This window comes from Geodermatophilus sp. SYSU D00779 (genome assembly GCF_054050595.1).
The window spans coordinates 1-56453 of the sequence record NZ_JBJGZQ010000004.1; the positions used below are offsets into that span (position 1 = coordinate 1).

At 74.8% G+C, this 56453-nt stretch carries 54 protein-coding genes and 1 pseudogene (1 of these 55 running past the window's edge); 21 read left to right on the forward strand and 34 right to left on the reverse strand.

Annotated features, from left to right (window positions below):
* Positions 1-528 precede the first annotated feature (528 nt).
* A complete protein-coding gene (gene coaA / locus ACI79G_RS03715) occupies positions 529-1491 on the reverse strand; it encodes a type I pantothenate kinase (protein ID WP_456879800.1) in 963 nt (320 codons plus the stop codon).
* A gap of 123 nt (positions 1492-1614) precedes the next feature.
* Here coaA and ACI79G_RS03720 point away from each other — a divergent pair, with 123 nt between their 5' ends.
* Positions 1615-2421 (forward strand): GNAT family N-acetyltransferase, encoded by an 807-nt coding sequence (locus ACI79G_RS03720; RefSeq protein ID WP_456879801.1) that lies wholly within the window; start codon positions 1615-1617, stop codon positions 2419-2421.
* 7 nt (positions 2422-2428) lie between these two features.
* Here ACI79G_RS03720 and ACI79G_RS03725 read toward each other — a convergent pair whose 3' ends face one another.
* Entirely contained in the window at positions 2429-3352 is a 924-nt protein-coding gene (locus tag ACI79G_RS03725; RefSeq protein ID WP_456879802.1) for a serine hydrolase, read from the reverse strand.
* A gap of 174 nt (positions 3353-3526) precedes the next feature.
* Entirely contained in the window at positions 3527-4072 is a 546-nt protein-coding gene (locus ACI79G_RS03730; protein WP_456879803.1) for a YbhB/YbcL family Raf kinase inhibitor-like protein, read from the reverse strand.
* Between the two features lie 184 nt (positions 4073-4256).
* Here ACI79G_RS03730 and ACI79G_RS03735 point away from each other — a divergent pair, with 184 nt between their 5' ends.
* Together ACI79G_RS03735 and ACI79G_RS03740 are read left to right on the forward strand one after the other, a co-directional pair.
* The gene (locus ACI79G_RS03735; protein ID WP_456879804.1) at positions 4257-4991 is read left to right on the forward strand and encodes an HAD family hydrolase; all 735 of its coding nucleotides are present in this window, start codon (positions 4257-4259) and stop codon (positions 4989-4991) included.
* Positions 4988-7351 carry a glycoside hydrolase family 65 protein gene (locus tag ACI79G_RS03740; RefSeq protein WP_456879805.1) on the forward strand — a complete coding sequence of 788 codons (2364 nt, stop codon included), beginning with the start codon at positions 4988-4990 and terminating at the stop codon, positions 7349-7351. The genes ACI79G_RS03735 and ACI79G_RS03740 overlap by 4 nt, the downstream gene beginning before the upstream one ends.
* On the opposite strand, the gene ACI79G_RS03745 is transcribed toward ACI79G_RS03740, so the two are convergent.
* Positions 7352-8071 (reverse strand): M50 family metallopeptidase, encoded by a 720-nt coding sequence (locus tag ACI79G_RS03745; RefSeq protein WP_456879806.1) that lies wholly within the window; start codon positions 8069-8071, stop codon positions 7352-7354.
* A 215-nt stretch (positions 8072-8286) separates the two neighbouring features.
* Here ACI79G_RS03745 and ACI79G_RS03750 point away from each other — a divergent pair.
* Both ACI79G_RS03750 and ACI79G_RS03755 read left to right on the forward strand, forming a co-directional pair.
* Positions 8287-8679, forward strand: a pseudogene (locus tag ACI79G_RS03750) (LysE family translocator); the annotation flags it as partial.
* A gap of 37 nt (positions 8680-8716) precedes the next feature.
* Positions 8717-8950 (forward strand): hypothetical protein, encoded by a 234-nt coding sequence (locus ACI79G_RS03755; protein WP_456879807.1) that lies wholly within the window; start codon positions 8717-8719, stop codon positions 8948-8950.
* Between the two features lie 6 nt (positions 8951-8956).
* Here ACI79G_RS03755 and ACI79G_RS03760 read toward each other — a convergent pair whose 3' ends face one another.
* A complete protein-coding gene (locus ACI79G_RS03760; protein WP_456879808.1) occupies positions 8957-9319 on the reverse strand; it encodes a VOC family protein in 363 nt (120 codons plus the stop codon).
* Between the two features lie 155 nt (positions 9320-9474).
* Between ACI79G_RS03760 and ACI79G_RS03765 the strand changes: the two genes are divergently transcribed.
* The 3 genes from ACI79G_RS03765 to ACI79G_RS03775 all read left to right on the forward strand — a co-directional run bounded on the left by ACI79G_RS03765 (position 9475) and on the right by ACI79G_RS03775 (position 10870).
* On the forward strand, positions 9475-9720 hold the full coding sequence (locus tag ACI79G_RS03765; protein WP_456879809.1) for a type II toxin-antitoxin system Phd/YefM family antitoxin: 246 nt from the start codon (positions 9475-9477) through the stop codon (positions 9718-9720).
* On the forward strand, positions 9717-10091 hold the full coding sequence (locus ACI79G_RS03770) for a type II toxin-antitoxin system VapC family toxin (RefSeq protein ID WP_456879810.1): 375 nt from the start codon (positions 9717-9719) through the stop codon (positions 10089-10091). The genes ACI79G_RS03765 and ACI79G_RS03770 overlap by 4 nt, the downstream gene beginning before the upstream one ends.
* Positions 10092-10624: 533 nt before the next feature.
* Positions 10625-10870 (forward strand): hypothetical protein, encoded by a 246-nt coding sequence (locus ACI79G_RS03775; RefSeq protein ID WP_456879811.1) that lies wholly within the window; start codon positions 10625-10627, stop codon positions 10868-10870.
* 18 nt (positions 10871-10888) lie between these two features.
* Here the strand turns inward: ACI79G_RS03775 and ACI79G_RS03780 are convergent, their stop codons facing one another.
* Positions 10889-11311: a hypothetical protein gene (locus tag ACI79G_RS03780; RefSeq protein WP_456879812.1), complete on the reverse strand. Its 423-nt coding sequence runs from the start codon at positions 11309-11311 to the stop codon at positions 10889-10891.
* A 131-nt stretch (positions 11312-11442) separates the two neighbouring features.
* Here ACI79G_RS03780 and ACI79G_RS03785 point away from each other — a divergent pair, with 131 nt between their 5' ends.
* From ACI79G_RS03785 to ACI79G_RS03800, 4 genes are all read left to right on the forward strand, one after another.
* Positions 11443-12219 carry a glycerophosphodiester phosphodiesterase gene (locus ACI79G_RS03785; RefSeq protein ID WP_456879813.1) on the forward strand — a complete coding sequence of 259 codons (777 nt, stop codon included), beginning with the start codon at positions 11443-11445 and terminating at the stop codon, positions 12217-12219.
* Positions 12220-12372: 153 nt separating this feature from the next.
* A complete protein-coding gene (locus ACI79G_RS03790) occupies positions 12373-13725 on the forward strand; it encodes an MFS transporter (RefSeq protein WP_456879814.1) in 1353 nt (450 codons plus the stop codon).
* A gap of 73 nt (positions 13726-13798) precedes the next feature.
* Positions 13799-14530, forward strand: coding sequence for a thymidine kinase (locus ACI79G_RS03795; RefSeq protein ID WP_091214303.1), 732 nt, complete (start codon positions 13799-13801; stop codon positions 14528-14530).
* 204 nt (positions 14531-14734) lie between these two features.
* On the forward strand, positions 14735-15079 hold the full coding sequence (locus ACI79G_RS03800; protein ID WP_089304327.1) for an RNA polymerase-binding protein RbpA: 345 nt from the start codon (positions 14735-14737) through the stop codon (positions 15077-15079).
* A gap of 194 nt (positions 15080-15273) precedes the next feature.
* On the opposite strand, the gene ACI79G_RS03805 is transcribed toward ACI79G_RS03800, so the two are convergent.
* The 4 genes from ACI79G_RS03805 to ACI79G_RS03820 form a co-directional block, all read right to left on the reverse strand.
* Entirely contained in the window at positions 15274-15795 is a 522-nt protein-coding gene (locus tag ACI79G_RS03805) for an FxsA family protein (RefSeq protein WP_456879815.1), read from the reverse strand.
* A 42-nt stretch (positions 15796-15837) separates the two neighbouring features.
* The gene (locus ACI79G_RS03810; RefSeq protein WP_456879816.1) at positions 15838-16626 is read right to left on the reverse strand and encodes a polyprenol monophosphomannose synthase; all 789 of its coding nucleotides are present in this window, start codon (positions 16624-16626) and stop codon (positions 15838-15840) included.
* On the reverse strand, positions 16623-18242 hold the full coding sequence (gene lnt, locus ACI79G_RS03815) for an apolipoprotein N-acyltransferase (protein ID WP_456879817.1): 1620 nt from the start codon (positions 18240-18242) through the stop codon (positions 16623-16625). The genes ACI79G_RS03810 and lnt overlap by 4 nt, the downstream gene beginning before the upstream one ends.
* 181 nt (positions 18243-18423) lie before the next feature.
* Entirely contained in the window at positions 18424-20019 is a 1596-nt protein-coding gene (locus ACI79G_RS03820; protein ID WP_456879818.1) for an amidohydrolase, read from the reverse strand.
* Positions 20020-20147: 128 nt separating this feature from the next.
* Here ACI79G_RS03820 and ACI79G_RS03825 point away from each other — a divergent pair, with 128 nt between their 5' ends.
* Entirely contained in the window at positions 20148-20675 is a 528-nt protein-coding gene (locus tag ACI79G_RS03825) for a GNAT family N-acetyltransferase (protein ID WP_456879819.1), read from the forward strand.
* Positions 20676-20707: 32 nt separating this feature from the next.
* Here ACI79G_RS03825 and ACI79G_RS03830 read toward each other — a convergent pair whose 3' ends face one another.
* Together ACI79G_RS03830 and ACI79G_RS03835 are read right to left on the reverse strand one after the other, a co-directional pair.
* Positions 20708-21565 (reverse strand): lysophospholipid acyltransferase family protein, encoded by an 858-nt coding sequence (locus ACI79G_RS03830; RefSeq protein ID WP_456879820.1) that lies wholly within the window; start codon positions 21563-21565, stop codon positions 20708-20710.
* A gap of 35 nt (positions 21566-21600) precedes the next feature.
* Positions 21601-22965 (reverse strand): glutamate--cysteine ligase, encoded by a 1365-nt coding sequence (locus ACI79G_RS03835; RefSeq protein WP_456879821.1) that lies wholly within the window; start codon positions 22963-22965, stop codon positions 21601-21603.
* On the opposite strand from ACI79G_RS03835, the gene ACI79G_RS03840 reads away from it, so the two are divergent.
* Positions 22900-23757, forward strand: a complete 858-nt coding sequence (locus ACI79G_RS03840; RefSeq protein WP_456879822.1) for a hypothetical protein — start codon at positions 22900-22902, stop codon at positions 23755-23757. The two genes, ACI79G_RS03835 and ACI79G_RS03840, sit on opposite strands and share 66 nt — an antisense overlap.
* A gap of 364 nt (positions 23758-24121) precedes the next feature.
* Here the strand turns inward: ACI79G_RS03840 and ACI79G_RS03845 are convergent, their stop codons facing one another.
* Genes ACI79G_RS03845 through ACI79G_RS03855 form a run of 3 tightly spaced genes read right to left on the reverse strand, consistent with a single transcriptional unit; the run spans position 24122 to position 26890 of the window.
* Positions 24122-25240 (reverse strand): Rv2578c family radical SAM protein, encoded by a 1119-nt coding sequence (locus tag ACI79G_RS03845; RefSeq protein WP_456879823.1) that lies wholly within the window; start codon positions 25238-25240, stop codon positions 24122-24124.
* Between the two features lie 35 nt (positions 25241-25275).
* Positions 25276-25758, reverse strand: coding sequence for an Lrp/AsnC family transcriptional regulator (locus ACI79G_RS03850; RefSeq protein WP_456879824.1), 483 nt, complete (start codon positions 25756-25758; stop codon positions 25276-25278).
* Complete coding sequence (locus ACI79G_RS03855; protein WP_456879825.1) at positions 25733-26890, reverse strand: M24 family metallopeptidase; 1158 nt, start codon at positions 26888-26890, stop codon at positions 25733-25735. The genes ACI79G_RS03850 and ACI79G_RS03855 overlap by 26 nt, the downstream gene beginning before the upstream one ends.
* A 66-nt stretch (positions 26891-26956) precedes the next feature.
* Here ACI79G_RS03855 and ACI79G_RS03860 point away from each other — a divergent pair, with 66 nt between their 5' ends.
* Positions 26957-27874 carry a 5'-3' exonuclease gene (locus ACI79G_RS03860; protein WP_456879994.1) on the forward strand — a complete coding sequence of 306 codons (918 nt, stop codon included), beginning with the start codon at positions 26957-26959 and terminating at the stop codon, positions 27872-27874.
* A gap of 19 nt (positions 27875-27893) precedes the next feature.
* Here the strand turns inward: ACI79G_RS03860 and ACI79G_RS03865 are convergent, their stop codons facing one another.
* The 3 genes from ACI79G_RS03865 to ACI79G_RS03875 form a co-directional block, all read right to left on the reverse strand.
* A complete protein-coding gene (locus ACI79G_RS03865) occupies positions 27894-28526 on the reverse strand; it encodes a DUF4333 domain-containing protein (protein ID WP_456879826.1) in 633 nt (210 codons plus the stop codon).
* Between the two features lie 28 nt (positions 28527-28554).
* Positions 28555-31410, reverse strand: a complete 2856-nt coding sequence (locus ACI79G_RS03870; protein WP_456879827.1) for a DEAD/DEAH box helicase — start codon at positions 31408-31410, stop codon at positions 28555-28557.
* 187 nt (positions 31411-31597) lie between these two features.
* On the reverse strand, positions 31598-31789 hold the full coding sequence (locus ACI79G_RS03875; RefSeq protein WP_456879828.1) for a hypothetical protein: 192 nt from the start codon (positions 31787-31789) through the stop codon (positions 31598-31600).
* A gap of 136 nt (positions 31790-31925) precedes the next feature.
* On the opposite strand from ACI79G_RS03875, the gene ACI79G_RS03880 reads away from it, so the two are divergent.
* Positions 31926-33317, forward strand: a complete 1392-nt coding sequence (locus ACI79G_RS03880) for an FAD-dependent oxidoreductase (RefSeq protein WP_456879829.1) — start codon at positions 31926-31928, stop codon at positions 33315-33317.
* A gap of 6 nt (positions 33318-33323) precedes the next feature.
* On the opposite strand, the gene tatC is transcribed toward ACI79G_RS03880, so the two are convergent.
* The 5 genes from tatC to ACI79G_RS03905 form a co-directional block, all read right to left on the reverse strand.
* Entirely contained in the window at positions 33324-34289 is a 966-nt protein-coding gene (gene tatC / locus ACI79G_RS03885) for a twin-arginine translocase subunit TatC (protein WP_456879830.1), read from the reverse strand.
* 20 nt (positions 34290-34309) lie between these two features.
* Complete coding sequence (gene tatA, locus ACI79G_RS03890) at positions 34310-34636, reverse strand: Sec-independent protein translocase subunit TatA (RefSeq protein WP_456879831.1); 327 nt, start codon at positions 34634-34636, stop codon at positions 34310-34312.
* Between the two features lie 81 nt (positions 34637-34717).
* A complete protein-coding gene (locus ACI79G_RS03895) occupies positions 34718-34912 on the reverse strand; it encodes a hypothetical protein (protein WP_456879832.1) in 195 nt (64 codons plus the stop codon).
* 10 nt (positions 34913-34922) lie between these two features.
* On the reverse strand, positions 34923-35918 hold the full coding sequence (locus tag ACI79G_RS03900; protein WP_456879833.1) for a helix-turn-helix transcriptional regulator: 996 nt from the start codon (positions 35916-35918) through the stop codon (positions 34923-34925).
* A complete protein-coding gene (locus ACI79G_RS03905; protein ID WP_091214347.1) occupies positions 35915-36898 on the reverse strand; it encodes a helix-turn-helix transcriptional regulator in 984 nt (327 codons plus the stop codon). The genes ACI79G_RS03900 and ACI79G_RS03905 overlap by 4 nt, the downstream gene beginning before the upstream one ends.
* Positions 36899-36953: 55 nt before the next feature.
* On the opposite strand from ACI79G_RS03905, the gene ACI79G_RS03910 reads away from it, so the two are divergent.
* Complete coding sequence (locus tag ACI79G_RS03910) at positions 36954-38054, forward strand: DUF3866 family protein (RefSeq protein ID WP_456879834.1); 1101 nt, start codon at positions 36954-36956, stop codon at positions 38052-38054.
* A gap of 110 nt (positions 38055-38164) precedes the next feature.
* Here the strand turns inward: ACI79G_RS03910 and pafA are convergent, their stop codons facing one another.
* The 8 genes from pafA to ACI79G_RS03950 all read right to left on the reverse strand — a co-directional run bounded on the left by pafA (position 38165) and on the right by ACI79G_RS03950 (position 47273).
* On the reverse strand, positions 38165-39523 hold the full coding sequence (gene pafA / locus ACI79G_RS03915) for a Pup--protein ligase (protein WP_091214354.1): 1359 nt from the start codon (positions 39521-39523) through the stop codon (positions 38165-38167).
* A 191-nt stretch (positions 39524-39714) separates the two neighbouring features.
* Positions 39715-40578: a proteasome subunit alpha gene (prcA, locus tag ACI79G_RS03920; RefSeq protein ID WP_456879835.1), complete on the reverse strand. Its 864-nt coding sequence runs from the start codon at positions 40576-40578 to the stop codon at positions 39715-39717.
* A gap of 5 nt (positions 40579-40583) precedes the next feature.
* Positions 40584-41372, reverse strand: a complete 789-nt coding sequence (gene prcB, locus ACI79G_RS03925; RefSeq protein WP_456879836.1) for a proteasome subunit beta — start codon at positions 41370-41372, stop codon at positions 40584-40586.
* Positions 41373-41567: 195 nt separating this feature from the next.
* Entirely contained in the window at positions 41568-42053 is a 486-nt protein-coding gene (locus tag ACI79G_RS03930) for an endonuclease VII domain-containing protein (protein WP_456879995.1), read from the reverse strand.
* 273 nt (positions 42054-42326) lie between these two features.
* Positions 42327-42536, reverse strand: coding sequence for a ubiquitin-like protein Pup (locus ACI79G_RS03935; RefSeq protein ID WP_012948748.1), 210 nt, complete (start codon positions 42534-42536; stop codon positions 42327-42329).
* 101 nt (positions 42537-42637) lie between these two features.
* Entirely contained in the window at positions 42638-44143 is a 1506-nt protein-coding gene (gene dop / locus ACI79G_RS03940) for a depupylase/deamidase Dop (protein ID WP_456879837.1), read from the reverse strand.
* A gap of 266 nt (positions 44144-44409) precedes the next feature.
* The gene (arc, locus tag ACI79G_RS03945) at positions 44410-46134 is read right to left on the reverse strand and encodes a proteasome ATPase (protein ID WP_456879838.1); all 1725 of its coding nucleotides are present in this window, start codon (positions 46132-46134) and stop codon (positions 44410-44412) included.
* A 197-nt stretch (positions 46135-46331) separates the two neighbouring features.
* The gene (locus ACI79G_RS03950; protein ID WP_456879839.1) at positions 46332-47273 is read right to left on the reverse strand and encodes a tRNA (adenine-N1)-methyltransferase; all 942 of its coding nucleotides are present in this window, start codon (positions 47271-47273) and stop codon (positions 46332-46334) included.
* Between the two features lie 103 nt (positions 47274-47376).
* On the opposite strand from ACI79G_RS03950, the gene ACI79G_RS03955 reads away from it, so the two are divergent.
* Genes ACI79G_RS03955 through ACI79G_RS03965 form a run of 3 tightly spaced genes read left to right on the forward strand, consistent with a single transcriptional unit; the run spans position 47377 to position 50082 of the window.
* Positions 47377-48393 carry a RecB family exonuclease gene (locus tag ACI79G_RS03955; RefSeq protein ID WP_456879996.1) on the forward strand — a complete coding sequence of 339 codons (1017 nt, stop codon included), beginning with the start codon at positions 47377-47379 and terminating at the stop codon, positions 48391-48393.
* Between the two features lie 5 nt (positions 48394-48398).
* The gene (locus ACI79G_RS03960; protein ID WP_456879840.1) at positions 48399-48863 is read left to right on the forward strand and encodes an N-acetyltransferase family protein; all 465 of its coding nucleotides are present in this window, start codon (positions 48399-48401) and stop codon (positions 48861-48863) included.
* A gap of 40 nt (positions 48864-48903) precedes the next feature.
* Entirely contained in the window at positions 48904-50082 is a 1179-nt protein-coding gene (locus tag ACI79G_RS03965; RefSeq protein ID WP_456879841.1) for an amidohydrolase family protein, read from the forward strand.
* Here ACI79G_RS03965 and ACI79G_RS03970 read toward each other — a convergent pair.
* The gene (locus tag ACI79G_RS03970; RefSeq protein ID WP_456879842.1) at positions 50079-50789 is read right to left on the reverse strand and encodes an HAD family hydrolase; all 711 of its coding nucleotides are present in this window, start codon (positions 50787-50789) and stop codon (positions 50079-50081) included. The two genes, ACI79G_RS03965 and ACI79G_RS03970, sit on opposite strands and share 4 nt — an antisense overlap.
* Entirely contained in the window at positions 50782-54588 is a 3807-nt protein-coding gene (gene metH / locus ACI79G_RS03975; protein WP_456879843.1) for a methionine synthase, read from the reverse strand. The genes ACI79G_RS03970 and metH overlap by 8 nt, the downstream gene beginning before the upstream one ends.
* A gap of 115 nt (positions 54589-54703) precedes the next feature.
* Here metH and ACI79G_RS03980 point away from each other — a divergent pair, with 115 nt between their 5' ends.
* Entirely contained in the window at positions 54704-55567 is an 864-nt protein-coding gene (locus tag ACI79G_RS03980) for a PAC2 family protein (protein WP_456879844.1), read from the forward strand.
* 187 nt (positions 55568-55754) lie between these two features.
* On the opposite strand, the gene ACI79G_RS03985 is transcribed toward ACI79G_RS03980, so the two are convergent.
* Positions 55755-56453, reverse strand: partial view of an HD domain-containing protein gene (locus tag ACI79G_RS03985; protein WP_456879845.1) — the 3' portion only. 330 nt of this gene lie beyond the right edge of the window; 699 of the gene's 1029 nt are visible here — the last part of the coding sequence; its start codon lies off the right edge, out of view; the stop codon is at positions 55755-55757.

Sequence of the window (56453 nt, forward strand, 5' to 3'; positions counted from 1 at the left end):
CCCCCCCCCCCCCCCCCCCCCCCCCCCCCCCCCCCGCCCCCCCCCCCCCCCCCCCCCCCCCCCCCCCCCGCCCCCCCCCCCCCCCCCCCCCCCCCCCCCCCCCCCCCCCCCCCCCCCCCCCCCCCCCCCCGGCCCTCGCCCACTCCCCGTACCACCGTTATCCCCAACTGGCGCGCCGCTGACGGCGGCAGAGGGAGAGCGGCTGCAGGGGAGGGGAGCCGTCGTCCCCCGGGACCGCACCGGCGTCCCCTGGGGGTGGCACGGTGGTCACGGGCGACCAGGGCCGGCGCTCGGAACCCGCCCGAGGCCCTGACGGCGCGGGGCGGCTGACGCCGCAGCAGGAGTGGCGCCCGAGTCGACCACGGAGGTGCCACTGCCGCCACGCGGCGGCGCACCGTGGCGAGCGACGACGAGCCCATGAGCACGGACGAGCGGAGCACGTCCCACCTCGTATGCCCGTTATCCCCAACGTCAGCGGCACTCCACCGAGAACGGACGAGCACAGCAGTGGGAGGGGAGGAGCCGGCGTCAGATCTTGCGCAGCAGGACCCGGCGGACCTCGTGGTCGGCGGCCTTCTGCAGCACCAGCCGGGCGCGCGAGCGGGTCGGCGCGATGTTGTCGCGCAGGTTGGGGCCGTTGACCGCCGCCCAGATGCCCAGGGCGGTCTCGCGGGCCTGCTCGTCGGTCAGGCCGGCGAACCGGTGGAAGTAGGCGCCGGTGTCGGCGAACGCCGTCCGCCGCAGTGCGAGGAAACGCTCGACGTACCAGCGCTGGATGTCGTGCTCCGCGGCGTCGACGTAGACGGAGAAGTCGAAGAAGTCCGAGAGGAAGACCTCGGGCGCCCGGCCGTCGGCCCGGCGGCCCGCCTGCAGCACGTTGAGCCCCTCCAGCACGAGGATGTCGGGCCCGTCGACGACCTGCCGGCCACCGGGGACGACGTCGTAGGCCTGGTGGTCGTACAGCGGGGCGCTGACCTGACCCCGGCCGGACTTGACCTCGGCCAGGAAGCGCAGCAGCGCCCGCCGGTCGTAGCTCTCCGGGAAGCCCTTGCGACCGAGCAGCCCGCGCGCCTCCAGTTCGGCGTTGGGCAGGAGGAACCCGTCGGTGGTCACCAGGTCGACCCGCGGGTTGCCGGGTCCGGCCGCCAGCAGGGTCTGCAGCAGCCGGGAGGTGGTGCTCTTGCCGACGGCGACGCTGCCGGCCACCGCGATGACGTAGGGCACCTTGGCCGTCGAGTCGCCGAGGAACTCGCTGCGGGCCGCCCACAGCCGCCTGCTGGCCTCCACGTGCAGCCGCAACAGCCCGGCCAGCGGCAGGTAGACCGTCGCGACCTCGTCGAGGTCGATCCGGTCGCCGAGGCTGGCCAGCGACTCGAGCCGCGTCGCGTCGAGGGGCAGTGAGCTGCCCGCCGCGAGCGCACGCCACGAGTCGCGGTCGAACACCGCGTAGGGCGACACCTGGGGTCGTGCCGCTGCTGTCACGCCGCCCATCCCACTGCTGTCACGGACTCCATCGTGCCGTCCGGCCTCCCCGGCTCACCCGCCCGGGTGGGGGAGGGCCGTCGGACCGCCGATCGAGCGGACGTCGTCGGGCCGCCCGTCTAGGGTGCCCGTGTGTCCCTGCCCCCGGGCCTGCTCGAGCGCGTCGAGCAGTACTTCGCCGCGGCGCCGCTGCCGGACGCGCGCATCCACCCCGCCGGCGGTCTCGACGTGCCGATCGGCAGCCCGACCTGGCCGTACCCGGCGCGGCCGCGTCCTGGGGAGCCGGTGGGCGTCGAGGACGTCCGGGCCGCCGTGGCGCTCCAGCAGGCCGCCGGCCTACCGGTGGCGGTCGAGTGGATCTGCGAGGACGCGCCCACCGTCGAGGCCGCCGTCCGGGCCGCGGGGCTGACCGTGGGCTCCTCGCCGCTGCTGGTCGCCGCGGACCCGGTGGAGCTGGTGCTGCCCTCCGGGGTGCGGCTCTACCTGGTCGGCGCCGACGACCCCGAGCTGCCGCGCTACGAGCAACTGACCTCGATCGCCTTCGCCCACCCGGGGCCGCGTTCGGAGGCCGGTGGGGCCTCGGTCGGCGTGGCCGTCGGCTCGCCCCGCACCGCGGTGCTCCGCGAGCGGATCGCGACCGGTCGCACGGTCATGATGGTCGCGGTGGAGGACGGCGAGCCGGTCGCGGTCGGCACCCACCACCCGGTCGTCGTGGACGGCGTCGAGGTGACCGAGATCGTCGGCGTCGCCACGCTCCCGCGGCTGCGGGGCCGCGGCCTGGGTGCGGGGCTGGCCTCGGCCCTGACCGCGCACGCGCGGGAGACCGCCGAGCTGGTGTTCCTGGTCGCCGGGGACGACGACGTGGCACGGGTCTACGAGCGGACCGGCTTCGCCCGCCTGGCCACCGTGGGCGTGGCCGACCTCTCCGACGCGGGCTGAGCCGCCCTCAGGAGATCGGCGGGGCCGGGACCGCCGCCGCGGCGGCGTCCAGCTCCGCCCTGGCCCGGTCCCAGCCCACCGACGAGGGCACCTCGCTGAGCAGCACGACGACCCGTCCGCCGACCACGCCCACCGAGTGCAGGTGGCGCTGGCCCCCCAGGCAGCACATCCAACCCTGCTTGACCGCGGCGCCGGGCAGGGTGCCGAAGACGCCGAACTCCTGGTCGAAGCCGTCGGAGGCGATCGGGGTGGCCGTGCGCATCCACCCCATCAGCGCCTCGGCGTCGTCCGGGTGTGCGATCACCGGCAGCCGGGTGAGGAAGCGGGCGAGGTCGTTGGCGGTCGTGGTCGTCTCGCCCCACTGACCCCACCTCCGCGGTGGTGCGGTGTTGGTCAGCCCGTAGCGGACGGCGACGTCGCGAACGGCCTGTGCGCCGTTGAAGCGGACCCAGAGGTCCGAGGCGGCGGGGTCGTCGGAGCGCCGGATCATGACCTCGAGCTCCCCGCGGTCGGCGGGGGTCAGGGTGACCGCGCCGGTGCGCGCGCGGTGCAACACGTCCGCGGCGATGAACAGCTTGACCAGCGAGGCGGTGGGGAAGGGACGGTCGGCGAGCTCGTTGCCCGCCCTTCGGGCCAGCACCTGCGCGGTGACGGCCTCGGCGGCGCGGATGGAGACGTCCGTCTGACGTTCCTCCTGGGGGGCGACGACGACGGCGAAGGTCCCGAGGTCGCCGTGGGCGGCGGTCACCGCGGGGACGATCTCCGCGGGTGCGACGTCGGTCTCCGCGGGTGGGACGGTCTCCGCGGGTGCGACGTCGGTCTCCGCGGGTGGGACGGTCTCCGCGGGTGCGACGTCGTCCTCGGTCGCCGTGGCCCACCGGGGCACGGCGACCCCGCTGAACACCAGGGCGAGCAGCACGACGGCGACCACGGCCCACGGCGTGCTGCAGCGGGCACGCCGTGGCCCGCTCCCATGAGCCGCAGCCGTCGCCATGACCCCATCGTGCCCGGCTCAGGGAGCGGGTATGAGAACTCTCAAGCACTTACCGTGTGTTAGGAGCGCTGCGCATCCGGCCGGTCGCGGTGCGGTACGAGACGGGGCCGTTCAGTCCTGTTCGTAGGTGCCGACGAGCACGGCGCGGGCGAGGGTGTGGCTGAACAGGTTGAAGCCGAGGAACGCGGGAGAGGCGTCCGGCGGCACGTCGAGCCGCTCGACGTCCACGGCGTGCACCGTGACGAAGTAGCGGTGCGGCCCGTGCCCGGCCGGGGGAGCGGCGCCGACGAAACCGGGGAAGCCGGCGTCGTTGCGCAGCTGGACCGCGCCCTCCGGCAGCCCGGAGCCCTGCTGGTCGCCGACGCCGCTGGGCAGCTCGGTGACCGAGACCGGGATGTCGGCCACCACCCAGTGCCAGAAGCCGCTCCCGGTGGGGGCGTCGGGGTCGAAGACGGTGATGGCGAAGCTCTTGGTCTCCTCGGGGAAACCCGACCAGGACAGCTGCGGCGAGCGGTCCTCACCGCCGGCACCCATGACCCCGCTGACCTGGGCCCGGCCCAGCGGCGCGCCGTCGGTGACGTCGGTGCTGGTGACCTCGAAGCTCGGCACCTGCGGCAGGAAGTCGTAGGGACTGGGCGGCGTCGGGCGTTCGGCCATGGACGGGCTCCTCGGCTCTCGGGCGTTCGGCGGGGACGGATGCCCCCGCGCCGACCCTAGAAGGACCCCGTCCTCCCCGCCCTCCGCAGGCTCAGGGCGGGGCCCGGGACGGGACCACCCCGGGCCGGTGAACAGTGCGTTTCCCCGCGCGGCGCGGGCCCGCGGAGGCCGGTAGCGTCGTGGAGTGCTCGGTCTCCCCGGCTCGATCCGCGCCTGCCTGTTCGACCTCGACGGCGTCCTCACCCGGACCGCGACGGTCCACATGGCCGCGTGGAAGCGGACGTTCGACGAGTTCCTGCGGGCCCGCGACCCCGGGGCGCCCGAGTTCACCCAGGAGGACTACAACCGCTACGTGGACGGCAAGCCGCGTCTCGACGGGGTGCGCGACTTCCTCGCCAGCCGCGGCATCACGCTGCCCGAGGGGACGCCCGACGACCCGCCGGACGCCGCGACGGTGCACGGGCTGGGGCTGCGCAAGAACCAGTTGGTGCACGCCGAGCTCGCCGAGCACGGCGTGGAGGTCTACCCCGGCTCGATCCGCTACCTGGAGGCCGCCAAGGAGGCGGGCCTGGCCACCGCGGTCGTCACCGCCTCGCGCAACGGCCGGCAGGTGATCGAGGCCGGTGGCTTCGCCGACCTCATCGACACCCGGGTGGACGGCGAGGTCGCGGCGGCGCAGGGGCTGCGCGGCAAGCCCGCCCCGGACACCTTCCTGGCCGGCGCCCGCGCACTGGGGGTGCCGCCGGCCGAGGCCGTCGTCTTCGAGGACGCGCTGGCCGGCGTGGCCGCCGGACGGGCGGGCTCCTTCGGCTACGTCGTGGGCGTCGACCGGGTCGGTCAGGCCGCCGGGCTGCAGGCCGCCGGTGCGGACGTCGTCGTCCAGGACCTGGCCCAGCTGCTCGAGGGGAGCACACCGTGACCGAGGGCCGGCCGCACTTCCCGATCGAGCCCTGGGCGCTGAGCGAGACGGGGCTGGACCACGCCTCGCTCGCCGTCCACGAGTCGGTGTTCGCACTGTCCAACGGGCACATCGGCATGCGCGGCTCGTTCGAGGAGGGCGAGCCGGTCGTCGTCCCCGGGACCTACCTCAACGGGTTCTTCGAGGAGCGACCGCTGCCCTACGCGGAGGTCGGGTACGGCTTCCCCGAGCAGGGGCAGACGGTCGTCAACGTGACCGACGGCAAGCTGATCCGGCTGCTGGTCGGCGACACCCCGCTGGACCTGGACTACGGCGAGATCATCGAGCACCGGCGCACCCTGGACCTGCGCCGCGGTGTGCTGCGCCGCAGCACCGAGTGGCGCTCCCCGAACGGCCGCGTGGTGACCGTGACCAGTACCCGGCTGGTCTCGCTGCGCCGCCGCTCGATCGCCGCCATCGAGTACACCGTCGAGTGCACCGACGGGCAGGGCGACCTCTACATCGCCCTGCAGTCGGACCTGCTGGCCAACGAGCCGGTCGACAGCGGCTCGGAGTCCGACGACCCGCGCGCGGCCGCCGCGCTGGCCCGCCCGCTGCTCAACGAGATGGCCGTGGCCCGCGGCCAGCGAGCGGTGCTGGTGCACCGCACCAAGCGCAGCCGGCTGCGGATGGCCGCCGGCATGGACCACGTGGTCGAGGTCCCCGACACCTCCACGGTGGACATCGAGGCGGGGGAGGACCTCGCCCGCTTCACCCTCGCCGCCCGGCTGCCCCAGGGCTCGTCGGTGAAGCTGGTCAAGTACCTCTCCTACGGCTGGTCCTCCCGGCGCTCGGCGGCCGCGCTGCGCGACCAGGTCGAGGGCGCGCTGGCCACCGCCAAGCTGGCCGGCTTCGAGCGGCTGCTGCGCGAGCAGCGCGAGGTGCTCGACGAGCACTGGCAGCACGCCGACGTCGAGATCGAGGGGGACGACGAGCTGCAGCAGGCGGTGCGGGTCGGCGTCTTCCACCTGCTCCAGGCCGGCCTGCGCGCCGAGCGCCAGCCCATCCCGGCCAAGGGCCTGACCGGCCCCGGCTACGACGGGCACACCTTCTGGGACACCGAGACCTACGTGCTGCCGGTGCTCACCTACATCGCCCCCGGGGCCGCCCGCGACGCGCTGCGCTGGCGGCACTCGACCCTCGAGCTGGCCCGCGAGCGGGCCCGGGTGCTCGGCCTGAGCGGCGCGGCCTTCCCCTGGCGGACCATCCGCGGCGAGGAGACTTCGGGCTACTGGCCGGCGGGGACGGCGGCCTTCCACATCAACGCCGACATCGCCGACGCCGTCGTCCGCTACCACAACGCCACCGAGGACGAGGAGTTCGACCGCGACCACGGCGCCGAGCTGCTCATCGAGACCGCCCGGCTGTGGGCCTCGCTGGGCCACTTCGACGACGAGCACGGCTTCCGGATCGACGGCGTCACCGGTCCCGACGAGTACACCGCCGTCGTGGACAACAACGTCTACACGAACCTCATGGCGCAGCGGAACCTGCGCGAGGCGATCGCGGCGGTGAAGCGCCAGCCCGACGTGGCCGGCCGCCTGGGCGTCACGGCGGAGGAGACCGACTGCTGGGACCGGGCGGCGGCACTCATGGCGGTGCCCTACGACACCCGGCGCGGGGTGCACATGCAGTCCGACGCCTTCACCCACCACGAGGAGTGGGACTTCGAGGCCACCCCGCCGAACCGCTACCCGCTGCTGCTGCACTACCCGTACTTCGACATCTACCGCAAGCAGGTGGTCAAGCAGGCCGACCTGGTGATGGCACTGCACCTGCGGGGGGACGCCTTCACCCCGGAGGAGAAGGCCGCCGACTTCGCCTACTACGAGGCGCGGACGGTGCGCGACTCCTCCCTGTCAGCCACCCAGCAGGCCGTGGTCGCCGCCGAGACCGGCCACCTGGCGCTGGCCTACGACTACTGGGGCGAGGCCACCCTGACCGACCTGCAGAACCTGCACGGCAACTCCGGGCACGGCCTGCACATCGCCTCGCTGGCCGGCGGCTGGACGGTGGCCGTCGCCGGGTTCGGCGGGATGCGGGACCACGACGGCCGGCTGACGTTCGCCCCGCGGCTGCCCGACCGGATCACCCGGCTCCGCTTCCGGCTCAACTACCAGGGACGGCTGCTGGTGGTCACCGTGACCCCGACCGAGGCCACCTACCGGCTCCTCGACGGCGACCCGCTCGACGTGCACCACCACGGGCGGCGGCTGACCGTCACCGAGGACGAGGTCAACGCCGAGATCCCGCCCCCGCCGGAGGTCGCGCCGGTGTCCCAGCCCTACGGCGTGGCCCCCCGGCGGCGCGGCCGACGCTAGTCAGACCGGCAGCCGGTCGCCCAGCAGCCACCAGCCGCCGAGCAGCAGCGCGCCGACGTCGACGAGCAGGAAGAGCCCGACCCACAGCACCGCGGGCAGGCGGGTGAGGCGGGCCAGCTGGTCGGCGTCGGAGTCCGGCGCACCGCGGCGGCGCCGGGCCCGCTGCAGCTCCAGCACGGTCCTGGGTGCGGCCAGCAGCAGGAACCACGTGCCGGCAGCGGCGAAGGCGGCCTGCCCCGACGGCGGGAGCCACCCGGTGACGGCCAGGACGACGGCGCCGGTGGCCAGCACCGCCCACAGCCCGTACCAGTTGCGGATCTGCACCAGCAGCAGCGCCAGCAGGCCCAGCAGCGCCCACAGCAGCCCGACCGCGTGGCCGGCGGCCAGCAGCGCCGCCGCTCCCAGCCCGAACAGCGACGGGCCGGTGTAACCCGCCGCGCAGGTGAGCACCATGCCCAGCCCGGTCGGCCGGCCCGCCGACACGGTCAGCCCCGAGGTGTCCGAGTGCAGCCGGATGCCGGACAGCCGTCGTCCTGCGGCCAGGGCGACCAGCCCGTGCGCGCCCTCGTGGGCGATGGTCACGACCGTCCGGGCCGGCCGCCACAGGGCAGGGGCGAGGACGACGACGCCGGCCGCCACGAGCGCGCCCACGAGGACCGCCGTCGGTAGCTGGGGCAGGGGAGTGCTCACCCGGACCCAGAACCCCTCGACGACGTCCACGCGGGAAGTCAACAACACGCAGCTGTGAGCACCCTGCGGTTCCAGTCGGTCCGGTCCCTGCCGATGTGGGCGGAGGAGTGACCCAGGCTCCCCCCAAGAGTGTGACCTTGATCCGTTATCCCTAACAGGACGATGCAACAATCTGCAACAGCAAACAACAGAACAACGACGGCGGGCCGGATATCGGATCGATGCGATGAGCCGGGCCGGCGACCATCACCAGCCGTGGATCTCGTCTTGTCGCTGCCGGCCTTCGTGCTGGCCGTGGTGCTCATCTCGGTCTCCCCGGGCCCCGCGATGGCGTTGGTCGTCCGGCGCGCGGCGCTGCGGGGGACAGGGGGACAGGGGGAGCGGTGCCCGTGGTGCTCGGCCTGGAGGCCGGCCTCTACGTGTGGGCGCTGCTCGCAGAGGCGGGCTTCGCCGCGCTGGTGGCCGCCTCGGAGGTGGCCTACCTGGTGCTCCGCGTGGTGGGCGCGGCCGTCCTCCTCGGCCTCGGGATCCGGGCCTGGCGGACGGCCTGGCGGGAGGGACGGTATCCGGACACCACGGGGGAGCCGGAGCCGTCTCCGGGCGGTCGCCGCTGGTGGACGGCGTTCGGCGAGGGCCTCCTGGTGCAAACTGGCCAACCCGAAGGCCGCCGTCCTCGTGCTCGCGTTCTACCCGCAGTTCGTCCCGGTGGACGGGCCGGTGTTCGCGACGACGGCGCTGCTGGGCCTGCTGCAGGGCGGTCTGGAGACCGGTCTCCACCTGGCCCTGGCCGCCGGGGTCGCCCGCGCGGGGTCGTGGTTCCGGCGGCCGCGGCTCCGCCGGCGGCTCGAGACCGTCAGCGGGACCGTGCTCGTGGCTCTCTGGCTGCGGGTCGCCTTCGCCAGCCGCTGAGGCCGGTCATCGCGTGGTGGTCAGGTTGACCGCGTTGCCGTCCGGGTCTCGCACGTGGGCGACGCGCTGGCCCCACGGCATGTCGTTGGCCGGCGCCGGCGCCTGTCCGCCGTGGGCCTCGACCCGGCTGAGGGCGGCGTCGACGTCGGGCACCTCGATGCTGAGCAGCACCCGGCCCGCCGGCGCCGTCTCGACCGATCCGTCGGAGACGATGCCGAGCTCGGAGTCGCCGACGCGCAGGCCGAGGTAGAACGTCGGTCCCTCGTCGGGGGTCCGGCTGGTCTCCGTCGCGCCGGCGACGCCGGTGTAGAAGTGGGCCAGGCGCTCGAGGTCGTGCGTGACGATCATCGGGGTGACGCTGCTGGGCACGGGGTTCCTCTCGGTCGGGACGTCGAAAGGTGGACCCTCCGGCACCGGCGAACTCATCGGTCGCCCTGGCCCGCGAGCACCATCGTCACGTGACGAAAGGAGTGATCGACCGGCGGAGCGATTGACTTAGTCAGACTTGGTCATACCCTGGGCACGTGTCCACGACCGTCAACGTCCACGAGGCGAAGACGCACCTCTCGCGGCTCCTCGAGGCCGTCGAGGCGGGGGAGGACGTCGTCATCGCCCGAGCCGGCAAGCCGATCGCCCGGCTGGTGCCGGTCACCGTGCGGACCGAACCGCGGACGCCGGGAGCCTGGCGGGGTCAGGGGTGGATGGCGAACGACTTCGACGAGACGCCCGAGGAGTTGATCGCCGCCTTCCACGGTGACGTCGACTCGTGACCCTGCTGCTGGACACCCACGTCCTGCTGTGGTGGCTCTTCGGTGACCCGCGGCTGACGCCGACGATGCGGAAGGCGATCGCAGACCCGACGTCGACGGTGGTGGTGTCAGCGGTGACGGCGTGGGAGATGGCGATCAGGGCCGCGGTGGGCAAGCTCGCCGTCCCGGACCTCCTGATCCACCAGTTGGACCAGGAGGGTTTCGAGGCGCTGCCGGTCACCGTCGAGGACGGCCTCGCAGCCGGCGCGCTGCCGAGACACCACAGCGACCCGTTCGACCGCATGCTCATCGCCCAGGCCGCGCGCCGGCGGTTCGTCCTGGTCACGGCGGACCGTCGCTTCGCCGACTACGACGTCCTGACCCTGTCGTGACCAGGTCTGACGGAGGAGGATCCCCGCCGGACTACTTGACATAATGTGCATTATCGGCGTTGGGGTCAGATGGCCGAGAGGGGCTGCGGACACCACCCGGTCCGGCCGGCACCCGGCTCAGCCGTGACGCGTGTCCTGCATCGCCGGTACGTCGCTCCGCCCGGTGCGCCGGCACGACACCGCACGACCCGTCACGTCGCTGGACGATCGCGTCGACGCAGCAGCTCGGCGACCCGTCCGCCCGTCGTCCTGCTGAGGCCCGGTGGCCCGTCCGGTTCGTCCGGCCGGTCCGTCCGCCACCTCGACCCCTCGTTCCGACCCCTCGTTCCGACCCCTCGTTCCGACCCCTGGCCGGCCCACCCGATCGGCGGTGCCGTCCCGTCGGCCGACACCGCGCCAGCGACCCTCGCCGCCCTCCCGGTCACCACTTCCCCGGCCGCTCGTCCACAGGTATTTACGTCACTGTGACGGAATGACGGAAGGGGCGCTTGTTCGACGGGCGCACCGCCCGACGGCTGCCTAGGGTCGGAGACATGCAACTCCGACGCCCGATCGCCGCACTGATGACCGCCTTGGCGCTGTTCGGAGGCGGCGCGACGATGACCGCCTGTCAGGCAGCCGGGCAGGACCAGAACGACGGCAGCACCGACGAGAACGCGCCGCCGAACGTCGGGACCGACGACGAGTCGGACCCGTCGCAGGACAACGTGCCCGACCTGTCCGACCCCGATGACGGCGTCGAGCAGGGCAACAGCAACGACGACGCCGACGACGGCTGATCCGCCGGGCCGGTGCGGTCAGCCGGCGGCGCGCTCGGAGACCCAGAGCTTGTCGAGCCGGCCGGTCGACCGCACCAGGTCCTGCAGGGAACGCTCCAGCTCGGCCTTGGTGTGCCGCTCGCCCAGCAGGGTCTGCACGTCCTCGATCGCGCAGCGCAGCTGGTACAGCCGGTCCTGCAGCCCGTCGAGCTCCGCGCGGGTGACCAGCACGACGTCACCGGACAGGCCGGCCTTCGCCGTCGCGGACCGCTGCTCGTAGGCCCGCTGCCGGCAGGCCTGACCGCAGTACTGGCGCGGGCGCCCGACCGACCCCTGCTGGGGCAGCACCCGGCGGCACCAGCCGCACCGGCGCTCGCTGCCACTCCCCCTCCGCGGGCTGGGCAGCCCGGTCTCGGTCGTTGCCTCCTCGTTGATCGTCCGGATCGTGTCTCGCTCTGCCACGCTGCGCACCGTAGACGCCGCCACCGACACAAACCGTGGAACACGCCCGGTCCGCGCGTGCGGGAAGGCGGTCCGGGCGGGACGGACCGGTCCTCGACCGGCGCGCGGACCAGCGGCGTTAGCGTGTCGGGGTGGGCTCGGTCCGGTACGCGTTCCTCGACGGACCCACCCCCCTCGCGATGGCCCACCGGGGCGGGGCGATCGAGCACCTGGAGAACTCGCTGCCGGCCTTCGAGGCCTGCGTGGCGATGGGCTACCGGTACCTGGAGACTGACGTCCGGGTCACCGCCGACGGCGTGCCGATCGTGTTCCACGACCCGACCCTCGACCGCGTCACCGACCGCACCGGACGCGTCGACCGGCTGAGGTGGGCCGAGCTGGCACCCGCCCGGATCGGGGGGCGTGAGCCGATCCTGCGGCTCGAGGAGCTGCTCTACGCCTGGCCCGACGTGCGGTTCAACCTCGACATCAAGGCACCGGGGGTCGTCGCGCCGCTGGCCCGGACCGTCCGCCGGCTGCGCGCCGAGGACCGCATCTGCCTGGGCTCGTTCTCCGACGCCCGCGTCGCCGCGGCCCGCCGGGTGTTCGGGCCCTCGGTGTGCACCTCGCTCGGCCCGCGCGGGGTGGCGGCGCTGCGGCTGTCCTCCTACTCCCCCCGCGCCGCCGGGCTGGTGCGCATCCCCGCCGGCTGCGCGCAGGTGCCGCTGCAGCTGGGTGGTCGGGCGCTGGTCGACGAGCGCTTCATCGCCGCGGCGCACGCCCGCGGGCTGCAGGTGCACGTCTGGACGGTGGACACCGAGGTCGAGGCCGCGGCCGTCCTCGACCTCGGCGTGGACGGCGTGATGACCGACCGCCCGGCGATGCTCCGGGCCCTGCTGGAGCGCCGCGGCCAGTGGGTGCCGCGGTGAGCGGGGTCCGGGCGGCTGCACCCGACCGGCGCGGTCCGGGCCGAGGGGCGGGACGGTCCGCTGCCGGCGGCCGACCGGGGCGTCGTCCCCGCGACATCCCGGCGTGACCAGCCCGTGCTGGACCACCTCGATCACGGCTGACACCCTGCGGCCGTGACGACCGCCGCCACCACCGGGCCGACCAGCCCCGCCGCCGACCGCGCGCTGCGCCGCGAGCGGTTCGGCTGGTACTCCTACGACTGGGCGATGTCGGTGTTCAACACCAGCATCACCACGGTCTTCCTCGGCCCGTACCTGACGTCGGTCGCCGAGGAGGCGGCCGGGCCCGACGGCCGGCTGGGCTTCCTGGGCCTGTCCATCCCGCCGGGCAGCTGGTTCTCCTACGTGCTGTCGGCGTCGGTGCTCCTGCAGGTCCTGGTGCTGCCGCTGACCGGCGCCGTGGCCGACCGGACCGGCCGCAGGCGGGAGCTCCTGGCCGGCTTCGCCGCGCTGGGCGCGCTGACCACCACGGCCCTCTACTTCGTCGCCGACGGCCGCTACCTGCTCGGCGCCGTCCTGTTCATCGTGGCCAACATCAGCTTCGGCGCGGCCACCGTCGTCTACTACTCGTGGCTGCCGGACCTGGCCGCGCCGGACGAGCGGGACGCCGTCTCCAGCCGCGGGTGGGCGTTCGGCTACGTCGGTGGTGCGCTGCTGCTCGCCGTCCACCTGGGGCTGGTGCTCGGGGCGCCGTCCCTGGGGCTGACCACCGGCGAGGCGGTGCGGATCTGCCTGGCCACGGCCGGCCTGTGGTGGGGCGCGTTCACCGTCTTCACGGTGTCCCGGCTGCGCAACCGGCCGGTGCGCGAGACGGCCGGCCGGCCGCGCAGCGGCTTCCGCCAGCTGGCGACGACGGTGCGCGAGATGCGGGCCTTCCCGCTGACGCTGTGGTTCCTGGGCGCGTACCTGCTGTTCAACGACGGCGTCCAGACCGTCATCTCGCTGTCGGCCACCTACGCGACCGAGGAGCTCGGCCTGGAGCAGTCGGTGCTCACCGGCGCGATCCTCATGGTCCAGGTGGTGGCCATCGCCGGCGCGCTGGGGCTGGGCCGGCTGGCGGCTCGGTACGGGGCCAAGCGGACCGTCCTGGGCGCTCTGGTGGCGTGGATCGGCGTGCTGGTCGTCGCCTACTTCCTCCAGGCCGGCGCGGTCGGGCAGTTCTACGCCCTGGCCGCGGTCATCGGGCTGGTGCAGGGCGGCACGCAGGCGCTGTCCCGGTCGCTGTTCAGCCAGCTCATCCCGGCGGGCAAGGAGGCCGAGTACTACGGCTTCTACGAGATCAGCGACCGCGGCACCAGCTGGCTGGGGCCGCTGGCGTTCGGGCTGACCTACCAGCTGACCGGGTCCTACCGGCTGGCCATCGTCAGCCTCGTCGTCTTCTTCGTGGCCGGCTTCGTCGCCCTGGCCACGCTGCCCATCCGCCGCGCGGTCGTCGCGGCGGGCAACACCCCACCGGAGCGTTTGTGACCGAGCCGGCGAGGTCACGGACGAGCAGAGCACCCCGTGGCGCAGGACCGACGAGCGCCGGCGAGGAGATCCTGTGACACCCCTGACCGACACGGACGGCGCACCGCTGCTGTCCGCCGTCCCCGCCGCCGGCGACCGCCGCCGCCACCCGGCGCCCGCGCACCTGCGCTTCTTCCACGGGCCGATGGACTGCGGCAAGTCCACGTTGGCCCTGCAGGTCGACCACAACCAGAGCCGGCAGGGACGGCGGGGCCTGCTGCTGACCCAGGGTGACCGCTCCGCGCAGCCGCAGATCAGCTCCCGGGTGGGGCTGTGCCGCGAGGCGCTGGAGGTGGCGGCGGGCACCGACCTGCGGCTGTTGGTGCGCGCCTCCTGGGCGGCGGGCGACCGGGTGGACTACCTGATCGTCGACGAGGCGCAGTTCCTCACCGCCGCGCAGGTCGACCAGCTCGCCGAGCTCGTCGACGAGTCCCACGTCGACGTCTACGCCTTCGGGCTCACCACCGACTTCCGGGCGCGGCTGTTCCCGGGCACCCAGCGCCTGCTCGAGGTCGCCGACGACGTCCAGCGCATCCAGGTCGAGGTGCTGTGCTGGTGCGGGCTGCCCGGGCTGCTCAACGCCCGGGTGGTGGACGGCGAGATGGTCCGCGAGGGCGAGACCGTCGTCGTCGCCGACACCGCGCCCACCCCGGCGCCGGACGAGCGGGACGCCGACGTGCACTACCAGGTGCTCTGCCGGCGCCACCACGTGCTGGGCCAGCTGGGCCCGACGGCGGCCGGCCCCGGGCAGCTGGCGCTGCGCTGAGGGGCCCGGCGACCGGCCGGGACTCCCCCGGAAGGGGGTGGTCCAGCGCCCCACTACCACCCCATGCGATGATTCGGGACCGATTCCGCGGAATCTCTCCGCGAACTCTGTCGTTGGTCCACGTGATCCCGCCGTGCAGTGGGTAGACCCCTGCTGCGACGGTGAGTCTGGACCGACACCACCAGCACGAGAGGACGGTGTGCCATGGGCGAGCGTTCCCTGCGGGGCAGCCGACTGGGCAGCGTGAGCTACGAGACCGAACGGAACACCGCGCCGATCGAGCGGCAGTACGCGGAGTACCGGTGCCCGTCGGGTCACCTGTTCACCGTGCCCTTCGCGGACGACGCCGAGCTCCCCGACACCTGGGAGTGCAAGTTCGACGGCTCGGCCGCCAAGCTGGTCGGCGGCACCGAGCCCGCGCCCAAGAAGGTCAAGCCGCCGCGGACGCACTGGGACATGCTCCTGGAGCGCCGTTCGGTGGAGGACCTCGAGGAGGTCCTGGCCGAGCGCCTCGAGGTGCTCCGCGGCCGGCGGACCCGCGCCAGCTGACACCGTCGCACGACGGCAGGCAACGGCCCCGGTGGGATCCCCCACCGGGGCCGTTCCGCGTCTCGGGCCCGGAGCGCGGGTCCCGCCGGTGCGGCTCTCCCCAGCAGTCGATCACGGGCTCGTCGCCGGCGACACGCGCAGGCGCGCCGTGCGGCCGGGCGCCGCCCCCGTGACCGACGACCGGACCGGGCCGGTCACGGGCGGTCGTCGCGCACCGGCTCGTCCCGCACGACCTCGCCCTCGATGACCAGCGGCCGCCCGAACCCGGACGCGTGCGCCCCCGGACCGAACGGACCGCCGAGAGGCCCCTCCGCGCGGGCGCTGCGCACCCGCACCGGCCCGCGCAGCGTGACCGGCAGCCGGGAGGCCACCGTGCGGCCCAGCAGCCCGCGGACGAGGAAACGCGTCGGCGGCAGCAGGCACAGCAACCCCACGACGTCGCCCAGGAAACCGGGCAGCACCATGAGCAGCCCGCCGACGGCGATCAGCCCGGCGTCCCCCAGGGCCCGTCCCGGCGCCCGCCGCTCTCGGGCTCGTTCCCGCAGCTCGGCCAGCGCCCGGGTGCCCTGGCGGGCCAGCAGCACCCAGCCCAGGGCGGTGGTGGCCAGGGTGGCCAGCACCGTCCACCCCACGCCGATCCACGAGGCGATCAGGACGAGGACGACGACCTCGGCCAGCGCCCACAGCCCCGCCAGCACGCGCACGCGGTGTCCCACGACTCTCCCTCTGCCCGCACGCACCGGCGGTCCCGGGTCCGCCTACCGGACCCCGGTCGACCGCCCGCCGTCGCGGGCTCGTCGCGGCACGGGACGGCGGACCCGGCCCGGCAGCCGGTCGGCCAGCCGGTCCTGCAGGCCCCACCAGGTGACCCGTACCAACGCCTCCTGAACGATCGAGCGGCTCATCTTGCTCCGCCCGGAGGTGCGCTCGGTGAAGGTGATCGGCACCTCGACCACCCGGGCGCCGGCGCGGACCGCCCGCCACGCCCAGTCGACCTGGAAGCAGTAGCCCTGGCTGGCGACGTCGTCGAAGGGCAGCCGGTCGACCAGCTCGCCGCGCACCGCCCGGAAACCGCCGGTCGCGTCGGCCAGGGGCAGCCGCAGCGACCAGCGGGTCCACAGGTTGCCCGCGCGGGAGAGCAGCAGCCGGTGCAGCGGCCAGTCCTCCACCCGCCCGCCGGGCACGTACCGCGAGCCCAGCACCAGGTCGGCGTCCTCGAGCGCGGCCAGCAGGTCGGGCAGCTGCTCGGGGTGGTGCGAGCCGTCGGCGTCCATCTCGACCAGGACGTCGTAGCCGCGCGCGCGGCCCCAGCGGAAGCCGGCGACGTAGGCCGGGCCCAGGCCGGACTTGGTGGTCCGCCGCAGCACGTGCACCCGCGGGTCGAGCGCGGCCAGCTTCTCGGCCAGTTCACCGGTGCCGTCGGGCGAGCCGTCGTCCACCACGAGGGCGTGCACCTCCGGGAGGGCCGCGTGCAGCCGCTCCAGGATCGGCTCGATGTTCCCCACCTCGTCGTAGGTGGGGACGACGACCAGCACGCGCGCGCTCACGCCGTCCCTCCCCGCAGCCGGCGGCACAGCGCGGGCGCGGCGACGGCGAGCAGCGCCGAGGCGCCCAGCGCGCTCAGCAGCCACTCCGGGCCGGCCCCCAGCCGCTCGGCGAGGGTGGTGGAGTCGCGCTGCGCGATCTCCTCGACGAACACCGCCGGCTCGAACAGCCCCGAGGCGGCGGCCAGGGAGCCGTCGGGGGCGATGACCGTCGAGATGCCGCTGGTGGAGGCCAGGGCGACCGAGCGGCCGAACTCGACCGCCCGGACCCGGGCGGCCGCGACCTGCTGCTCGCTCTCGGCGCTGTAGCCGAAGGTGGCGTTGTTGGTCTGGACGACGATCATCCCGGCGCCGGCGGAGACGGCGTCGTGCACCAGGCCGTCGTAGACCACCTCGAAGCAGATGACGTCGGCGATCCGGGCGCCGCCCACCTCCAGCAGGCCGACCTCGTCGCCGGCGGCGAAGTCGCGGCGCACCAGGTCGACCTTGTCGCTGAACAGCCGGAAGAAGTCGCGGAAGGGGATGTACTCGGCGAACGGGACCGGGTGGCGCTTGACGTAGGTGTCGCCCGGCCCGGTCCCCGGGGCCCAGACGATCGCGGTGTTGCTGATGAACTCACCCGGGCCGCCGACGACGGCGCCCACCAGGACCGGCGCGCCGATGGCGTCCGCGGCGCGGCTGATCTCGCGGGCGGCGTCGGCGTTGCGGTACGGGTCGATGTCGGAGCTGTTCTCCGGCCAGACGACGAGGTCGGGCTGCGGCCGCTCGCCGGCCGCGACCGCCTCGGCCAGGGCGATCGTCTGGCCCACGTGGTTGTCCAGCACCGCCCGGCGTCGCTCGTTGAACTCCAGGCCCGGCTTCGGGACGTCGCCCTGCACGACCGCGACCGTCCGGGTCGGCCCGCCGGCGGTGAGCGAGGAGCCGGGCAGCGGCAGCCAGGCCAGCCCGCCCAGCGCCGGGACGGCCAGCGCGCCCAGGGCGGCGAGCGCCGCGGCACGCCGTCCCCCGGAGCGCAGCCGCAGGACGGCGGCGGCCAGCAGCGTGCCGGTGAGCGCGATGGCGAACCCGACCAGGGGCACCCCGCCGTAGGCGGCGAGCGCCAGGAACGGACCCTCGGTCTGGCTCAGGCCCAGCCGGCCCCAGGGGAACCCGCCGAACGGGAACCGGCCGCGCAGCGCCTCCTGGCCCACCCAGAGAGCCGCCGCCCACAGCGGCCACAGCGGCAGCCGCGAGGTGACGGCCGTCGCCGCACCGAGCAGGGCGAAGGAGGCGGCCTGGGAGGCGGCCAGGGCGAGCCACGGCAGCGCGCCGACGACGATGCCGCTCCACGACAGCAGCGGCACGAAGAACGTCAGGCCGGCGACCAGGCCCAGCCAGGCGCCGGAGCGGGCGCGCTGCCCGTGGACGGCCAGCGCCAGGGCGGCCGGGCCCAGCGGTGCCAGCAGCGGCAGCGAGGAGCCGGGGAAGGCGAGCAGGAGCAGCCCTCCGGCGAGGGCCGCCAGCAGCGTGCGCCAGGCCACCTGCCCACCCGCCCAGCGCCGCCGGGGGGCTGCCGCGGGGTTCGTACCCGAGGACCCGGCGGGCCGCTCGAGGGTGCCGGTCGGCGTCGCTGACGGCACCCGTGCCTCCCGTGCACCCGTGCGGCCGGGAGTCTCCGGTCGCTGACCTGCCCCGAGCCGGTCGGACGGGGTCGCGGCCTCCAGCATCCCATCCCGCCGGGAATGGGCGGGGAACCCGTTCCGGGGTCCCCCGTCCGTGCCGTCCCGGAGCGGCGCCGACGACCTCGACGGAGACCTGCAGTCACTGTAAGGAACGCGGCGCTGCGGCCCCTGCCCCGGCGGACGGCGGACGGGACCGTGAGCCGTCCGTGCTCTCCGCGTCCGGGTCCCCGATCGGGACGCCGTCCACCAGCAGCAGGCGGCAGGCCGGCCGGCCCCGCCCGGCGAGCACCGCCGACAGCGTCTCCGACGTCGCCCACAGCGCCAGGTCGGCCGGTGCCCCGACGGCCAGCGGCCCCTGCGGGTGCTCCGCGCGGACGGCGTGCCAGCCGCCGTGCGTGGCCGCGTCGAAGGCGTCGGAGGGCCGCAGCCCCGACCCCGGCGTGTGGTGGTCCACCGCCGCGTGCACCCCGCCCCACGGGTCCAGCGGGGTGACCGGGGCGTCGCTGCCCAGGGCGAGCGCGACGCCGGCGTCGGCGAGGTGGGCGAACGGGTTGGTGGCCAGCGCCCGGTCCACCCCGAGCCGCTCGGCGTACATCCCGGCGTCCCCGCCCCAGGCCGCGTCGAACGCCGGCTGCACGCTGGCGACCATCCCCCAGTCGCGCAGCCGCGCCACCGCCGCCGGGGACGCCATCTCGACGTGCTCGAGGCGGTGCCGGCACGCCCGCACCGCGGTCGCGCCCAGCTCGTCGACGACCGCGCCGACCGCGTCGAGCACCTGGTCGACCGCGGCGTCCCCGATGACGTGGAACCCCGCCTGCACACCGGCGCGGGTGCAGGCCCGCACGTGCTCGACCAGGGACGCCGTCTCGAAGCGCAGGTGCCCGGCGGTCTCGGGTCGGTCACTGTAGGGACGGCTGAGCGCGGCGGTGTGCGAGCCCAGGGCGCCGTCGCAGAACAGATCGCCCCCGGCGCCGGTCAGGCCCAGCGCGCGCACCACGTCCAGGCCGCCGCGCTCGGCCAGCTCACCCCAGTAGCCGAGCACCCGCGGACCGGGCTCGGCGGCGGCGATCCCCAGCAGGCCGGCCAGGTCGTCGGCGCCGGAGACCTCCGGTCCGGCCATCTCGTGCAGGCTGCCGATGCCCAGGGCGGCCGCTGCCGCGCGGGTGGCCCGCTGCGCGGTGCCGCGCTGGGCGGCGTCCACCGCCCCGTAGGCCGCCTGCCGGGCGGCGTGGTGGGCATCCAGGCGCAGCTGCCCGTCCGGGGAGAAGCCGGGCAGGTCGGCGACCCCCGGGATCCGGTCCAGCAGCGCGGTCGAGACGGTGGCGGAGTGGACGTCGACCCGCGCCAGGTAGGCCGGCCGGTCGCCGACGACGGCGTCGACGTCGGCGCGGGTGGGCCCGCGCCCCTCCGGCCAGCCGGTCTCGTCCCAGCCGGTGCCGAGCAGGACGCCGCCCGGAGTGGCCGCGGCGTGCGCCCGGAGCGACGCCATGACGTCTTCGAGGCTCAGGCTCGAGTGGAGGTCGAGGCCGGTGAGCGCCAGACCGGTCGCCGTGGCGTGCACGTGCGCGTCGACGAAGGCCGGGGTGAGCAGCGCCCCCTCCCCCGCGACCACCCGGGCGGCGGACGGCGCGGCGGAGGCGGCCCCGAGCCAGGCGATCCGGCCGCCCTCCACCAGCACCGCCCGGCCGGCGCGGTCGCCGACGGTCACCTCGGTGACCAGCACGCTCCCGGTCACGTCCCGTCCTCCCTGTCCCGCGGGCGTCGACCGCGTCCGGGGAAGGACACCACGGGTCCTCCGCCGGACGCGTCCCGGGGCTCGGCGTCCGGTGGCCGCGGGCCGCCCCCGGCGGTAGGCAGGACGGCGTGGCGGCCGAGGGCGGGGACCTGCGCACCGCCCGGTTGCGGTTGCGGCCCTGGACCACCCGCCGGGACGACCTGGCGCGCCTGGTGGACCTCTACGGCCGCGACGAGGTCACCCGCTGGCTGGGCGGCACTCCGTCGGTCCCGCCGGTCGAGCTGGTCGCCCGGTGGCGCGCGGTGGCGCAGGCCGACGACCGCTTCGGCGTCTGGGCGCTCGAGCTGGACTCCGGGACCGTGGCCGGCACGGTGCTGCTCAAGCCCCTCCCCCGCGGCGTGGGCGAGGTGGAGGTCGGCTGGCACCTGCACCCGGACAGCTGGGGCCGCGGCTACGCCACCGAGGCGGCGCGGGCGGTCATCGAGCGGGGCTTCCGGGCGGGGCTGCCGGAGGTGTACGCCGTCGTCCGGCCCGGCAACACCGCGTCGGTGGCTGTGTGCACCCGGCTGGGGATGACCCCGCTGGGCCGGATGCGCCGCTGGTACGACGTCGAGCTGGACGCCTTCCGGCTCATGGCACCGCCGGTCGTCGACTGAGGAGACCCCGTCCCAGGAGCTCGTGGACCGGCTCAGCGGGACCGGCGGCGCAGCAGCCTGCGCACCGTCGCGAGGGGGCTCGCCTTCGGCCGGGAGCCCCTGACGTCGCTGTGGTCGAAGCGGACGGCCTCCTCCGGCGTCGGTGCGGTGCCGCCCAGGTGCGCCGGCTGCCACCAGAGGTCGTCGGGGCCGTCCGGCGGCTGGGGGTAGGTGCGCTGGGCCTCGTCGACCAGCGCCTCCATCGCCGTGCGGATGCGGGCCAGCAGCGCGCGGGGCTCCTCCCCCGGCTCCGGGCGGATCGGCGCACCGAGGACGACGGTGACCGCCACGCCGCGGGTCAGCTGGATCGGGTGGTGCTTGGTGAACAGCCGCTGGCCACCCCACACCGCTGCGGGGATGACCGGGACGCCGGCGTCGATCGCCATCCGCGCGGCGCCGGCCTTGAGCTCCTTGACCCGGAAGCTGCTGCTGATCGTCGCCTCGGGAAAGACGCCGACCACCTCGCCGTCCTTGAGCGCGCGGACGGCGAGGTCGAACGCGGCCGCCCCGGCCTTCCGGTCGACGGGGATGTGGTGCATCGCCCGCATGAACGGCCCGGAGAAGCCGTGGGAGAACACCGAGGCCTTGGCCATGAACCGCACCAGCCGGTGCTGCGGCAGCGCCGCCAGCCCGAGGAAGGTGAAGTCGAGGTAGCTGACGTGGTTGCTGCAGACCACCGCGCCGCCCGACGCCGGCACGTGCTCGGCGCCGCGGACGTCGAAGCGGAAGCGCAACAGCCGGAACACCACCAGCGCCAGCCGGATGACGAAGCGGTACGGACGGTCGCGGGGGTCGGGGTGCGCACCGAAGAGGTCCCGGCGGACGACGTCACCCCAGCTCGCGGTGTACATGGCGGGACGATAACCGCCGTCCCCGGGCACCGCCCTCAGGAGTGCGTGGCCTCGACCGCCGCCCGCACCACCGCGGTGAGGTCACCGGTCTCCGCGAGCACCCGGCGCTGCAGGTCCGCCCCGGTGCCGCGGTCGAGGACCGCGGCGACGCCGCCGGCGACCCGCTGCTCGTCCCCGGCGGCGGCCAGCGCGGGCCGCACGTGCTCCACCAGCGCCGCCACGACCTCCGCGGCCGGCGCGGGGCGGCCGGTGGCGGGGTGCACGAGGTCCTCGGTCAGCCCCGAGCGGCTGGCCCGCCACGCGGCCATGCGCACCACCTCGCTGCGGACGACGGGCGCCGGCACCCCGGCCCGCCACTCGTCCGCGGCGGTGTCGACCAGCCCGCGCACCAGGCCGGCGAGGGTGACGGCGTCCTCGGCCCGCAAGGCGACGTCGGCGACCCGCACCTCGACGGTGGGCCAGCGCTCGGACAGCCGGGCGTCGAAGTACACCATCCCGGTGTCGACGATCGTCTCGGTGGCGAGCAGCTCCTGCACGAGCCGGTGGTAGGCGGCGGCGTCGGCGAACAGCTCGTTGGGGCCCGACGACGGCCAGCGGTTCCACGCCTGGGCGCGGTAGCTGGCGTGCCCGCTGTCCCGGCCCAGCCAGAACGGCGAGTTGGCGGTCAGCGCGGTCAGCACCGGGAGCCACACGCGGATCCGGTTGAGGACGGCGACACCCTCCTCGTCGTCCTCGACGGCGACGTGCACGTGGCACCCGCAGGTCAGCTGCTCGGCCGCGGTGAGCCCGAAGGTGTCGGCCATCTGCGTGTACCGCTCCCCCGGCGTGCTCCGCGGCTCGACGCGCACCGGGGAGCTGGCCAGCGCGGCCACCCGGGCGCCGACACCACGGGCCGCGGCGTCCGCCCGCTCCCGCCAGTGCCGCAGGTCGGCGGCGACGTCCTCCAGAACCGTGCAGACGCGCGTGCCGAACTCCAGCTGCTGCGCCTTGAGCTCGGGACCAGCCGGGCGGCCGGGTCGTCGACCTCGTGCGTGTCGCCGTCCTGCCGCTCGGCTCGGTCGTGCTCCTCGACCGTCTCGCCCTCGCCGCGGCGGGCCGCCACCTCCAGCGCGGCCGGCCCGAGCGGCACCGGCCGCCCCGAGGGGTCGACCACCAGCAGCTCCTCCTCGACACCCACCGTCCGCACGTCGACCAGCATTCCCACGAGGCTGCGGTGCCGCGCGGCGAACGGGATGGGGAACCGGAAGTCCTTGTCGGTTGCCCGGCGCCGGAGGCGCCGCGCTCGTTCCCTTGACGTTTCTCTGATTTGTTCGGGATAACGGTACAGTGAGGGCATGAGCGACCGGTGGGAACCGCCTCTCCCGGCGATGCCGGCTCCGCCCCCCGAGCGGGCCTGGCACCGGCTGCCCGTGCCGCCCGGCTACGAGGCCCAGTGGCGCCGGCTCGTCGACGCCGCGCTCGAGCTCGGCATGGGGCCCGACGCCCTCGTCGAGGAGGGCATGGACCCCATCGCCGCGGCGCGCGACTGGAAGCCGGCCACCGTCGCCCTCTACAGCAAGGTCGCCCGGTACGGCGGGATCGCGCTGCCGATGGTGCGGACGCCGGAGCCCGACCCGCAGACCCTGGAGCTGCGGCCACTGTCCCAGATCAGGTCCGAGGACCCCGAGCACCTGCGCACCGTGGCGTGGTGCGCGCTGGCCCTGGGCTGGCCCGGGACCGTGGGGCAGTTCCGGTCGCTGCGCCGCGACCAGGTGCACCCGACGGCGCGGCGGGTCGTCGTCCGCACCGAGGACGGCGAGTGGTCGGTGCCGGGCGCGCTCACCGCGTGGCACGCCTGGGAGTCCTGCCGCGCCCGGTTCCCCGCGCTCGCCGACAGCCCCTGGGTGCTGCCGGCGCTGCGCCGCGGCCCGGGCCTCGCCTCGGCCGTGGGGGCGCGCCTGTCCACCCAGGCGCTGCAGGTCACCTTCGCCAAGCACGCCGTGCGGACGGCGCAGCACCTGCGGATGACCGCACCACCGTCGCGGCGCGAGTGGGCCGAGGCGCTGGCGGTGCAGTACCTGACCCTCTCCTACGACTCCTACCGCCGGCTCGCGCTCGCGGGCGGCGCCGAGCCGGTCGCCCCGCGCGGCGCCGTGCGTGCCAAGCGCAGTGCGGCCCGGGCGGCGCGCGAGGCCGAGGGCCGCCGCTCCTGATCGGTGTGCGGGCTGCTCTTCGCGTCGTCGCTGGTCCTTCCTGTTTTCGTGTGACAGGGGTTTGTTGGGGATAACGGTGTGGCGAAGGCGCGAGCGCACGCCGCCGAGCGAGTCCTCCCCGGTCGGGCCGGCAGGGAGGGCTCGTCGGCCGGTGTCGTGACGGGGCGCGCGTGGACCGTGCAGGCCCGGATGACGTGCCTGCTGGCCACCGCCGGGTGCCCTGCTGCCGCTCACCCGGCAGGGCGCCCCGTCCTCCCCCGGTCGGCGCTCGTCCCTTCCCCTCGTCGGCAGTCCGGTAGTTGGGGATAACGGTAGCCCGACCGCTCCGTGTCCCTTGGCGACCTCGCCGCTCAGGAGCGCCGGCTCAGAGGAGCGCGAGCTGCTCGCCCGCCGGCGCTGCAGCGGGACGGACCTGCGTCGGCCGGATCGCCGGCAGGCTGCCTGCCGGGAAGTCGCGGTCCCCGTCCCCGGGGATGCCGCCCGGCGCGCTGTCGCCGTCCACCCTGCGGGCCGCTCCCCCGGCCTGCCGGTCCAGTCCGTACCGGGCCAGCAGCGGGCCCACCCGGCCGGCCAGCCAGCCGCGGTACTCCGGTGCGACGACCGCGCCCCGGCGGTAGAGCTGCTGGTAGCGCGGAACCAGGGCCGGGTGCTCGCGGGCCAGCCAGGCGGAGAACCACTCCCGGGCGCCGGGGCGCAGGTGCAGCGGGACGACGGTGACGCCGGCGGCCCCGGCGTCCGCGACGGCCCGCAGCGCGGCGTCGAGGTCGGCCAGCCGGTCGGTGAGGCCGGGCAGCACCGGGGCGAGGAAGACCCCGCAGGTCAGCCCGGTGTCGGTGATCGCCCGCACCAGCTCCAGCCGCGCCCGCGGGCTGGGTGCTCCGCGTTCGAGCGAGGCGTGCAGCTCGTCGTCCCAGACCGCCAGGGACACCCCGAGCCCGACGGGGACGTCGCGGGCAGCGGCCGCCAGGAGCGACAGGTCCCGCCGCAGCAGGGTGCCTTTCGTCAGGATCGAGAACGGCGTGCCCGAGCCGGCCAGCGCCGAGATGACGCCGGGCATCAGCCGGTAGCGCCCCTCGGCCCGCTGGTAGGGGTCGGTGTTGGTGCCCAGGGCGACGTGCGCCCGCTGCCACGAGGGCCGGGCCAGCTCACGGCGCAGGACGTCGACCAGGTTGGTCTTCACGACCACCTGGGTGTCGAAGTCCCGGCCGGTGTCCAGCTCCAGCCACTGGTGCGTGCTCCGGGCGTAGCAGTACACGCACGCATGCGAGCAGCCCCGGTACGGGTTGATGGTCCAGCGGAACGGCAGGCGCGAGTCGCCGGGGACCTCGTTGAGCGCGCTCCTGCTGCGGACCTCGTGGAAGGTCAGCCCGGGGAACTCCGGCACCTGGACACTGCGCAGGAGGCCGCGCAGCGTCGGCATGCCGGGCAGCGTGGCCGGTTCCTCGGCGTCCAGCCGCTGGTCGTCCCACCGCACGCCGGCCATCCGAACACACGTTCGACGGCCGTGTCCAGCCGGCGCTACAGCGGCGGGCGGTCCTCGTAGGAGGTGGAGAGCACCACCGTCGTGCGCGTGGTGACGTTGGCGGTCTGCCGGATGGTCCGCAGCAGCGCCTCCAGCGCGTCGGGGGACGACGTCCGCACCTTGAGCAGGTAGCTCTCCACCCCCGCCACCGAGTGGCAGGCCTCGATCTCGCGCAGGTGCGCCAGCAGCGCCGGTGCCTCGTCCGGCGTGGCGGCGTCGGACGGGGTGATCGCGACGAACGCGGTCAGGCCCAGGCCGAGGGCTGCCGCGTCGAGCTTGGCGTGGTAGCCGGTGATCAGCCCGCGCTGCTCGAGCCGGCGCACCCGCTGGTGCACCGCCGACACCGACAGGCCCACCCGCTCGGCGAGCTCGGTGTAGCTGGCGCGCCCGTCGCGGGCCAGGGCGGCCAGCAGCGCCCGGTCGACGTCGCCGGAGGTGAGCGGCCCGCCGCCCTCAGCCGGGGAGGACGACGAGCTCACGCGGACCCTCGTTGAGCGCGGTGACGCCGTCATCGGTGCAGACGACGATGTCCTCGATGCGGGCGCCGCAGCGGCCGGGCAGGTAGATGCCCGGCTCGACGGAGAACGCCATCCCCGGCTCGAGCGGCAGGTCGTTGCCGGCGACGATGTAGGGCGCCTCGTGGGTGTCCAGGCCGATGCCGTGCCCGGTGCGGTGGATGAAGTACTCACCCCATCCGGCGGCGGCGATGACGTCGCGCGCGGCGGCGTCCACGGCCTCGGCGGTCACCCCGGGTCGGACGGCGGCGGTCGAGGCGCGCTGGGCCTCCTGCAGGACGGCGTACCACTCGGCGACCTCGGCACCCGGCGCGCGGCCGACGGCGTAGGTGCGGGTGCAGTCCGACCGGTAGCCGGTGGCCGTCTCGCCGCCGATGTCGACGACGACGACGTCCCCCTCCTCCACCACCCGGTCGGAGAGCTCGTGGTGCGGGCTGGCGCCGTTGGGCCCGGACCCGACGATGGTGAAGTCCACCGACACGTGCCCCTCGGCGAGGATCGCCGCGGCGATGTCGGCTCCCACCTCGGCCTCGGTGCGCCCGGCCCGCAGCCACTCCCCCATCCGGGCGTGCACCCGGTCGATGGCCGCGCCGGCCGCGGCGAGCTCGGCGACCTCGGCCGGCGTCTTCACCATCCGCAGCCGGTCGACGACCGGGCTCGCCAGCTCCAGCGCCGCCCCGGGCAGGGCGCCCGCGACACCGAGCGCGTGCAGCGCCCAGGTGCGGTCGCCCACGGCCACCCGCGACGGCGCGGCACCCAGGCGGGCGGTGGCGGTGCGGGCCAGCAGGGCGAAGGGGTCGTCGGTCTCGTCCCAGGCCAGCACCTCCAGGCCCAGGCCGCCGGCCGGGCTGGCGTCGACCATGGGAGCCTCCAGCCGGGGGACGACGAGGAACGGCTCGCCCCGCCGCGGCACCGCCAGCGCGGTGAGCCGCTCCATCGCGTGGGCCGAGTAGCCGCAGAGGTAGCGCAGGTCCGAGCCCGGGGTGACGACGAGCAGGTCGACCCCGGCCTCCGCGGCGACCTGCCGCGCGGCGTGCACGCGGTCGATGGTCACCAGCGGCGCACCGGTGGTCGCAGCGGTGGTCGGAGAGGGCACGATCGGAGCCTAACCAGGCGGTACGTCGTGCACCCCCCGCCGTTACCGTCCCGAGTCGTGACGACGATGCTGCTCGACGCCGCCTCCCTCTACTTCCGGGCCTTCTACGGGGTGCCGACCAGCGTCACGTCACCCGATGGGCGCCCGGTCAACGCGGTCCGCGGCTTCCTGGACATGACCGCCCGGCTGGTCACCGCCCACGCTCCCGACCGGCTCGTCGCCTGCTGGGACGACGACTGGCGCCCGGCCTTCCGCGTGCAGGCGCTGCCCTCCTACAAGGCGCACCGGCTCTCCCCCGACGGCGGCGAGGAGACCCCCGCGGAGCTCGGCCCGCAGGTGCCGGTGCTGGTGGAGGTGCTCGCCGCGGCGGGGCTGGCGCGGGTCGGCGCCCCCGGCTACGAGGCCGACGACGTCATCGGCACGCTGGCCACCCGCGCCCGCGGCCCGGTCGACGTCGTCACCGGCGACCGCGACCTGTTCCAGCTGGTGGACGACGAGCGCGGGGTGCGCGTCCTCTACACCGCCCGCGGCATCACCGACCTCGAGCTGGTCGACGAGGCAGCGGTGACCGCGAAGTACGGCATCCCGGGGCGGGCCTACGCCGACTTCGCGGTGCTGCGCGGCGACCCCAGCGACGGGCTGCCGGGGGTGGCGGGCATCGGCGCCAAGACGGCGGCGGCACTGATCACCGAGTTCGGCGACCTGGCCGGCATCCGGGCGGCCGCCGCGCGGACCGTCGTCCCCGAGCCGCCGCTCACCGCCGCCGTCCTCAGGAAGCTGCACGCCGGCGCGGACTACCTCGACGCCGCCCCGGTGGTCGTGGCCGTCGCCCGCGACGTCGACCTGCCCGCGGTGGAGGGCACGCTCCCCCGCCGTCCGGCCGACCCCGACGCACTGGCGGCACTGGCCGCCGCGCACGGCATCGAGTCCTCGCTGCGGCGGCTCGGTGCGGCGCTGGGCTGGCCGCGGGACGTGCTCGGCTGAGTCCTCGGACGCTGGGTCCTCAGACCTCTTCCCACGTGTAGGAGGCGTCGGTCTCGTCGGTGATGACGATGCGGAGGGTGACCTCCTCGCCGTCGGCCGTGGTGCCGGTGCACTCGTAGTCGGCGCCCTGCTCGACCTGCATCTCGTCGTCGCAGGTCAGGTCGATCGCCACGCCCTCGATCTGCTCGAACTGCGCGGCGACGTCCGCCTCGACCCGCTCGGGGTCGAGCACGGTGTCGGCGAAGAGGCGGGCGAGCACCACGGCGACCAGCAGGAGGACCGCCGGGACGACGATGCCGGCCACCAGCGCCCTGCGCGACCGGCGCGGCGGAGCGGGCGGCGGCCCGTACGGCGGCTGGCCCCACGGCTGGCCGTGCTGGGGGTGACCGGAGTGGGGCTGCCCCGTCCAGGGGGGCGGCTGTCCGGCCGCCGGCTGCCCACCCCAGGGCTGCCCGTACTGCGGGCCGGGGGCCGGGGGTCCGTACGGGGGGTGCCCCTGCGGCGGCTGGCCGCCGTACGGGCCGGGTGCCGGCGCTCCCCAGGGCCCCGGCTGCGGCGGCCCGGGCTGCTGGGGCCACTGCTGCGGCGGCCACGGCTGCGGCGGCCGGCCCGGCTCACCGGGCGGCGGGCCGCCGTGCGGGGGGTTGGTCATCGTCGACAGATCCTGCCCCACCCACGGCTCAGCCGCCGACCGCCACGGCGACCACGCCGCGCCGCACCCGCTCCACCGCCGTCCGGGCCGTGACCGCGAGCGTCGTGTCCGCGACCTTGGCCACCTGGTCGAGCAGGTCCAGCAGCTGGCGGGCCCAGCGCACGAAGTCCCCGCCGGAGAGCTCCGTGCCGGCCTGCTCGGCACCGGCCAGGACGCGGTCGAGGCTCTGCCCGTCGGCCCAGCGGTAGGCCGCCCAGGCGAAACCGAGGTCCAGGTCGCGGGTCGCCGGGACGCCGTGGTCGAGCTCGACGTCCTGCAGCCGCGAGCGGATCCGGCGCATCTCCGCGATCGCCGCGGCGACCTTGCCGGCCGGGACCGCGGGCTGGCCGGGCATCTCGCGGCGGGCCTCGAACACCAGCGTCGAGACCGCGGCGGCCAGCTCGGCCGGGGTGAGCCCGCGCCACACGCCCGAGCGCAGGCACTCGGCGACCAGCAGGTCGGCCTCCGACCAGATGCGCGCCAGCCGGCGGCCGTCGTCGGTGACCACCGGGGTGACGTCGGCGATCTCGTGGTCCACCGGGTCCTGCCCCTCCACCACGGGCGGCGCCGCCGGGTCGGGCACCAGGTAGCCCAGCTCCTCCAGGACGTCGCAGGTGCGGTCGAACTGGCGGGTCAGCGAGCCGGTGCGCTCGGCCATCCGCCGGTGGGTGGCCTCGGCCTCCCGGGTCGCCCGCAGCCAGCGCTCGGCCGCCCGCACCCGCTCCTCCCGGTCGGGCAGGGCGTGCACCGGGTGGGCGCGCAACGCCCGGCGCAGGTCGTGCAGCACCGGGTCGTCCGCGGCCGCCGAGCGCTGCTTGACCCGCCGCGCGCCCAGGTCGTGCTCGACCCGCGCGTTGCGCAGCGTGGCGGCCATGTCCCGGCGGGCGTGCGGGCTGCGGTGGTTGAAGTTCCTGGGCACCCGCACCCGGGCCAGGGCGGTCACCGGCGTCGGGAAGTCCACGCTGCCCAGCCGCCCGGCCCACTTGTCCTCGGTGAGCACCAGGGGGCGGGGCTCGGTCAGGTCGGTCACCCCGGGGTCGAGGACGACGGCCAGCCCCTGCCGCCGTCCCGACGGCACCCGGATGACGTCGCCGGGCCGCAGCGCGGCGAGCGCCTCGGAGGCCTCCATCCGGCGCTTGGCCGCCGAGTCGCGGGAGAGCTCCTTCTCCCGGTCGGCGATCTCCTGGCGCAGCCGCGCGTACCCGGCGACGTCCCCGCCCTCGGAGTGCATCTCCGCGGCCCAGCGCTCGGCGTCCCGCTCGTGCCGGGCCGCGGACCGGGCCAGCCCCACGACCGAGCGGTCGGCCTGGAACTGGGCGAACGAGGAGGCCAGCAGCTCGCGGGCGCGGGCCCGGCCGAAGGAGCTGACCAGGTTGACGGCCATGTTGTAGCTGGGCCGGAAGCTGGACCGCAGCGGGTAGGTGCGGGTGCTGGCCAGCCCGGCGACGACCGAGGGGTCCATGCCCGGCGCCCACACGACGACGGCGTGCCCCTCGACGTCGATGCCGCGGCGGCCGGCCCGGCCGGTGAGCTGGGTGTACTCCCCCGGCGTCACGTCGACGTGCGCCTCGCCGTTCCACTTGACCAGCCGCTCCAGGACGACGGTCCGCGCCGGCATGTTGATGCCCAGCGCGAGGGTCTCGGTGGCGAACACGGCCTTGACCAGGCCGCGGACGAAGCACTCCTCGACGGTCTCCTTGAACGCCGGGACCAGGCCGGCGTGGTGCGCCGCGATCCCGGCCAGCAGCCCCTCGCGCCACTCCCAGAACCCCAGGACGTGCAGGTCCTCCTCCGGCAGCGCCCCGGTGCGCTCGTCGACGATCGCGGCGATCTCGGCGCGCTCGTGCTCGTCGGTGAGCCGCAGCCCGGAGCGCAGGCACTGGTCGACGGCGGCGTCGCAGCCGTTGCGGCTGAACACGAAGGTGATCGCCGGCAGCAGCCCGGAGCGGTCCAGCCGCTCGATGACGTCGGGCCGGGCCGGCGGGCGGTAGCGCGGCTTGTGCCAGTCCCGCTCGCGGCGCGACCCCCCGTTGCCGCCGCCCCAGGTGTCCAACCGCCGCTCGTACTCGCGCACGTAGCGGACCAGCTCCGGGTCGACGACGCTGGCGCCGCGCTCCCGGGTGGACAGCCCGCGCGGGTCGTCGCCCTGCTCGGCGGCGTGCGCGGCCGGGCGCAGGCTGAACAGGTCGAACACCCGGTTGCCGACCAGCATGTGCTGCCACAGCGGGATGGGCCGCACCTCGCTGACGACGACCTTGGTGTGGCCGCGGACGGTGACCAGCCAGTCCGCGAACTCCTCGGCGTTGCTGACCGTGGCCGACAGCGACACCAGCGTCACCGACTGCGGGAGGTGGATGATCACCTCCTCCCACACCGCGCCGCGGAAGCGGTCGGCGAGGTAGTGCACCTCGTCCATGACCACGTAGCCCAGGCCGTCGATCGCCGCGGACTCCGCGTAGAGCATGTTGCGCAGCACCTCGGTGGTCATCACCACCACGGGCGCGTCGCCGTTGACCGCGTTGTCACCGGTCAGCAGGCCCACCCGGTCGGCGCCGTAGCGGTCGACCAGGTCGTTGTACTTCTGGTTGGACAGCGCCTTGATCGGCGTGGTGTAGAAGGCCTTGCGCCCCTCGGCCAGCGCCTTGTGGACGGCGAACTCCCCCACCACCGTCTTGCCGGCACCGGTCGGCGCGCAGACGAGGACGCCCGCGCCCTCGTCGAGGGCCTCGCAGGCCTCCACCTGGAACGGGTCGAGGGAGAAGCCGAGCTCCGCGGTGAAGTCGGCCAGTGCAGGATGGGCACCGCGCCGCCGGGCAGCCGCGTACCGCTCAGCGGGGCTGGACATGCCTCCACGTTAGGCGCGTCCCCTCTCGTCGGCGCGGCCGACCCCGTCGGCGCCATAGTTGGGGATAACGGTCGACCCGATGCCGACACCCCGTGATCGGCTCGGCCGGTCGTCGCGGGTCCTGGCTCACGAGCGGTGCTGAGCCAGGACCCGCGACGGTGGTCCCAGCTGATCGTCGGGGTCCGGCTCACCGGCCGGCGCCCACCGCCGACAGCGCGCCGGGCACGCAGATGCAGGCGCCCGGCAGCGGCGCGACCGGCTCCCCGTCGGCGTGGGTGCGCAACCCCTCCCCGGCCAGCTCCACCCGGTGGGCGCGGTGCACGGTGACCGCGGGGGGCTCGACGTGCGTGCCGGCGGTCAGCCGCGGGCGGGTGCGCACCAGCTCCCGGCCGTCGGGCTCACCAGGACGGCGACCTCGGCGGCGGGCCTGCGGTCCTCCGGAGGTCGTGGGTGACGGGACCGGACCCTACGACCCCCGGCCCGCGACCGAGGTAGGACCCCGGCGCGTCCCGGGGATGGTCTTCGTCGCCGAACCCGCCCGAACCGGTGCCGGGGTCGCGGGGGCCACCGCTGCTCTCGCCCTCGCCCGCCAGGGTCACCGCGTGCAGGTCCTCGACCGGGACGACGGGCCACGACCGGCCGCGGTCGCCGACGCCGCGGCCTGGGAGCGTCACGGCGTCGCCCACCTCGGCCAGCCGCACGCCCTCCTCGCCCGGCTGCACGCCGAGCTGGCCGCCGGGCTGCCGGACGTGCTCCAGGCGCTGCGCGTGCTCGGCGTCCCCGAGGTGCCGCTGCCCGACGGGCTGCGGACCGTGTGGTGCCGGCGCAGCACCCTGGAGTGGGTCCTCCGCCGCACCCTCGAGGCGGAGCCCGGCGTGCAGGTGCGGACGGCGGCGGTGGCGGGGGTGGAGACGGCCGGCGGAGCGGTGAGCGGGGTCCGGCTGGCCGACGGCGCCGTCGTCCCCGCCGAGCTGGTGGTCGACGCCTCCGGCCGCCGCGGGCGGCTGTCCGCGCCGTGGCTTCGGGTCGCGGCCGACGAACCGGCGGAGGAGGTCTACACCCCGCGCCGGTACCGGCTCCTGCCCGGGGCCCAGCCCGGCCCGGTCAACCGCGGGGTCATCTCGGTCGCGGAGGGCGACGGGTACGCCGTGCTGGTCTTCCCGCACGACGCGGGCACGTTCTCGGTGAGCGTCACCCGGCTCCCCGACGACGCCGAGCTGGGCGCGGTGCGCGAGCTCGGTTCCTTCGAGGCCGCCGTCCGCGCCGTGCCCCTGGCCGCCGTGTGGACCGATCCGGACCGCGCCCGGCCGGAGTCGGGGGTCATGGTCATGGGCGGGCTGCGCAACACCTTCCGGACGCTCGACGACGCGGCGCCGCTGGGCCTGCACCCGCTCGGCGACGCGGTCTGCACCACGAACCCGCACTTCGGCCGCGGCTGCTCGCTCGCCGTGACGCACGCGCTGCGGCTGGCCGGCGCCGTCGCCGCCGCACCGGACGACGCCCGGGCGTGGTGCACCGGGGTGGAGGCGTGGGAGCACGGCGAGCTGCGTGCCTGGTTCGAGGACGCCCGGGCCATCGACCGCGCCCGCACCGCCGTGTGGCGGGCCGTCCGGGACGGCCGCTCCCCCGCCGTAGCGGGCGCGCCGGACGGGGGGCCGGCTGGGCGCCCGGTCGTCCCACGCCCGGGGTGCCCGGGCCGACGGCGGGGTTCGCGGCACCCCCGCGCAGCCGGCTGGTGGAGCACCTCACCGCGGTCGCGGCCGCGCAGCCGGCCTGACCCGACGCCGGCCCCGTGGACGGGCCTGTCGCGGCCCCGTCCCGGGTCGGCCCCGTCCAGAGGCGAACCTGCGAGCGGTGAGGGGGACGGGGTCCTCTTCCCATGGGGGACGGGGTCCCTTCCCCGGTAGGAGGGCTCAGCCGCGCGAGCGCGCCGGGCCGTCCAGCGGCGCGGCGTCGTCCTCCCGCCGGAGGTCGTCGTAGGGGGCCGGCTGCCCGTCCAGCGCCGACGGTGCGGCGTCCAGCGGCGAGGCCTCGTCGTCGGAGAGGTCGTGGAAGTGCTGCACGGCGTCCCGCTTGGCCCGGCGCCGGTCGACGAACCGGGCCACCTGGATGGCCAGCTCGAACAGCACGATCATCGGCCCGGCCATGAGCAGCATGGTGAACGGGTCCTGCGTGGGGGTGACGAACGCGGCGAACACGATGGTGAGGAAGAAGATCCACCGCCGGGCGCCGCGCAGCACCTCGTAGGACAGGACGCCGACCAGGTTGAGCGCCACCGCCACCAGCGGCACCTCGAAGCTCACCCCGAACGCCACCAGCAGCGAGAGCATGAAGCCGATGTAGTCCGGGGCGGTCAGCGCGATGACCGTGCCCTCGCCGGCCAGGCCGAGCAGCAGCTCCAGACCGGCCGACAGGGAGATGTACGCCAGCACCGCGCCGAGGGCGAACAGCGTGGTGGAGACGGCGACGAAACCGAAGCCGTAGCGCTTCTCGTTGCGCTTGAGCCCCGGGGTGATGAACGCCCACAGCTGGTAGAGCCAGATCGGCGCGGACAGCACGGCGCCGGCCAGCAGGCTGACCTTGAGCCGGATGAACACGCCGCCGAACACGTCGGTGATCAGCAGTCCGCAGCCGCCGTCGGCCGACCCGCCGTAGCGCAGCTCGGCCGGCAGTCCGCAGTAGGGCGCCCGGATGAAGTCGCCGAGGCCGTGTTCGTACCACCAGAACGCGACGGCCGTGGCGACCAGCAGCGCGAGCAGCGCCTTGGTGATCCGGTTGCGCAGCTCGGTGAGGTGCCCGACCAGCGTCATCGTCGCGGCGGGGTCCCGAGGGCGACGGCGGCGACGGCGCAGGCCGGACCGGCGGGCGGGCTCGCTCATGGTGGTGCCGGGGAGAGGGGTCAGCGGGTGCTGTCGGCCGGGCCGGCCTGCGCGGCGCGCGCCCGCAGCTCGGCCGCCCGGGCCTCCGCGGCCCGCGCCTCGACCTCGAGCGCCGCACGCTCGCGGTCGGCCGCGGTCGCCGGCGGGAGGACCTCACCGCGCACCGGGGAGGTCTTCGCGGCGTCCTTGGTGCGGACGTCGTCGTCCTTCATGCCCTTCATCTCGCCCTTGAAGATGCGCAGCGAGCGGCCCAGGGAGCGCGAGGCGTCCGGCAGCTTCTTGTAACCGAAGAGCAGCAGGATGGCCAGGATGATCAGGCCGATCTCCATGGGGCCGAGTCCGGCCATGTCGTCCTCCAGGTCAGCGGGTGGCGTCGTCGATGCTACGTGGCCGCAGGCCTCCTGCCGCCCCCGAAACGGGGGGTGTGGTCAGGACGGCCGCTGGACCTGCGCCGCGCGGGCGGCGGTCGCCTGCGCCTCGGTGAGCAGCGGCCGGACCTCCCGCTCGAAGGCCGCGACCTCCCGCCGCAGCCGGCCGGCCGCGCCGAGCACCCCGTACGCCAGCGCGCCCAGCACGACGACGGCCAGGACGGCGACGGCGATCCACACGACGGTCAGCAGCACGGGCCCGACCCTAGTCGCCGGCGGTGGACGGCAGCTGCCCCTCGGCTGCGTAGCGGCTGAGCGCGGCCCGGGCGTCGGCGGCGACGGCCGCGGCCAGCTCGGCCGGCTCGTCGACGCTGGCGGCCCCGCCGAGGGAGGCCACCAGGCGCCGCGCCCACGCCATGTCGGCGGTGCGCAGGGCGACCGCGAGACCGCCGGGCGGGTCCTGCACCTCGCGCACGTCCTCGACCGGGTAGTACTCGGCCACCCAGCGGGCGGTGCGGGCCAGGCGCAGCCGCACCACCGGCGAGCCCGGCTCGGGCTGGTAGAGCCCGGCGTCGACGTCGCGCAGCGGCACCCCCGGTGGCGGCGCCGACGGCTCGTCGAGGACCTCGACGTCGTCGATCCGGTCCAGCCGGAACAGCCGGACGCCGCCGACCTCCCGGGACCAGGCCTCCAGGTACCAGCGGCCGTCGACCAGCAGCAGCCGCAGCGGGTCGACGGTGCGCTCGGTCCGCTCGTCGCGGGTGGGCACGTAGTAGTGCAGGTGCAGCGCCCGCTTGCGCTCCAGGCCCTCGCGGACGACGGCCAGCGCCTGCTCCCGCGCGTCGACCGACAGCGCCACCGGCGTGACCCGCTCACCGGCGTGCCCGGCGGCGGCCGACACCTTGGCCAGCGCCCGGCTGACCGCCTCCCGCTCGGCCAGGCCGGGCAGCTCGAGCAGGGTCCGCAGCGCGACCACGAGCGCGACGGCCTCGTCGGTGGTCAGCCGCAGCGGGCGGACCATGCCGGCGGTGAAGGTGACCCGCACCCGGTCGCCCTCGAAGGCCAGGTCGATGAGGTCCCCGGGCCCGTAACCGGGCAGGCCGCACATCCACAGCAGCTCCATGTCGCGGCGCAGCTGCCGCTCGGGGACACCGAAGTCGCGGGCCACCTCGGCCAGCGGCACCCCCTCCGGGCGGGCGGTGAGGTACGGGACCAGCGAGAGCAGCCGGGTCATCCGCTCGGTGGTCGTGGGGGCGCTCACGCCGCCCCCTCCGGCGCCATCGCGGCCAAGCGCGTCAGCCGCTCGACGACGGCCGCGCGCACCGCGGCCGGGGCCTCGACGACGACGTCGGCCCCGTAGGAGGCGATCTCGCCGGCCAGCCGCATCGGCTCGGTGGTGCGCAGCTCCAGCCGGTCGTCGCCGTCCTCGGCCGGGCCGAGGGGAACGGCGTGCCGGCGCAGCCCCACCGCGGTGCCGGGACGCGCCCGCACCACCACGAGCTGCTCCTCCCCCCTGGACTGCCCGGCGACCATCGCCGCCAGGTCGACGTCCTCCGGCGGCTCGAAGGCCCCCGCCGGGCCGGTGGCCCTGGGGGTGCCGACGACGCGGGAGAGCCGGAAGACGCGCGGCGCCTGCCGGTCGAGGTCCAGCCCGCCGAGGTACCAGCGGCCGTGCCAGGCGACGACGCCCCAGGGCTGGACGCGCCGGCGGGTGGGGGCGTCCTCGTCGGGACGGCGGTAGTCGAAGGTCAGCACCCGGCGGTCGCGGGCCGCGGCGTAGCAGGGCTCGAAGGCCGGCTCGTCGGAGTCCAGCCGTGGGCGCAGCGGGATCGCGCGGGAGGTGTCGACGTCCACCCCGGCGGCCTTGAGCTTGACCAGCGCGCTCTGCGCGGCCCCCGCCAGCTGGGCGGACTCCCACAGCCGCAGCGCCAGGCCCACCGCCGCGGCCTCCTCTCCGGTGAGGGTGATCTCGGGCAGCTCGTAGTTCGCGCGGGCGATGCGGTAGCCGTCCTCGGTGTCGAAGACGCTGGTGCGGCCGGTCTCCAGCGGCACGCCCATCTCGCGCAGCTCGGCCTTGTCCCGCTCGAACATCCGCTTGAACGCCTCGTCGGCGCGGGCGGTGCCGTCGTCGGGCTCGTAACCGGGCACGGTGGCCCGGATCCTGGCCGCGGTCACGTACTGCCGGGTGCCGAGCAGGGCGATGACCAGGTTCACCAGCCGCTCCGCCCGCTTCGCCGCCACGCGCCCAGGCTAGTCACGATCGGCAGCGTGTGAGCGCGCTGGCTAGCCTGCCCGGGTGGGGGAACGCGGGACGACACAGCAGCGGATCCGGTGGCGACGGGGCACGGTGACCGCCCTCGGGCGGGCCTGGCGCGACGCCCAGGAGCTCACCGCCGAGGTCGACGGCGACGGCGAGGTGCGGGCGCTGGCGCACCCCTCGCTGGTCGGCGTCCCGGAGGTCGGCGACACCGTGCTGCTCAACACCACCGCCTGGGCGCAGGGGCTCGGCACCGGCGGCTACGCGCTCGTCGTCGCCGTCCCCGACCGGCTGCCGCCGGACCCCACCGGCCCCGGCCACCTGGTCAAGGCCCGGTACACGCCGCTGCAGGTGACCGTGCAGGGCGTCGACGAGCAGGAGACCGAGCACCACCGCACCATCGCCGACGCCGAGGACCTCGCCGGGATGCCGGTCGTCGTCGCCGATCTGCACTCGGCGCTGCCGGCCGCGCTGATCGGGGTCCTGGCCACCGACCCCGATCTGAGGGTCGCCTACGTCATGACCGACGGGGGCGCGCTGGTCGCCGGGTTCTCCCGCACGCTGTCGGCGCTGGCGACCTCGCTGGCCGGCGTGGTCACCGTCGGCCAGGCGTTCGGCGGGGACCTGGAGGCGGTCACCCTGCACACCGGGCTGCTCGCCGCGAAGCACGTGCTCGGCGCCGACGTCACGATCGTCAGCCAGGGGCCGGGCAACCTCGGCACCGGGACGCCGTGGGGCTTCTCCGGGGTGGCCGCCGGCGAGGCGTGCAACGCGGTCACCGTGCTGGGCGGGGAGCCGGTCGGGGCGCTGCGCATCTCCGGTGCCGACCCGCGGCCGCGGCACCGCGGCGTCTCGCACCACTCGCTGACCGCGTTCGGACGGGTCGCTCTGGGCGGGGTGACGCTGATCGCGCCGCGGGGACTGGGCTCGGAGCTGGGCAGCCAGGTCGAGGAGGACCTCGCGGGCCAGCCGGAACGCAACCGGGTGGTGTGGATGGACGTCGACGGGCTCGAGGAGGCCCTGGGCCTGTCCCCCGTGCCGCTGTCGACGATGGGGCGCGGCTGGCCCGAGGAGCGCGCCTACTTCCTGGCCGCCGCGGCCGCGGGACGGTACGCGGCCCTGCAGGTGCCGCTGGACTGACGACGAGAGCCGAACGCAGCGCCGGCGTGCTGCCCCTCGGCCACGTCGAGTGCGACGAACACGTGGTGATCAGCGAGTGGTGGCCACGACGTCGTCGCACTCGGCGCGCGTCACATCGAGGCGATGAGCTTGTCGACGCGCTCGTCGACGGCCTTGAAGGGGTCCTTGCACAGCACGGTGCGCTGGGCCTGGTCGTTGAGCTTGAGGTGCACCCAGTCGACGGTGAAGTCGCGGCGCTTCTCCTGGGCCCTGCGGATGAACTCCCCGCGCAGCCGGGCGCGGGTGGTCTGCGGCGGCACGTTCTTGGCCTCGAACACCCGCGGCTCGTGCGCCACCCGGTCGACGGCGTTGTTGCGCTCGAGCAGGTAGTACAGCCCCCGGGTGCGGCTGATGTCGTGGTAGGCCAGGTCCATCTGCGCCACCCGCGGGGAGCTCATGGGCAGGTCCCGCTTGGCCCGGTAGCGCTCGATGAGCTGGTACTTGGTGGCCCAGTCGATCTCCCGGTCGATCAGCGACAGGTCGCCGGTGTCGACGGCCTTGAGCACCCGGCCCCACAGCTCGAGCATCTGCCGGTGCACCGGGCCGAAGCCCTCCCGGTCGACGAACTCCGCGGCCCGGGAGTGGTACTCGGACTGGATCTCCAGCGCCGACATCTCCTTGCCGTTGGCCAGCCGCACCTTGCGCCGTCCGGTCATGTCGTGGCTGATCTCGCGGATCGCGCGGATCGGGTTCTCCAGGCTCATGTCCCGGATCGGCACCCCGGCCTCGATCATCCGCAGCACCAGGTCGGTGACGGCGACCTTGAGCAGCGTCGTCGTCTCGTTCATGTTCGAGTCCCCGACGATCACGTGCAGCCGCCGGTAGCGCTCGGCGTCGGCGTGCGGCTCGTCGCGGGTGTTGATGATCGGCCGCGAGCGGGTGGTCGCCGAGGAGACGCCCTCCCAGATGTGCTCGGCGCGCTGGCTGATGCAGTAGATCGCCCCGCGCGGGGTCTGCAGCACCTTCCCCGCGCCCACCACGATCTGCCGGCTGACCAGGAACGGGATCAGCACGTCGGCCAGCCGGCTGAACTCCCCGTGCCGGCCGACCAGGTAGTTCTCGTGGCAGCCGTAGCTGTTGCCGGCCGAGTCGGTGTTGTTCTTGAACAGGTAGATGTCGCCGGTGACGCCCTCCTCGGCCAGCCGCTGCTCGGCGTCGACCAGCAACCCCTCGAGGATCCGCTCGCCGGCCTTGTCGTGCACCACCAGCTCGGTCAGGTCGTCGCACTCGGCCGTGGCGTACTCGGGGTGGCTGCCCACGTCCAGGTACAGCCGCGAGCCGTTGCGCAGGAAGACGTTCGAGCTGCGCCCCCACGACACCACGCGACGGAACAGGTAGCGGGCCACCTCGTCCGGCGACAGCCGCCGCTGCCCCCGGAAGGTGCACGTCACGCCGTACTCGGTCTCGATGCCGAAGATGCGTCGCTCCACGCACCGACTCTAGGCGCCGGACCCGACGAAAGCTCCCCGTCCGCGCTCGCGCCACCCCGCGCCGTGGCGGGAGGGCGTCGTCGGCCCTCCCGGTGCGCGTCGAGCCGTGGCACCAGGTCGTCGGCCACCTCCTCGACGGCTGCGCCGCTCGCCGGCCCCCGTCCCCCCGGTCCTGCCGGCATCGACCCCGGTCAGGTGGTGGGTGCCTCTCCCCCGCTGCCCGCCGTCCCGCCGCTGTCGGGAGCCGACGGCTCCCCCAGACCCGCCGGGGTGCCCGGCTGGGGCACGCTCGGGGAGTGCGCGGCGGTGTGCGGCTGCTCGCCGTCGGCGGCCACGCCGCTCTCGGAGCGATCGAGGAGTGTGCGCAGCGCAGCACCGGTGATCCGCCGGAACGCCCGCTTGGGCCGCCGCCGGTCCAGGACGGCGACCTCCAGCTGCTCGGCGGACAGCAGCGCGGGGCCGCCGTTGCCGGTGCTGGTGGCCGGGCTGACCGCCGACAGCGCCTGCACGCCGACCCGCAGCGCCTCGGCCAGGCCCATGCCGGGCAGGAAGTGCTCGCGCAGGTTGGCGCTGACCGCCTCCGCCTGGCCGCCCATGACGACGAAGTCCGGCTCGTCGACGACCGAGCCGTCGAAGGTCAGCCGGTAGAGCTGGTCGGTCTCGGGGGTGTCACCCACCTCGGCGACGCAGAGCTCCACCTCGTAGGGCTTCAGCTGCTGGGTGAAGACCTCACCGAGGGTCTGCGCGTAGGCGTTGGCGATGACCCGGCCGGTGACGTCGCGGCGGTTGTAGCTGTAGCCACGGACGTCGGCCAGCCGCACGCCGGCCACCCGCAGGCTCTCGAACTCGCTGTAGCGGCCGACGGCGGCGAAGCCGATCCGGTCGTAGAGCTCGCCGACCTTGTGCAGCGTGGAGCTGGGGTTCTCGGCGATGAACAGCACGCCGTCGGCGTAGGTGAGGACGGCGACGCTGCGGCCGCGGGCGATGCCCTTGCGGGCGTACTCGCCCTTGTCGCGCATCAGCTGCTCGGGCGAGGCGTAGTACGGCATGGTCATGGCGATCAGCCCTGCCCCTCGGCGGCGGCCCGCTCGTCGATGATGGTCCGGGCGATCTCGGCGACCTCGTCGTCGGTCAACCGGACGGCGCCCTCGGCGTCGACCCGGTAGACGATCGGGTACAGCCGGCGCACCGGGTCGGGGCCGCCGGTGGCGGAGTCGTCGTCGGCGGCGTCGTAGAGCGCCTCGACCAGGCTGCGCGTGGCGGCGTCGCCGTCCAGGTTGGGCCGCCAGGTCTTCTTCAGCGAGTTGCGGGCGAACAGCGAGCCCGAGCCGACGGCGGCGTAGCCGCGCTCCTCGTAGTTCCCACCGGTGACGTCGTAGCTGAAGATCCGCCCGGGGCTGGTGTCGGGCGCGGCGTCGAGGTCGAAGCCGGCGAACAGCGGGACGACGGCCAGGCCCTGCAGCGCCGCGCCGAGGTTGCCGCGGATCATCTGGGCCAGCCGGTTGGCCTTGCCGTCGAGGGAGAGCGTCAGGCCCTCGATCTTCTCGTAGTGCTCAAGCTCGACCTGGTAGAGCCGGACCATCTCGATGGCGATGCCGGCCGCACCGGCGATGCCGATGACCGACCACGCGTCGGCCGGGTAGACCTTCTCGATGTCGCGGCTGGAGATCAGGTTGCCCATCGTCGCCCGCCGGTCGCCACCCATGAGGACGCCACCCTCGTAGGTCACCGAGACGATCGTGGTGCCGTGCGGCGTGACGTCACCGACGGGCAGCTGCGGCACCGGGCGCCGGGCCGGCAGCAGGTCGGGCGCGGCCGCCGCGAGGAAGTCGGTGAACGAGGAACCCACCCGGTCCAGGTACGCGGGGGGGAACCCGCTCCGACCAGCCGAATACTCGCTCACCCATCCGCCTCTCGCCCGCGTGCCGGTGTCTCTGGTGCTGTCGCTCGCGACCCTACCGGCGAGCCGGACGGGTGGCTGTCCGGCCAGGGCGGACAGCGTGCCGTCTGGGCACAGGAGCGCGCCGAGGCGGTGCCCCGACGCTCAGATGGTCCCCTGCACCGCCTTCCAGCGGGCGAACCCGTGGCTGCAGCGCCGGTTCCGCGAGACGCCGGGCCGGCGTCGAGCGGGAGCGACGGCGGGCTCCTCCTCGGCCCCCGGCCGGCTGCTGACGGGGCGCCGCGAGGCCCGGTGTCGCTCGACGTGGTCGGCGGCTGCGCGGAGCACCTCGGGGTCGTCCTTGGACTGGCCGAGCCCACCGTTGCAGGTGGAGCACAGCAACTCACGGACCCTGCCCGAGTCGTGGTCGTGGTCGACGTGAGCCGCAGGTTCCGTCCGGCAGATGGCGCGGAGCCCACCTTGCGCGGCCAGCACCTCGTCGGCCTCGTCAGCCGTGATGCCGTACCGCCGCGTGAGGTGGTACGTCCGCGATCCGCCCACCTTCTCCCTGGAGGCTCTGCCGCGCGGGTTGTGGCACGGAAGGCAGTAGGTGGCACGCCCCGACCGGGAGGCGGTCGTACGCGGGAACATCTCCAGCGACGTCACGGATCCACAGTCGGGGCACCACTTGTGACCATCCGGCACGGTGAGGCCGGGTGGGAGGAATCGGTGCTTGCGCGGTTGTACGCGCCGAGCTTCACGGCTCCGCGCGGCGCGTTCCGCCAAGTGCCGGCAACAGGAGAACGCCAGCCCGTCCCGAGACCTCTCGTTCTTGCTGAACTCGGACACGGGACGATGAGCCCTGCAGTCACGACAGAACTCCGTCGCCACGTGACTGAGACGGACACCCCAAGATGATCTTGGTCACTGGCCCCCTTTTTGCACGTAACTACGCACGAACTCCTCGCTGTTCTCCTCGAGGACCTCGTCGATCTCGTCGAGGATGGAGTCGAGGTCCTCGGAGACCTCCTTGTGGCGCTCGGCGACCTCGGTGTCGACCGACGCCTCGACCTCCTCGGTCTCCTCCCGGCTGCGCGTCGAGCGCTGCTGACCGCCGCTGTCCCTCGTGGCCATGGGGTTCCTCCCGGTGCAGGTCGTGGCTGGTGCCGTGGCAGGTGCCTGGTGCAGAAGCTACCCGCGAGGTGTGACGAACGGAGGTCGACCGACCGGCGTGGTCAGCCGCCGGTGATCGTGTCGACCAGCTCCTGCGCCGAGGACGTCGACTCGAACAGCGCGCCGACGTGGTCCCGCGTGCCGCGCAGCGGCTCCATGGTCGGGATCCGCACCAGGTTCTCCCGGCCCAGGTCGAAGACCACCGAGTCCCACGACGCCGCGGCCACCTGGGCCGGGTAGCGGCGCAGGCACTCCCCGCGGAAGAAGGCCCTGGTGTCCGACGGCGGGCGCACCATCGCCTGCAGCACCTCGTCGTCGGTGAGCAGTCGCCGCATCGAGCCGCGCGACACCAGCCGGTGGTACAGCCCCTTCTCCGGCCGCACGTCGGAGTACTGCAGGTCGACCAGGTGCAGCCGCGAGTCGCCCCACGACAGTCCGTCGCGGGAGCGGTAGCCCTCCAGCAGCCGCAGCTTCGCCGGCCAGTCCAGGCGGTCGGCGCAGCGCATCGGGTCGACCGCGAGGTCCTCGAGCACCTCGGCCCACCGGCGCAGCACGTCGGCGGTCTGGCCGTCGTCCTCACCCCGACGGTCGACGTGCCGCTGTGCCATCTCCAGGTACGCCTGCTGCACCTCCAGGGCCGTCATCCGGCGCCCGTCGCGCAGCCGCACCCGGTGGGCCAACGACGGGTCGTGGCTGATCGCCTGCAGCGCCGCCACCGGCTCCTCGATCGAGAGGTCCTGGGTCAGGGTGCGCGCCTCGATCATGTCCAGCACCAGCGCCGTCGTCCCGACCTTGAGGTAGGTCGACAGCTCGGCGAGGTTGGCGTCGCCGATGATCACGTGCAGCCGGCGGTACTTGTCGGCGTCGGCGTGCGGCTCGTCGCGGGTGTTGATGATCGGCCGCTTGAGCGTCGTCTCCAGGCCCACCTCGACCTCGAAGAAGTCGGCGCGCTGGGAGAGCTGGAAGCCCTGGGTGCGGCTCTCGGTGCCGATGCCCACGCGCCCGGAGCCGGCCACCACCTGACGGGTCACGAAGAACGGGATGAGCCCGCGGATGATCTCGAGGAACGGCGTCCGCCGGTCCATCAGGTAGTTCTCGTGGGCGCCGTAGGACGCGCCCTTGCCGTCGGTGTTGTTCTTGTAGAGCTGGATCGGCTGGGTGCCGGGGACGCGCGCGGCGCGGCGCGCCGCCTCGGCCATCACCTGCTCCCCCGCCTTGTCCCACAGGACGACGTCGCGCGGGTTGGTGACCTCCGGCGTCGAGTACTCCGGGTGCGCGTGGTCGACGTAGAGGCGGGCCCCGTTGGTGAGGATGACGTTGGCCATCCCGGAGTCCTCCTCCAGGTCGTTGTGGTCCAGCGCCTGGGCCGGGGACAGGTCGAAGCCCCGGGCGTCGCGCAGCGGCGACTCCTCCTCGAAGTCCCAGCGCGGCCGGCGCGGCGTCGGCGCCTCGGCCACCGCCCAGGCGTTCACGACCTGGCTGGACAGCGTCGTCGGGTTCGCCGTCGGCTGCCCGGGCACCGAGATGCCGTACTCGACCTCGGTCCCCATGACCCGCCGCACGCTCATGCCGCCACCCTAGGCGTCCGGCGCGACACCGTCCGGCGGGCGGTCGGCCACCCGCCTCCGGGCCGGACCACCAGCCGCGCGATCGGCGGTCTCGCCGCTGGCGCAGCGCCGGGAGCGCTCGAGGTCGCCGATCCCGCCGGGGCGCACGGCCCCGGGACGGCGGACGGCCCGGCCCCCGCCGTCGCGCGGGGGCCGGGCCGTCGTCCGGCCTCGTCCAGGGGCCCACCCCGAGCTCGCGGAGGGTGGGGAGGGACGAGGTCCTCCTCCTACAGGTACTGGCCGGTGTTCGTCGCCGTGTCGATGGCGCGGCCGCTCTCGGTGCCCTTGCCGCTGATGAGCGTGCGGATGTAGACGATCCGCTCGCCCTTCTTGCCCGAGATCCGCGCCCAGTCGTCGGGGTTGGTGGTGTTGGGCAGGTCCTCGTTCTCCTTGAACTCGTCGACGCAGGCCTGCATGAGGTGGCCGACCCGCAGGCCGCCGGCACCGGTCTCCAGCCGCTCCTTGATCGCCATCTTCTTGGCGCGGTCGACGATGTTCTGCAGCATCGCCCCGGAGTTGAAGTCCTTGAAGTACAGGACCTCCTTGTCACCGTTGGCGTAGGTCACCTCGAGGAAGCGGTTCTCCTCGCTCTCGGTGTACATCCGCTCGACGGTGCGCTGGATCATCCCGGCGACCGTGGCCTCGCGGCTGTGGCCGTGCTCGGCGAGGTCGTCGGGGTGCAGCGGCAGCGTGGTCGTCAGGTACTTGCTGAAGATGTCGCGGGCGGCCTCCGCGTCCGGCCGCTCGATCTTGATCTTCACGTCCAGCCGGCCGGGTCGCAGGATCGCCGGGTCGATCATGTCCTCGCGGTTGGAGGCGCCGATGACGATGACGTTCTCCAGCCCCTCCACGCCGTCGATCTCGCTGAGCAGCTGGGGCACGATCGTCGACTCGACGTCCGAGGAGACCCCGGACCCGCGGGTGCGGAAGATCGAGTCCATCTCGTCGAAGAAGACGATGACCGGCGTGCCCTCGCCGGCCTTCTCGCGGGCCCGCTGGAAGACCAGCCGGATGTGCCGCTCGGTCTCACCGACGTACTTGTTGAGCAGCTCGGGGCCCTTGATGTTGAGGAAGTAGGACCTCGCCTGCCCCTCCCCCTTCACCGCGGCGACCTTCTTGGCCAGCGAGTTGGCGACCGCCTTGGCGATGAGCGTCTTGCCGCAGCCGGGCGGGCCGTAGAGCAGGATGCCCTTGGGCGGGCGCAGCTCGTACTCGCGGAACAGGTCGGCGTGCAGGAACGGCAGCTCGACGGCGTCGCGGATCTGCTCGATCTGCCGGGACAGCCCACCGATGTCGCTGTAGTCGATGTCGGGGACCTCCTCGAGGACGAGCTCCTCGACCTCGCTCTTGGGGATCCGCTCGTAGACGTAGCCCGAGCGGGTCTCCAGCAGCAGCGAGTCGCCGCTGCGCAGCGGCTGGTCGGCCAGCGAGTCGGCGAGGTGCACCACGCGCTCCTCGTCGGTGTGCCCGATGACCAGCGCGCGCGGCGCCTCGCCCTCGACCGGCTCGAGCAGCTCCTTGAGCATGACGACGTCCCCGGCGCGCTCGAACCCGCACGCCTCGACGACGTTCATCGCCTCGTTGAGCATGACCTCCTGGCCGTGCTGGAGGTCCTCGAGCTCCACCGCCGGGGAGACCGAGACGCGCAGCTTGCGGCCGCCGGTGAAGACGTCGACCGTGCCGTCGTCGTGACGGGTGAGGAAGACGCCGTAGCCCGACGGCGGCTGGCCGAGCCGGTCGACCTCCTCCTTGAGCGTGACCAGCTGGTCACGCGCGTCGCGCAGCGTGCCGGCGAGCTTGTCGTTGCGCTCGGACAGGAACGCCGCGCGGCCCTCCGCCTCCGCCACCCGCTCCTCGAGCAACCGCAGCTGGCGGGGGCTCTCCGCCACCTTGCGGCGCAGCAGGCCGATCTCCTCCTCCAGGTAGGAGATCTGGCTGAGCAGCGCCGTCACGTCACGCTCGCGCCGCGCTCTGAACTCGTCGGGACCATTGCCAAGACCGGGGCCCATCGCGCACCTCCGACACATCGGGAGAGCCAGGACGCAAATCTATACACGCCCGGCCACAGCGTGCCCGGGGCGCGCAGGCGGGGGGTGCGGAAGCGGCCCCGGTGCAGGGCCCCGCGCCGAGCGTGGGGCGGCGGGGTCCTTCACTTCTGCGCCCGTCGCTGCCGCAGGGGGGCGACGACGCCCTCGGCCAGCCGGCGCGCGGTGACCAGGAAGGCGGTGTGCGCCACCATGCGGTGCTCGGGGCGGACGGCGAGGCCGACCGCGTGCCAGGGCCGCAGCAGGGACTCCCAGGCGTGCGGCTCGGTCCACACACCCTGCGCCCGCAGCGCCTCGACGTAGGTGGACAGCTGCGTCGTCGTGGCCACGTAGCCGACCAGGACGCCGCCGGGGCGCAGCGCGGCGGCCACGGTGGGCAGCACCGCCCACGGCTCCAGCATGTCCAGCACGACCCGGTCCACGACGTCCTCGGCCGGGTGCTGGTCGAGGTCGCCCAGCCGCAGCGACCAGGTGGCCGGCACCTCGCCGAAGAACGCGCCGACGTTGACGCGCGCGACGTCGGCGAAGTCCTCGCGGCGCTCGTAGCTGGTGACGCGGCCGTGCTCGCCCACCGCCCGCAGCAGCGAGCAGGTCAGCGCCCCGGAGCCGGCGCCGGCCTCGAGCACCCGCATGCCCGGGCCGATGTCGCCGAAGCCGACGATCTGCGCGGCGTCCTTGGGGTAGATGACCTGCGCGCCCCGGGGCATCGAGAGCACGAAGTCGGCCAGCAGCGGCCGGAACGCCAGGTAGCCGGTGTTGGCCGTGGAGTGGACGACGGAGCCCTCCGGCGCGCCGATCAGGTCGTCGTGCGCGATCGCGCCGCGGTGCGTGTGGAAGAGCTTGCCCGGCTCGAGCACGACGGTGTGCAGCCGGCCCTTGGGGTCGGTCAGCTGCACCCGGTCGCCGGCCACGAAGGCCCCCGCGACCGTGGGAGGACCCCCCTGCCCCCCACCACTCGCAGGCTCGTGGCGGGATCCTGCACGAGGGCCGTTCCCGTCGGTGACCTCGTCGAGGATCGGCTCGGCGGTGTGCTGCTGCTCGTCCACGGGCGGCCAGCCTACGGAGGCCGGAGCCGCCGCCTCCCCGCCGCCCGGCGCGCGCTCTCGGAAACCGTCACCCCCCGCGCCTAGCCTCGGAGGGGTGACGACGATGGCGCAGGACTCGGCGCGGCCTGGCATGGCGCAGGACTCGGCACGACCGGGCCTGGTGCAGACCGGGCAGCCGGCGGACGCGGCTGCCTCCCCCCCGGACGCCCCCGTCGCCGACGCCGGGACGGCCGAGGAGCGGGCCCCGCGCCGCCCCTCGCTGTCCCCGAGCCGGGCGGCCGACTTCAAGACCTGTCCCCTGCTGTACCGGTTCCGCACGATCGACCGGCTGCCCGAGCGCAAGAGCCTGGCCGCGGTCCGCGGCACGCTGGTGCACTCGGTGCTCGAGCGGCTCTACGACCTGCCCGCCCGCCGGCGCACGCCCGAGGCGGCCCGCGAGCTGGTCGCCCCGGCCTGGGAGGAGCTGCGGGCCGACCCGGAGGTCGCCGAGCTGTTCGCCGAGGGCGCCGCCGCTGACGAGGCGCCCGCCGAGCAAGCCGTGGACGCGCCGTCCCTGGAGGGGTGGCTGGCGTCGGCCGGCAAGCTGGTGGAGACCTACTTCACCCTCGAGGACCCGTCGCGGATCGAGCCCCACGGCCGCGAGGAGCTGGTCGAGGTCACCCTGCCCGACGGGCTGCTGCTGCGGGGCTTCGTCGACCGCCTCGACGTCGCGCCCAACGGCGCCATCCGGGTGGTCGACTACAAGACCGGCTCGATGCCGCGCGAGGCGTTCGAGGGCAAGGCCCTGTTCCAGATGAAGTTCTACGCGTTGGTGCTGTGGCGCACCCGCGGCGTGGTGGCCAGCCAGCTCAAGCTGCTCTACCTGGGCGACGGCGACGCGCTCACCTACGCGCCCGACGAGGCCGAGCTGGTCCGCTTCGAGCGCACGCTGCAGGCGATCTGGGCGGCGATCGAGCGCGCGGTGGCGACCGGCGACTTCCGGCCCAACCGCACCCGGCTGTGCGGCTGGTGCGACCACCAGGCGCTGTGTCCGTCGTTCGGCGGCACGCCCCCGCCCTTCCCCGCCGAGGCCGCGGCCGCGGCCGGGTGGCAGACGCTGCCGGTCGTCGAGCGCGACTGAGCGGCGTGCGCCCACTCCCTGCGGTCACGGTCCGGACGGCGGGACCCGGGGACCTGGCCGACGCGGTGCGGTTGTACCGCCAGCTCCACCCGGAGCCGGACCTGCGGGCTGAGGCCGCCGTCGAGGCCGCCTGGGCCGCGACACCCGCCACGCCGGGGCGGACGGTGCTGCTCGCCGAGCTCGGCGGCGCGGTCGTCGGCACCGCGGACCTCACGGTGCCGGCCAACGCCGCCCGCGCCGGCCGGCCGTACCTGCTGGTCGAGAACGTCGTCGTGGACGCGGGCGCGCGCCGGGCCGGCGTGGGCCGGGCCCTGCTCGCCGCAGCCCGAGCGCACGGCGAGGCCGCCGGCTGCGACGAGCTGCAGCTGTCCGCCGACGATCCGGAGGCGTTCGCCTTCTACGAGGCCGCCGGGCTGCAGGCCGCGGCACGCACCTACGAGCGGTACCTGCACGGCGCCGCCCGTCCCTGACCCGCTGGACCGGTCGCACCGGGCCGCGGGAGCATCGCCCATGCGCGGTTACCGGGCGCCGCGGGCCTTCGACGGCGAGCGCTTCCTCGACGGCGGAGCGCTGGTGCTGGTCGAGGACGGCACCATCGTGGGCGTCGAGCCCGCCACCGCCCCGGCTCCCGAGGGCTGCGCGGTCACCGACGTCCCCGACGGCACGCTGCTGCCCGGGCTGGTCGACACCCACGTCCACCTCTGCGGGGACGGCGGCCCGCGGGCGCTGGAGCAGGTCGCCGAGCTGGCCCCGGCGGAGCTCGACGCCGTCGTCACCGCCGCCGAGCAGCAGACGCTGCGGGCGGGCGTCACCGCCGTCCGCGACCTCGGCGACCACCGCTGGGCCGTTCTCGAGCGCGCCGGGCGCGACGGCGTGCGGCCGACCGTCGTCGCCGCCGGGCCGCCGATCACCTCACCCGGCGGGCACTGCTGGTCGATGGGCGGGGAGACGTCCGGCGTCGAGGCGCTGCGCCGGGCGGTGCGGGAGCGGGCCGAGCGGGGCGCCGGCGTGGTCAAGGTCATGGCCAGCGGGGGGGTGCTCACCCCCGGCACCGATCTCACCGCGTGCCAGTTCACCCTCGAGGAGCTGCAGGCGCTGGTCGACGAGGCGCATCGGCTCGGCCTGCCGGTGACCGCGCACGCGCACGGCCTGCCGGCGGTCGAACGCAGCGTCGCGGCCGGCGTCGACGGCATCGAGCACTGCAGCTGCCTGACCGGCTCCGGCCCCTCCCTGCCTCTCGAGCTGGCCGCCGCGCTCGCGGCCGGCCCGCTGGTCTGCCCGACCGTGGGCTCCCTGCCGGGCGTCGACCCGCCGCCGCACGTGCAGGCGCGGATGGCCGCGGTCGGCGTGACGATCGAGCAGCACCTGCTGCACGTGGCGGCCCTGCACCGGTCCGGCGTCAGCCTGCTCGCCGGCACCGACGCCGGGATCGGCCCCACCAAGCGGCACGGCCAGGTGGCGTACGCGGTGGCCGACCTGGTGGGCCCCTGCGGGGTGCCGCTGGAGGACGCGCTGACCGCGGCGACGGCCCGGGCGGCCCGCGCCTGCGGGCTGGGCGGCCGCACGGGGCGGCTGGCGGCCGGGTACGACGCCGACCTGCTGGTGACCGACGGCGACGTCCGGGCCGACGTGACCGCCCTGCGGCGGCCCCGCGTCGTCGTCGCCCGCGGCCGTGAGGTGCCGCTCTAGGCGCGGGCGTCCACGGCGTCGCGGACGGCCAGCACCTCGGTCAGGTCGGCCAGCCGCACCCCGGCGAGGGTGTCGCGCAGCACCAGCCCCGGCAGCTCCGGCAGCGGCTGCAGCGACGGCACGCCCAGCACGGCGGCCCCCGCGGCGAGCCCCGCGGTGGCCCCGGACAGCGAGTCCTCCACGGCCACGCACCCGGCAGCGGCCACCTCCAGGGCGCCCATCGCCTGGCGGTAGGGCGCCGGGTCGGGTTTGCGGGCGGGCACCTCGTCGCCGCAGACGGTGACGTCGAAGGCGGGCAGCCCGTCGAGGTCACGGTCCACCTTCGCGAGCACCACGTCGGCCAGCCGCCGCGGCGTGGTGGTCACCAGCGCCGTCGGCAGCGCGGCGTGCCGGGCCTCCAGCAGCAGCTCGCGGGCCCCGGGCCGCCAGGTGAGCGGGCCGGTCAGCAGCTCGGCGACGGTGTCCTCGATCCAGCGGGCGTCGGCGCGGGCCTCGGCCTCGGTGCGGGTCACCCCGACGTCGGCGTACAGGATCCCCAGCGCCGTCGCCATGCTCGTGCCGACGGTCCGCTCGCGCGCCTCCGCCGACATCTCCCCGCCCAGCCGGCGGGCGAGGGCGAACATCGCCGCACCCCAGTGCTGCTCGGTCTCCACGAGCGTGCCGTCCATGTCGAACAGCAGCGCCCGCAGACCGGTGTGCTCATTCATCGTCGGTGCGGTACCCCAGGTTCGGTGAGAGCCAACGCTCGGCCTCGGCCAGCGTCCAGCCCTTGCGCCGCGCGTAGTCCTCGACCTGGTCGCGGCCGAGCCGCCCCAGGACGAAGTAGCGCGACTGCGGGTGGGCGAAGTAGAGGCCGCTGACGGCGGCGCCGGGCCACATGGCCATGCTCTCGGTGAGCGTGATGCCGGTGGTCGCCTCGACGTCGAGCAGCTCCCAGATGGTGCGCTTCTCGGTGTGCTCCGGGCAGGCCGGGTAGCCCGGCGCCGGGCGGATGCCGCGGTACTGCTCGGCGATCAGCGCGTCGTTGTCGAGGTGCTCGTCGGCGGCGTAGCCCCAGAACTCCCGGCGCACGCGCTCGTGCAGCCGCTCGGCGAACGCCTCGGCCAGGCGGTCGGCCAGCGCCTCGAGCATGATCGCGCTGTAGTCGTCGTTCGCGGCCTTGAACGCCTCGACCCGCTCGGCCGCGCCGATGCCTGCGGTGACGGCGAACGCCCCGACGTGGTCGCGCAGCCCGGTCTCCTTGGGCGCGACGAAGTCGGCCAGGGACGTACGCGGCGAGCCGTCGCGGCCCTCGGTCTGCTGGCGCAGCTGGTGCAGCGTCGTCCGGACGGCGGTGCGCGACTCGTCGGTGTAGACCTCGATGTCCTCGCCGTCCACCCGGTTGGCCGGGAACAGGCCGAACACGCCCCGGGCCCGCAGCCAGCGCTCCCCGACGATCCGGTCGAGCATCTGCTGGGCGTCCTCGTACAGCCGCCGCGCGGCCTCGCCGGTCGCCGGGTTGTGCAGGATGTCGGGGAACCGGCCGCGCATCTCCCAGGCGTTGAAGAACGGCTGCCAGTCGATGTAGGCGCGCAGCTCCTCGAGCGGGTAGTCGTCGAAGACGCGGGTGAACTGCGTCGCTCCGTGCCGGTGGTCGCAGGCCGCACCCGAGCAGAGGTCACGGGCCTGCTGCAGCAGCATCCGCGGCCGCGGCGGGGCGTAGGAGGACCAGTCGAGCGCCGGCGCGGCGGCGCGGGCGGCCTCCAGCGGCAGCAGCGCGCGGGTGTCCTGACGGGCGGCGTGCCGCTCGCGCAGGCCGGCGTACTCGGTCTCGACGTCGGCCAGCAGCTTGGGCCGCTGCTCGTTGGACAGCAGCGCGGCCACGACCGGCACCGACCGGGAGGCGTCCTTCACCCAGATGACCGGCCCGTGGTAGCGCGGGGCCACCTTGACCGCGGTGTGCGCGCGCGACGTCGTCGCCCCGCCGATGAGCAGCGGGATGTCGAAGCCCTGCCGCTCCATCTCGGCGGCCAGGTTGCTCATCTCGTCCAGCGACGGCGTGATCAGCCCGGACAGGCCGATGACGTCGGCGCCCTCCTGCTTGGCGGTGTCGAGGACCTGCTGCGCCGGCACCATGACGCCGAGGTCGACGACGTCGTAGTTGTTGCACTGCAGGACGACGCCGACGATGTTCTTGCCGATGTCGTGGACGTCGCCCTTCACGGTGGCCATGACGACCTTGCCGTTGCTGCGCTCGGCGTCGCCGGGCTGCTTCTCCGCCTCGATGAAGGGCACCAGGTAGGCGACGGCCTTCTTCATCACGCGGGCGGACTTCACCACCTGCGGGAGGAACATCTTGCCGGCGCCGAACAGGTCGCCGACGACGTTCATGCCGCCCATCAGCGGGCCCTCGATGACCTCGATCGGCCGGCCGCCGCGCGCGGCGATCTGCGCCCGCAGCTCCTCGGTGTCGGCCTCGACGAACCCGTCGAGGCCCTTCACCAGGGCGTGGGTGATGCGCTCCTCGACCGGCAGCGCGCGCCACTCCTCGCCGGCCGCCTCCTTCGCGGCGCCGTCCCCGGCGTACTCGGAGGCGATCTCCAGCAGCCGCTCGGTGGCGTCGGGGCGGCGGGCCAGGACCACGTCCTCGATCCGCTCGCGCAGCCGCTCGGGCACCTCGTCGTAGACCTCGAGGGCCCCGGCGTTGACGATGCCCATGTCCATGCCGGCGGCGATGGCGTGGAACAGGAACACCGCGTGGATGGCCTCGCGCACGCGGTTGTTGCCGCGGAAGGAGAACGAGACGTTCGAGACGCCGCCGGAGACCAGCGCGCCGGGCAGGTTCTGCTTGATCCAGCGGGTGGCCTCGATGAAGTCCAGCCCGTAGCGGGCGTGCTCCTCGATGCCGGTGGCGACGGCGAAGACGTTGGGGTCGACGATGACGTCCTCGGCCGGGAAGCCGACCTGCTCGACGAGGATGTCGTAGGCCCGCCGGCAGATCTCCTGCCGCCGCTGCAGCGAGTCGGCCTGGCCCTGCTCGTCGAAGGCCATGACGACGACGGCGGCGCCGTGCTTGCGGCACAGCCGCGCGTGCCGGACGAACTCCTCCTCCCCCGCCTTGAGGGAGATGGAGTTGACGATCGACTTGCCCTGCACGCACTTGAGGCCGGCCTCGATGACCTCCCACTTGGAGGAGTCCACCATCACCGGGACGCGGCAGATGTCGGGCTCGGCGGCGACGAGTTTGAGGAAGCGGTCCATCGCCTCGACGCCGTCGATCATCCCCTCGTCCATGTTGACGTCGATGACCTGCGCACCGGCCTCCACCTGCTGGCGGGCGACGGCCAGCGCGGTGGCGTAGTCGTTGGCGCGGATGAGGTTGCGGAAGCGGGCCGAGCCGGTGATGTTCGTGCGCTCGCCGACGTTGACGAACAACGAGTCCTCGTCGACGGTCAGCGGCTCGAGCCCGGACAGCCGCAGCGCCGGGCGTACCTGCGGCGGCGTCCGCGGGGCACGGCCCTCGACGGCGGCGGCGATCGCGGCGACGTGCGCGGGAGTGGTCCCGCAGCAGCCGCCGACCATGTTCACGAAGCCGGCGTCGGCGAACTCGGCGAGGACGGCCGCGGTCTCCTCCGGCGACTCGTCGTACTCGCCGAAGGCGTTGGGCAGGCCGGCGTTCGGGTAGCAGGAGACGTACGTGTCGGCGACCCGCGAGAGCTCGGCCAGGTAGGGCCGCATCTCCGCGGCACCCAGGGCGCAGTTGAGGCCGACCAGCAGCGGGCGGACGTGCCGGATCGAGTGCCAGAACGCCTCGGTGACCTGGCCCGAGAGCGTGCGGCCCGACGCGTCGGTGATGGTGCCCGACACCACCACCGGCCAGCGCCGGCCGCGCTGCTCGAACAGCGTCTCCAGCGCGAAGATCGCCGCCTTGGCGTTGAGCGTGTCGAAGACCGTCTCGATCAGCAGGACGTCGACCCCGCCGTCGACCAGGCCGTCGGCCTGCTCCAGGTAGGCGAGGGCGAGCTCGTCGAAGGTGACGTTGCGGGCGCCCGGGTCGTTGACGTCCGGGGAGATGGACGCCGTCCGGCTGGTCGGGCCGAGCGCCCCGGCGACGTAGCGCCGCCTGTCCGGCGTGCGCGCGGTCATCGCGTCGGCCTCGCGGCGGGCCAGCCGCGCGGCCGCCACGTTGATCTCGTACGCCAGGTCGGACATGGCGTAGTCGCGCAGCGAGATCGCCGTGGCGTTGAACGTGTTGGTCTCGATGACGTCCGCGCCGGCCTCGAGGTACTCGCGGTGGATGCCCGCGACCAGCTCGGGCTGCGTGAGCACCAGCAGGTCGTTGTTGCCCTGGACGTCGGTGGGCCAGTCGGCGAAGCGCTCGCCGCGGTAGCCGGCCTCGTCGGGCCGGTCGCGCTGGATCGCCGTCCCCATGGCGCCGTCGAGCACGAGGATGCGCTGCCCGAGCACGGCCGTGAGCTCCGCGGTCGCGTCCGGGCGGAGGTCGGGCGACACGTTGCGGGACTGCACCGAGCCAGGGTAGCCGCCCGTCGGGGTGGGCCGGTCGCCCGCGCGGGGGACGGCCGGCCCCGCCGCACGGCCGAGCACCGCGGCCGGGGAGCACGATCGACGTAGGCTCGCAGGGGTGATCGACCCGAAGTCCACCCCTGAGGACCTGCCCCGGCTGAACGACCCGGTGGTGGTCGTCGCCTTCGAGGGCTGGAACGACGCCGGGGACGCCGCCACCGGGGCGCTGGAGCACCTCGAGCTCATCTGGGATGCCACCCCGCTCGCCGCGCTCGACCCCGAGGACTACTACGACTTCCAGGTCAACCGGCCCACCGTCTCGCTCATCGGCGGGATCAGCCGCCGGATCGAGTGGCCCACCACGCGCATCTCGGTGGCCCGCCCGCCGGACTCCGGCCGGGACGTCGTCCTGATCCGCGGCATCGAGCCCAACATGCGCTGGCGCAGCTTCTGCGAGGAGCTGATCGAGCTGTGCCAGGAACTCGACGCGCGCACCGTGGTCGGCCTCGGCGCCCTGCTCTCCGACACCCCGCACACCCGGCCGACCCCGGTCACCGGCTCGGCCTACGACGCGGAGTCGGCCGAGAGGTGGGGTCTGGAGACCTCCCGCTACGAGGGGCCCACCGGCATCCTCGGCGTCTTCCAGGACGCCTGCGTGCAGGCCGGGCTGCCGGCGATCAGCTTCTGGGCCGCCGTCCCGCACTACGTCTCGCAGCCGCCGTCCCCCCGGGCGACGGTCGCGCTGCTGCGGCGGGTGGAGGAGGTCCTCGAGCTGAGCGTGCCGCTGGGCGCCCTGCCGCAGCAGGCGGACGAGTGGGTCAAGACCGTCGACGAGATGGCGAACGAGGACGCCGAGGTGGTCGAGTACGTGCGCTCGCTCGAGGAGCGGGCCACCGAGGACGACCTCTCCCAGGCCAACGGCGACCAGATCGCCCGCGAGTTCGAGCGCTACCTGCGCCGGCGGGGCTCCTCGCCCAACTGAGCACGGACCCCCTGTGCCCACCGCTCGCGGCGGGACCCGGGAGCAGCCGCTCCCCCGTCGACGGGACCGACGGTCTCGTGGTCGTCAGCGCCGGATCGCCACGAGTTCGTCGGTCTCGCGGCCGAGATGGGGATAACGGTCGACGTCGGCAGGTGGTCCGGCCGCCGTGCGGTCCGGAGGACCGCGGTCAACGCAGCAGCGGGCGCATCCGGCTCGTCGCGTCGGCGTCGAAGAGCCGGTCGTGCGTGGACAAGGCGTACCGGTCGGTCATCCCGGACACGTAGTCGACGACCTGGGTGACCGGGTCGGCCGACGTGTCGCGGTAGGTCGCCGGGATGAGCTCGGGGTGGGCCAGGTGGTGGTCGACGAGCCGGCGGGTGACGTCGATGGCCAGCTGCTTCTGCCCCGCCGCGGTCTCCGAGGCGTACACCCGCTCGAACATGAAGGCCCGCAGCTCGTGCATGGCCTCCAGCGGCTCGGGCGCCATGACCACCGCTCCCCCGTCGGCGAGCGACCCCGCGACGACGGCGTCGATCATCGCGCCGACCATCCGGCTGCCCGGGTCGCCGAAGACGGCGCGCGCCCGGGCCGGGAGGTCGCCGACCTGCAGCACCCCGGCGCGGACGGCGTCCAGCGCGTCGTGGGACAGGTAGCCGATGCGGTCGGCGTAGCGCACGCACTCCGCCTCGCGGGTGGTCGGCGGCGGCGTGATCTTCCAGCTGTGCGCCCGGATGCCGTCGCGGACCTCCCAGGTGAGGTTCAGGTGCTCGAGCACCTCGACGATCCGCACGCCCTGGGCGGCGTGGTGCCAGCCGCCGGGGACGTAGGGCTCCAGCGCGTCCTCGCCGATGTGGCCGAACGGCGAGTGGCCCAGGTCGTGGCCGAG

Coding starts and splice junctions, on each gene's coding strand:
- coaA (WP_456879800.1), bottom strand. CDS start 1,491: ATGGGCGGCGTGACAGCAGCGGCACGACCCCAGGTGTCGCCCTACGCG.
- ACI79G_RS03730 (WP_456879803.1), bottom strand. CDS start 4,072: ATGGCCGAACGCCCGACGCCGCCCAGTCCCTACGACTTCCTGCCGCAG.
- ACI79G_RS03775 (WP_456879811.1), top strand. CDS start 10,625: ATGCAACTCCGACGCCCGATCGCCGCACTGATGACCGCCTTGGCGCTG.
- ACI79G_RS03800 (WP_089304327.1), top strand. CDS start 14,735: ATGGGCGAGCGTTCCCTGCGGGGCAGCCGACTGGGCAGCGTGAGCTAC.
- ACI79G_RS03830 (WP_456879820.1), bottom strand. CDS start 21,565: ATGTACACCGCGAGCTGGGGTGACGTCGTCCGCCGGGACCTCTTCGGT.
- ACI79G_RS03840 (WP_456879822.1), top strand. CDS start 22,900: ATGAGCGACCGGTGGGAACCGCCTCTCCCGGCGATGCCGGCTCCGCCC.
- ACI79G_RS03845 (WP_456879823.1), bottom strand. CDS start 25,240: ATGGCCGGCGTGCGGTGGGACGACCAGCGGCTGGACGCCGAGGAACCG.
- ACI79G_RS03860 (WP_456879994.1), top strand. CDS start 26,957: ATGCTGCTCGACGCCGCCTCCCTCTACTTCCGGGCCTTCTACGGGGTG.
- ACI79G_RS03865 (WP_456879826.1), bottom strand. CDS start 28,526: ATGACCAACCCCCCGCACGGCGGCCCGCCGCCCGGTGAGCCGGGCCGG.
- ACI79G_RS03870 (WP_456879827.1), bottom strand. CDS start 31,410: ATGTCCAGCCCCGCTGAGCGGTACGCGGCTGCCCGGCGGCGCGGTGCC.
- ACI79G_RS03880 (WP_456879829.1), top strand. CDS start 31,926: ATGGTCTTCGTCGCCGAACCCGCCCGAACCGGTGCCGGGGTCGCGGGG.
- tatC (WP_456879830.1), bottom strand. CDS start 34,289: ATGAGCGAGCCCGCCCGCCGGTCCGGCCTGCGCCGTCGCCGCCGTCGC.
- tatA (WP_456879831.1), bottom strand. CDS start 34,636: ATGGCCGGACTCGGCCCCATGGAGATCGGCCTGATCATCCTGGCCATC.
- prcA (WP_456879835.1), bottom strand. CDS start 40,578: ATGACCATGCCGTACTACGCCTCGCCCGAGCAGCTGATGCGCGACAAG.
- ACI79G_RS03930 (WP_456879995.1), bottom strand. CDS start 42,053: ATGTTCCCGCGTACGACCGCCTCCCGGTCGGGGCGTGCCACCTACTGC.
- ACI79G_RS03935 (WP_012948748.1), bottom strand. CDS start 42,536: ATGGCCACGAGGGACAGCGGCGGTCAGCAGCGCTCGACGCGCAGCCGG.
- dop (WP_456879837.1), bottom strand. CDS start 44,143: ATGAGCGTGCGGCGGGTCATGGGGACCGAGGTCGAGTACGGCATCTCG.
- ACI79G_RS03955 (WP_456879996.1), top strand. CDS start 47,377: ATGGCGCAGGACTCGGCGCGGCCTGGCATGGCGCAGGACTCGGCACGA.
- ACI79G_RS03965 (WP_456879841.1), top strand. CDS start 48,904: ATGCGCGGTTACCGGGCGCCGCGGGCCTTCGACGGCGAGCGCTTCCTC.
- ACI79G_RS03970 (WP_456879842.1), bottom strand. CDS start 50,789: ATGAATGAGCACACCGGTCTGCGGGCGCTGCTGTTCGACATGGACGGC.